The organism is Allobosea vaviloviae, assembly GCF_001298265.1.
Taxonomy (GTDB): Bacteria; Pseudomonadota; Alphaproteobacteria; order Rhizobiales; family Beijerinckiaceae; genus Allobosea; species Allobosea vaviloviae_B.
This window is the reverse complement of record NZ_LGSZ01000022.1, coordinates 110414-166538: the sequence shown is the minus strand read 5'-3', so window position 1 is coordinate 166538 and position 56125 is coordinate 110414. Positions and strand designations below refer to the sequence as shown.

General features: G+C 66.5%; 56 protein-coding genes and 1 tRNA gene (2 of these 57 cut by a window edge). 27 read left to right on the top strand and 30 right to left on the bottom strand.

The genetic code is table 11. From position 1 onward, the window contains the following. The 3 genes from urtC to urtA form a co-directional block, all read right to left on the bottom strand. Positions 1-195 carry the 5' end (the start) of an urea ABC transporter permease subunit UrtC gene (gene urtC, locus AE618_RS04640; RefSeq protein WP_054207869.1) on the bottom strand. The gene continues 945 nt to the left of window position 1, outside the view, so the window shows 195 of its 1140 coding nt (coding positions 1-195); the start codon lies at positions 193-195; its stop codon lies off the left edge, out of view. After that, positions 192-1793: an urea ABC transporter permease subunit UrtB gene (gene urtB / locus AE618_RS04635; protein WP_156330097.1), complete on the bottom strand. Its 1602-nt coding sequence runs from the start codon at positions 1791-1793 to the stop codon at positions 192-194. The genes urtC and urtB overlap by 4 nt, the downstream gene beginning before the upstream one ends. 138 nt (positions 1794-1931) lie before the next feature. Continuing rightward, complete coding sequence (gene urtA / locus AE618_RS04630) at positions 1932-3218, bottom strand: urea ABC transporter substrate-binding protein (RefSeq protein ID WP_156330096.1); 1287 nt, start codon at positions 3216-3218, stop codon at positions 1932-1934. Between the two features lie 673 nt (positions 3219-3891). Between urtA and rnr the strand changes: the two genes are divergently transcribed. The 5 genes from rnr to AE618_RS04605 all read left to right on the top strand — a co-directional run bounded on the left by rnr (position 3892) and on the right by AE618_RS04605 (position 8162). Continuing rightward, positions 3892-6276, top strand: coding sequence for a ribonuclease R (rnr, locus tag AE618_RS04625; protein ID WP_082364993.1), 2385 nt, complete (start codon positions 3892-3894; stop codon positions 6274-6276). Continuing rightward, entirely contained in the window at positions 6276-6722 is a 447-nt protein-coding gene (locus tag AE618_RS04620; protein ID WP_054207868.1) for a DUF983 domain-containing protein, read from the top strand. Before rnr ends, AE618_RS04620 begins: the two co-directional genes overlap by 1 nt. Next, the gene (locus AE618_RS04615; protein ID WP_054207867.1) at positions 6719-7453 is read left to right on the top strand and encodes an NUDIX hydrolase; all 735 of its coding nucleotides are present in this window, start codon (positions 6719-6721) and stop codon (positions 7451-7453) included. Before AE618_RS04620 ends, AE618_RS04615 begins: the two co-directional genes overlap by 4 nt. Before the next feature lie 165 nt (positions 7454-7618). Beyond that, entirely contained in the window at positions 7619-7786 is a 168-nt protein-coding gene (rpmG, locus tag AE618_RS04610; RefSeq protein ID WP_054141277.1) for a 50S ribosomal protein L33, read from the top strand. A gap of 139 nt (positions 7787-7925) precedes the next feature. Continuing rightward, positions 7926-8162, top strand: a complete 237-nt coding sequence (locus tag AE618_RS04605; RefSeq protein ID WP_054207866.1) for a BrnA antitoxin family protein — start codon at positions 7926-7928, stop codon at positions 8160-8162. Positions 8163-8245: 83 nt separating this feature from the next. On the opposite strand, the gene lpdA is transcribed toward AE618_RS04605, so the two are convergent. The 7 genes from lpdA to AE618_RS04570 form a co-directional block, all read right to left on the bottom strand. Next, a complete protein-coding gene (gene lpdA, locus AE618_RS04600) occupies positions 8246-9685 on the bottom strand; it encodes a dihydrolipoyl dehydrogenase (protein ID WP_054207865.1) in 1440 nt (479 codons plus the stop codon). 24 nt (positions 9686-9709) lie between these two features. Beyond that, positions 9710-10195 carry a hypothetical protein gene (locus AE618_RS04595; protein WP_054207864.1) on the bottom strand — a complete coding sequence of 162 codons (486 nt, stop codon included), beginning with the start codon at positions 10193-10195 and terminating at the stop codon, positions 9710-9712. 13 nt (positions 10196-10208) lie between these two features. Further along, entirely contained in the window at positions 10209-11573 is a 1365-nt protein-coding gene (locus AE618_RS04590) for a pyruvate dehydrogenase complex dihydrolipoamide acetyltransferase (RefSeq protein ID WP_054207863.1), read from the bottom strand. Positions 11574-11584: 11 nt separating this feature from the next. Then, entirely contained in the window at positions 11585-13018 is a 1434-nt protein-coding gene (locus AE618_RS04585) for a pyruvate dehydrogenase complex E1 component subunit beta (protein WP_054207862.1), read from the bottom strand. Between the two features lie 26 nt (positions 13019-13044). Then, a complete protein-coding gene (locus AE618_RS04580; protein ID WP_054207861.1) occupies positions 13045-13422 on the bottom strand; it encodes a cupin domain-containing protein in 378 nt (125 codons plus the stop codon). Positions 13423-13425: 3 nt separating this feature from the next. Then, positions 13426-14517, bottom strand: coding sequence for a pyruvate dehydrogenase (acetyl-transferring) E1 component subunit alpha (gene pdhA, locus AE618_RS04575; protein WP_054207860.1), 1092 nt, complete (start codon positions 14515-14517; stop codon positions 13426-13428). A gap of 180 nt (positions 14518-14697) precedes the next feature. Further along, positions 14698-15009 (bottom strand): FtsB family cell division protein, encoded by a 312-nt coding sequence (locus AE618_RS04570; protein WP_054207859.1) that lies wholly within the window; start codon positions 15007-15009, stop codon positions 14698-14700. A gap of 136 nt (positions 15010-15145) precedes the next feature. On the opposite strand from AE618_RS04570, the gene AE618_RS04565 reads away from it, so the two are divergent. Then, positions 15146-15220 (top strand) — tRNA-Lys (locus tag AE618_RS04565). Between the two features lie 53 nt (positions 15221-15273). On the opposite strand, the gene AE618_RS04560 is transcribed toward AE618_RS04565, so the two are convergent. Next, a complete protein-coding gene (locus AE618_RS04560; protein WP_156330095.1) occupies positions 15274-15564 on the bottom strand; it encodes a hypothetical protein in 291 nt (96 codons plus the stop codon). 189 nt (positions 15565-15753) lie between these two features. On the opposite strand from AE618_RS04560, the gene AE618_RS04555 reads away from it, so the two are divergent. Continuing rightward, positions 15754-15978, top strand: a complete 225-nt coding sequence (locus tag AE618_RS04555; RefSeq protein WP_054207857.1) for a hypothetical protein — start codon at positions 15754-15756, stop codon at positions 15976-15978. Beyond that, positions 15975-16142: a hypothetical protein gene (locus AE618_RS27805; protein WP_156330094.1), complete on the top strand. Its 168-nt coding sequence runs from the start codon at positions 15975-15977 to the stop codon at positions 16140-16142. Before AE618_RS04555 ends, AE618_RS27805 begins: the two co-directional genes overlap by 4 nt. A 72-nt stretch (positions 16143-16214) precedes the next feature. On the opposite strand, the gene AE618_RS04550 is transcribed toward AE618_RS27805, so the two are convergent. Then, complete coding sequence (locus AE618_RS04550) at positions 16215-16424, bottom strand: hypothetical protein (RefSeq protein WP_054207856.1); 210 nt, start codon at positions 16422-16424, stop codon at positions 16215-16217. A 138-nt stretch (positions 16425-16562) separates the two neighbouring features. Here AE618_RS04550 and AE618_RS04545 point away from each other — a divergent pair, with 138 nt between their 5' ends. Next, positions 16563-17309, top strand: a complete 747-nt coding sequence (locus AE618_RS04545; protein WP_156330093.1) for a PRC-barrel domain-containing protein — start codon at positions 16563-16565, stop codon at positions 17307-17309. Here the strand turns inward: AE618_RS04545 and AE618_RS04540 are convergent. Next, the gene (locus tag AE618_RS04540; RefSeq protein WP_082364991.1) at positions 17272-18930 is read right to left on the bottom strand and encodes an NAD(P)H-hydrate dehydratase; all 1659 of its coding nucleotides are present in this window, start codon (positions 18928-18930) and stop codon (positions 17272-17274) included. The genes AE618_RS04545 and AE618_RS04540 overlap by 38 nt on opposite strands. Before the next feature lie 312 nt (positions 18931-19242). Here AE618_RS04540 and AE618_RS04535 point away from each other — a divergent pair, with 312 nt between their 5' ends. From AE618_RS04535 to AE618_RS04525, 3 genes are all read left to right on the top strand, one after another. Further along, positions 19243-19581 carry a P-II family nitrogen regulator gene (locus AE618_RS04535; RefSeq protein ID WP_054207854.1) on the top strand — a complete coding sequence of 113 codons (339 nt, stop codon included), beginning with the start codon at positions 19243-19245 and terminating at the stop codon, positions 19579-19581. Positions 19582-19674: 93 nt separating this feature from the next. Continuing rightward, positions 19675-21084, top strand: a complete 1410-nt coding sequence (glnA, locus tag AE618_RS04530; protein WP_054207853.1) for a type I glutamate--ammonia ligase — start codon at positions 19675-19677, stop codon at positions 21082-21084. A 230-nt stretch (positions 21085-21314) separates the two neighbouring features. After that, positions 21315-22424, top strand: coding sequence for a glycosyltransferase family 4 protein (locus tag AE618_RS04525; protein ID WP_054207852.1), 1110 nt, complete (start codon positions 21315-21317; stop codon positions 22422-22424). A 7-nt stretch (positions 22425-22431) separates the two neighbouring features. On the opposite strand, the gene AE618_RS04520 is transcribed toward AE618_RS04525, so the two are convergent. Then, positions 22432-23883, bottom strand: a complete 1452-nt coding sequence (locus tag AE618_RS04520; protein WP_197280673.1) for a hypothetical protein — start codon at positions 23881-23883, stop codon at positions 22432-22434. A gap of 107 nt (positions 23884-23990) precedes the next feature. After that, on the bottom strand, positions 23991-24314 hold the full coding sequence (locus tag AE618_RS04515) for a hypothetical protein (RefSeq protein WP_156330092.1): 324 nt from the start codon (positions 24312-24314) through the stop codon (positions 23991-23993). A 157-nt stretch (positions 24315-24471) separates the two neighbouring features. Here AE618_RS04515 and parE point away from each other — a divergent pair, with 157 nt between their 5' ends. The 3 genes from parE to AE618_RS04500 all read left to right on the top strand — a co-directional run bounded on the left by parE (position 24472) and on the right by AE618_RS04500 (position 28124). Next, on the top strand, positions 24472-26619 hold the full coding sequence (gene parE / locus AE618_RS04510) for a DNA topoisomerase IV subunit B (RefSeq protein ID WP_248310743.1): 2148 nt from the start codon (positions 24472-24474) through the stop codon (positions 26617-26619). A 198-nt stretch (positions 26620-26817) separates the two neighbouring features. Beyond that, complete coding sequence (locus AE618_RS04505; protein ID WP_054207850.1) at positions 26818-27729, top strand: LysR family transcriptional regulator; 912 nt, start codon at positions 26818-26820, stop codon at positions 27727-27729. 134 nt (positions 27730-27863) lie between these two features. Beyond that, positions 27864-28124 (top strand): hypothetical protein, encoded by a 261-nt coding sequence (locus AE618_RS04500; RefSeq protein ID WP_054207849.1) that lies wholly within the window; start codon positions 27864-27866, stop codon positions 28122-28124. 36 nt (positions 28125-28160) lie between these two features. Here AE618_RS04500 and AE618_RS04495 read toward each other — a convergent pair whose 3' ends face one another. Further along, complete coding sequence (locus tag AE618_RS04495) at positions 28161-29195, bottom strand: SDH family Clp fold serine proteinase (RefSeq protein WP_082364990.1); 1035 nt, start codon at positions 29193-29195, stop codon at positions 28161-28163. Between the two features lie 120 nt (positions 29196-29315). Next, positions 29316-30011, bottom strand: a complete 696-nt coding sequence (locus tag AE618_RS04490; RefSeq protein WP_054207848.1) for an alpha/beta fold hydrolase — start codon at positions 30009-30011, stop codon at positions 29316-29318. A 162-nt stretch (positions 30012-30173) separates the two neighbouring features. Here AE618_RS04490 and AE618_RS04485 point away from each other — a divergent pair, with 162 nt between their 5' ends. Next, positions 30174-31772, top strand: coding sequence for a DEAD/DEAH box helicase (locus AE618_RS04485; protein WP_054207847.1), 1599 nt, complete (start codon positions 30174-30176; stop codon positions 31770-31772). A gap of 184 nt (positions 31773-31956) precedes the next feature. Beyond that, on the top strand, positions 31957-33012 hold the full coding sequence (locus AE618_RS04480) for a GGDEF domain-containing protein (RefSeq protein WP_054207846.1): 1056 nt from the start codon (positions 31957-31959) through the stop codon (positions 33010-33012). 46 nt (positions 33013-33058) lie between these two features. Here AE618_RS04480 and AE618_RS04475 read toward each other — a convergent pair whose 3' ends face one another. Further along, a complete protein-coding gene (locus AE618_RS04475) occupies positions 33059-33445 on the bottom strand; it encodes a HesB/IscA family protein (protein ID WP_054207845.1) in 387 nt (128 codons plus the stop codon). Positions 33446-33636: 191 nt separating this feature from the next. Between AE618_RS04475 and AE618_RS04470 the strand changes: the two genes are divergently transcribed. Further along, positions 33637-34713 carry a malate/lactate/ureidoglycolate dehydrogenase gene (locus tag AE618_RS04470; protein ID WP_197280672.1) on the top strand — a complete coding sequence of 359 codons (1077 nt, stop codon included), beginning with the start codon at positions 33637-33639 and terminating at the stop codon, positions 34711-34713. Between the two features lie 21 nt (positions 34714-34734). After that, positions 34735-35118, top strand: a complete 384-nt coding sequence (locus AE618_RS04465) for an MmcQ/YjbR family DNA-binding protein (RefSeq protein ID WP_054207843.1) — start codon at positions 34735-34737, stop codon at positions 35116-35118. 160 nt (positions 35119-35278) lie between these two features. On the opposite strand, the gene AE618_RS04460 is transcribed toward AE618_RS04465, so the two are convergent. Continuing rightward, a complete protein-coding gene (locus AE618_RS04460) occupies positions 35279-36166 on the bottom strand; it encodes a PhzF family phenazine biosynthesis protein (RefSeq protein WP_054207842.1) in 888 nt (295 codons plus the stop codon). Positions 36167-36339: 173 nt separating this feature from the next. On the opposite strand from AE618_RS04460, the gene AE618_RS04455 reads away from it, so the two are divergent. Next, positions 36340-36573 carry a hypothetical protein gene (locus AE618_RS04455; protein ID WP_054207841.1) on the top strand — a complete coding sequence of 78 codons (234 nt, stop codon included), beginning with the start codon at positions 36340-36342 and terminating at the stop codon, positions 36571-36573. Between the two features lie 15 nt (positions 36574-36588). Here AE618_RS04455 and AE618_RS04450 read toward each other — a convergent pair whose 3' ends face one another. The 7 genes from AE618_RS04450 to AE618_RS04420 form a co-directional block, all read right to left on the bottom strand. Next, on the bottom strand, positions 36589-36927 hold the full coding sequence (locus AE618_RS04450) for an SUF system Fe-S cluster assembly protein (RefSeq protein ID WP_248310759.1): 339 nt from the start codon (positions 36925-36927) through the stop codon (positions 36589-36591). Positions 36928-36988: 61 nt separating this feature from the next. Beyond that, the gene (locus AE618_RS04445) at positions 36989-38227 is read right to left on the bottom strand and encodes a cysteine desulfurase (RefSeq protein ID WP_054207839.1); all 1239 of its coding nucleotides are present in this window, start codon (positions 38225-38227) and stop codon (positions 36989-36991) included. Between the two features lie 4 nt (positions 38228-38231). After that, complete coding sequence (locus tag AE618_RS04440; protein ID WP_054207838.1) at positions 38232-38456, bottom strand: tautomerase family protein; 225 nt, start codon at positions 38454-38456, stop codon at positions 38232-38234. Continuing rightward, complete coding sequence (gene sufD / locus AE618_RS04435) at positions 38456-39805, bottom strand: Fe-S cluster assembly protein SufD (protein ID WP_054207837.1); 1350 nt, start codon at positions 39803-39805, stop codon at positions 38456-38458. The genes AE618_RS04440 and sufD overlap by 1 nt, the downstream gene beginning before the upstream one ends. After that, a complete protein-coding gene (sufC, locus tag AE618_RS04430; RefSeq protein WP_054207836.1) occupies positions 39805-40557 on the bottom strand; it encodes a Fe-S cluster assembly ATPase SufC in 753 nt (250 codons plus the stop codon). Before sufC ends, sufD begins: the two co-directional genes overlap by 1 nt. A gap of 110 nt (positions 40558-40667) precedes the next feature. Then, positions 40668-42137, bottom strand: coding sequence for a Fe-S cluster assembly protein SufB (gene sufB / locus AE618_RS04425; protein WP_054207835.1), 1470 nt, complete (start codon positions 42135-42137; stop codon positions 40668-40670). Between the two features lie 60 nt (positions 42138-42197). After that, the gene (locus AE618_RS04420) at positions 42198-43403 is read right to left on the bottom strand and encodes a cysteine desulfurase family protein (protein WP_054207834.1); all 1206 of its coding nucleotides are present in this window, start codon (positions 43401-43403) and stop codon (positions 42198-42200) included. A 307-nt stretch (positions 43404-43710) separates the two neighbouring features. On the opposite strand from AE618_RS04420, the gene AE618_RS04415 reads away from it, so the two are divergent. Together AE618_RS04415 and tyrS are read left to right on the top strand one after the other, a co-directional pair. Next, entirely contained in the window at positions 43711-44382 is a 672-nt protein-coding gene (locus tag AE618_RS04415; protein ID WP_054208004.1) for an alpha/beta hydrolase, read from the top strand. Positions 44383-44541: 159 nt separating this feature from the next. Then, entirely contained in the window at positions 44542-45795 is a 1254-nt protein-coding gene (gene tyrS / locus AE618_RS04410; protein ID WP_054207833.1) for a tyrosine--tRNA ligase, read from the top strand. Positions 45796-45817: 22 nt separating this feature from the next. Here tyrS and AE618_RS04405 read toward each other — a convergent pair whose 3' ends face one another. Further along, positions 45818-49312 carry a hypothetical protein gene (locus AE618_RS04405; RefSeq protein WP_054207832.1) on the bottom strand — a complete coding sequence of 1165 codons (3495 nt, stop codon included), beginning with the start codon at positions 49310-49312 and terminating at the stop codon, positions 45818-45820. A gap of 187 nt (positions 49313-49499) precedes the next feature. Here AE618_RS04405 and AE618_RS04400 point away from each other — a divergent pair, with 187 nt between their 5' ends. The 4 genes from AE618_RS04400 to purN all read left to right on the top strand — a co-directional run bounded on the left by AE618_RS04400 (position 49500) and on the right by purN (position 53166). Beyond that, positions 49500-49964: a peroxiredoxin gene (locus AE618_RS04400; RefSeq protein ID WP_054207831.1), complete on the top strand. Its 465-nt coding sequence runs from the start codon at positions 49500-49502 to the stop codon at positions 49962-49964. Positions 49965-50049: 85 nt separating this feature from the next. Next, a complete protein-coding gene (locus AE618_RS04395; RefSeq protein ID WP_054207830.1) occupies positions 50050-51357 on the top strand; it encodes a M23 family metallopeptidase in 1308 nt (435 codons plus the stop codon). Between the two features lie 115 nt (positions 51358-51472). Continuing rightward, positions 51473-52546 (top strand): phosphoribosylformylglycinamidine cyclo-ligase, encoded by a 1074-nt coding sequence (gene purM / locus AE618_RS04390; protein WP_054207829.1) that lies wholly within the window; start codon positions 51473-51475, stop codon positions 52544-52546. Continuing rightward, positions 52543-53166 carry a phosphoribosylglycinamide formyltransferase gene (purN, locus tag AE618_RS04385; protein ID WP_054207828.1) on the top strand — a complete coding sequence of 208 codons (624 nt, stop codon included), beginning with the start codon at positions 52543-52545 and terminating at the stop codon, positions 53164-53166. Before purM ends, purN begins: the two co-directional genes overlap by 4 nt. On the opposite strand, the gene AE618_RS04380 is transcribed toward purN, so the two are convergent. After that, positions 53094-53882, bottom strand: a complete 789-nt coding sequence (locus AE618_RS04380; protein ID WP_082364987.1) for a helix-turn-helix transcriptional regulator — start codon at positions 53880-53882, stop codon at positions 53094-53096. The genes purN and AE618_RS04380 overlap by 73 nt on opposite strands. Before the next feature lie 119 nt (positions 53883-54001). Between AE618_RS04380 and AE618_RS04375 the strand changes: the two genes are divergently transcribed. Further along, positions 54002-54721 carry a glutathione S-transferase family protein gene (locus tag AE618_RS04375; protein ID WP_054207827.1) on the top strand — a complete coding sequence of 240 codons (720 nt, stop codon included), beginning with the start codon at positions 54002-54004 and terminating at the stop codon, positions 54719-54721. On the opposite strand, the gene AE618_RS04370 is transcribed toward AE618_RS04375, so the two are convergent. Further along, positions 54705-55067 carry a hypothetical protein gene (locus AE618_RS04370; RefSeq protein ID WP_054207826.1) on the bottom strand — a complete coding sequence of 121 codons (363 nt, stop codon included), beginning with the start codon at positions 55065-55067 and terminating at the stop codon, positions 54705-54707. The two genes, AE618_RS04375 and AE618_RS04370, sit on opposite strands and share 17 nt — an antisense overlap. Before the next feature lie 103 nt (positions 55068-55170). Further along, positions 55171-56125, bottom strand: the end of a protein-coding gene (locus AE618_RS04365) for a molybdopterin-containing oxidoreductase family protein (RefSeq protein ID WP_054207825.1). 1133 nt of this gene lie beyond the right edge of the window; only the last 955 of its 2088 coding nucleotides appear in the window; its start codon lies beyond the right edge, outside the window — the gene reads right to left on this strand; it ends in the stop codon at positions 55171-55173.

Below are 56125 nucleotides of genomic sequence, written 5' to 3'. Positions count from 1 at the left end.
ATCGAGCGAGATCGCCAGCAGCGCGTAGCAGAGATATTTGCCCCACAGCGACATGGTCGAGGTCGGGACGTGCAATGGCGAGCCCGCCGGCACAGCTAAGTTGAGCAGCGGCACCAGGATGCCGATGGCGGCGACGATGGCGAGGAAGGCGTAGCCCCGCTTGTCCATGTTCTGGAGGAGAAAGCGCGAGATCATGCTTCCACCGCCCTGCCCTTGAGCGCGAACAGGCCGCGCGGGCGTTTCTGGATGAACAGGATGATGAAGACGAGCAGCGCGATCTTGCCGAGCACCGCCCCGGCATAGGGCTCGAGCAGCTTGTTGGCGACGCCGAGCGTCATCGCGCTGATCAGCGTGCCCCAGAGATTGCCGACGCCGCCGAAGACCACGACCATGAAGCTGTCGATGATGTAGCTCTGGCCGAGATTGGGGCTGACATTGTCGATCTGCGACAGCGCGACACCGGCCAGCCCAGCGACGCCGGAGCCGAGCCCGAAGGTGAGCGCATCGACGCGCCCTGTGCGGATGCCCATGGCCGAGGCCATGCGGCGGTTCTGGGTGACGGCGCGCATTTGAAGGCCGATCGGCGTCAGCTTCAGGATCGCCAGCAGCGCGGCGAAGACGAGGCCGGCGAAGACGATGATCCAGAGCCGGTTCCAGGTGATGGCGAGCTGGCCGATCTCGACCGCGCCGGACATGAAGTTCGGTGCGCCGACCTCGCGGTTGGTCGGCCCAAACGCGGTGCGCACCGCCTGCTGCAGGATCAGGCTGATGCCCCAGGTCGCGAGCAGCGTCTCCAGCGGGCGACCATAGAGGAAACGGATGACGCCGCGCTCGATCGCAATGCCGACCAGCCCAGCCACCATGAAGGCCAGCGGCACCGCGATCAGCAGCGAATAGTCGAACAGGCCGGGAAAGCGCGTGCGGATGACCTCCTGCACGATGAAGGTGGTGTAGGCCCCCAGCATCACCATCTCGCCATGGGCCATGTTGATGACGCCCATCACGCCGAAGGTGATCGCCAGCCCGATCGCGGCCAGCAGGAGCACGGAGCCGAGCGAGAGGCCGTACCAGAGGTTCTGGCCGGCCCGCCACAAGGCAAGCTTGCCCTCGATGGCCGAGACGGCGCGGCCTTGCGCCTCCTTCAGCGCAGGCGAGGAATCGGCGGGCAGGGAACGCAGCGTCGCCAGCGCATCCTGGTCGCCACGCTCGCGCAGCACGTCGATGGCGGCGATGCGATCGAAGGGCGGCGCATCGGATTTTGCGACGAGGATCGCCGCCTGGGCCTGGCGCAGCGCGGCCTTGGCCTTGGCGTCCGTCTCCTTGGCGATGGCGCCTTCCAGCACCGGCAGCAGGGCGACGTCGCGCGACTTGAAGACGGCCTCGGCGGCGGAAATGCGCTTGGCCGGGTCGGGATTGAGCAGTCCGAGACCGCCGAGCGCGCCCTGAATGGTCCGGCGAACGCCGTTGTTGAGGCGCACGGGAGCCAGTCCAGCCGGTTCGGCCGCGAGGGCCGAGCCCGTCCTGGCGTCGAGAATCTTGCCGTCCGTCGTCTTGATGACGACCGCGCCGGCGCCCGCCAGCAGCCGGCCGGCGGCCAGAGCCTCGATGATCGCAGCCGCCTGCGGATGGGCGTTTACGATCAACAGTTCGATCGCCCGGTTGGTATCGGAGAAACTATCGGCGCCGAGCCTGGTGAAGGCTTCGTCGGCGCCCTGTGCGCTGGCGACGCCCGGCTGGAGCGCAAGCAGGGTCGCGAGCGCAATCATGCGCAGAAGGCAGGAGACAATCCGCATGGGCTCGTTTCGGCTTTGCAGGTCGGCGGCTTTGCAGGTCGGCGGTGTCGAACGCCCCCGGCACTGGGCTGGGGGCGTCGTCTCATTCGAGGGACGGCCAGGTCTTATGAGCCCGTGCCGCCCCTCCCCCTCAAACTTTCACGCGCCGCCGCACTTGCCGGTCTTGACGTTGAAGTTGCCGCACTTCTTCTCGACCCAGTCGCCGACCAGGTCCTTGGAGCCGTCGAGTTCCTTGGACCAGGCGTCGCCAGCCACCAGTCCGGTCTTGGAGACCACGTCGAACTGGCCGTCGGCCTTGATCTCGCCGATCAGGACGGGCTTGGTGATGTGGTGGTTGGGAAGCATCTTCGAGATGCCGCCGGTCAGGTTCGGCGCCTCGATGCCGGGCAGTGCGTCGATGACCTTGTCGGGATCGAAGCTCTTGGCCTTCTCGACAGCCTTCACCCACATGGCGAAGCCGATGACATGGGCCTCCATCGGGTCGTTGGTGACGGCCTTGTCGTTCTTCTTGTAGGCCTTCCACTGCTTGATGAAGGCGTCGTTCTCGGGGGTCTTGACCGACTGGAAGTAGTTCCAGGCGGCGAGATGGCCGAGCAGCGGCTTGGTGTCGATGCCGGCGAGCTCTTCCTCGCCGACCGAGAAGGCCACGACCGGGATGTCGGTCGCCTTGATGCCCTGGTTGCCGAGTTCCTTGTAGAACGGCACGTTGGCGTCACCGTTGATGGTCGAGACCACGGCGGTCTTCTTGCCGGCGGTGCCGAACTTCTTGATGTCGGAGACGATCGTCTGCCAGTCGGAATGACCGAACGGGGTGTAGTTGATCAGGATGTCTTCCTGCTTCACGCCCTTCGACTTCAAATAGGCCTCGAGGATCTTGTTGGTCGTGCGCGGGTAGACATAGTCCGTACCGGCGAGAACCCAGCGCTGGACCTTCTCCTCCTTGGCGAGATAGTCGACGGCGGGGATCGCCTGCTGGTTCGGGGCGGCGCCGGTGTAGAACACGTTGCGCTCGCTCTCCTCGCCCTCGTACTGCACGGGGTAGAACAGGATCGAGTTCAGCTCCTTGAAGACCGGCAGAACCGACTTGCGCGAGACCGAGGTCCAGCAGCCGAACACGGCCGAGACCTTGTCCTTGGTGATGAGCTCGCGGGCCTTCTCGGCGAAGAGCGGCCAGTTCGAAGCGGGATCGACCACGACGGCCTCGAGCTTCTTGCCGAGCACGCCGCCCTTCTTGTTCTGCTCGTCGATGAGCATCAGCATGACGTCTTTCAACGTCGTCTCCGAAATCGCCATCGTGCCGGAGAGCGAGTGGAGGATGCCGACCTTGATGGTCTCCTGCGCCGAAGCCGGCAGCCAGGAGCCCAGAACCGTGGCGCCGGCGAGAGCGGCACCCAAAATAACGCGACGTGTGGTGTTCACGGACATATCCCCCGAACCATCCCTGGTTTGCCGCGCCCTTGAGCGGGCAGCGGCGGGCCTCCCCGGCCCGAGGCAGACGGCTCGCAAGCGACGTGCCAACCGCACGACCGGACGTCAGGGTACGACAAGTCTCTGCCAGCCGTGACCTTCTGACGGCATTTCCTGCCGCTGCAGCCCAGTGATACGCAAAAATCATGCGACGCCTCGGCTTTTGGTTATATTTTAGGCATGCACGACGGCGCCAAAATGAGCAGGGTGGCGCGATGCGACAAATCCGCCGTGCCAGCCGTCGGTTGCGGCTCTTTCGGCAGCGCGTTTTTTGACATTTACGTGGCAACGAGAATCGCCCTAGCCTCATCTCGTCGGTAACAACTGAAAGGAGGTGATCCAGTGTCTCATTGTCATCAACCGCTGGTTCAAAGCGGGCGGACCTGGGCTCTTTCCACGTGGGGTTCTTGTTACGCGTGAGCTTTTGAATCTTCAGGCCCGGTTACCGGGGCTGCGGTTCGGCAATGGAAGGGCTGCCCGAAAGGGCGGCCCTTCTTCCGTTTCGGGCACGGCTCTCGGTTCCGGCTTGCCTGCGGCACGCACCGGGCCACGGCCCCGGCTTCTGGCGCCGAAGCGCCGCGCGTGGCAGACAGGGATGTGATCATCCATTTTTCCTCCCCGTCGATGAGCCCTGCCCTTGCCAGTCTCCGCGCCTGAACCGAGCCGCGAGGCCATCCTCGACTTCATCGAAACCGAGCGGCAGGCCGGGCGCGAGGCCGGTCGGCGCGAGATCGCGCGGGCCTTCGGCCTCGATTCCGGTGGCAAGATCTGGCTGAAGCGGCTGCTGAAGGAGATCGCCGAGGACGGCGCCATCAGCGGCGACGGCGACGAGCACCCTGTACATCTGCGCGGCGCGTTGCCCCCCGTCATGCTCTGCGAGATCAAAGGCAAGGACCGTGACGGCGACCCTTACGCCGCGCCGCTCGAGTGGAACGAGGCGGATCAGGGTGCAGCCCCCAAGATCCTGATCGAGCGGCAGCGCGAGTTCCGGGCCAAGCGCCATGCCGCGCCCGCGCCCGGCATCGGCGACCATGTCCTGCTCAAGCTGACGCGGCTGAAGGGCGTCGACGGCTTTTCCTATTCCGGCCGCGTGCTCAAGGTGATGGGCAAGGGCAAGGCGCAGGTGCTCGGTATCTTCCGCGCCTTGCCCGACGGTTCAGGCCGGCTGATCCCGATCGACAAGAAGTCGCAAGGTCGCGAGGCGCTGATTCCGAAGGGCCAGACCGGCGACGCGCAGGATGGCGACCTGGTCTCCGTCGCGTTGCGCAGCGAGAGCCGGTTCGGCCCGCCGGAGGCGCAGGTGCGCGAGAGGCTGGGCTCGATCAAGTCGGAGCGCGCCGTCAGCCTGATCGCGATCCATGCCCACGGGATCCCCAACATCTTCCAGCCGGCGACGCTGGCCGAAGCGGAAGCCGTGCGCCAGGCCGGAACAGCGGGCCGCGAGGACTGGCGCGCGCTGCCCCTGATCACGATCGACCCGGCCGACGCCAAGGACCATGACGACGCGGTCCATGCCGCGCCCGACGACGACCCGGGCAATCCCGGCGGCCATGTCGTGACGGTGGCGATCGCCGATGTCGCGGCCTATGTCCGGCCGGGCTCTGCGCTCGACCGGGAGGCGCTGGAGCGCGGCAATTCGGTCTATTTCCCCGACCGCGTCGTGCCGATGCTGCCGGAGCGGATCTCGAACGATCTCTGCTCGCTGCGCGAGGGCGAGGATCGGCCGGCGCTGGCGGTCCGGCTCGTGCTCAAGGCGGACGGCTCGAAGGCAAGCCACTCCTTCCATCGCATCCTGATGCGCTCGGCTGCGAAACTCTCCTACCAGCAGGCGCAGGCCGGCATCGACGGCCAGGGCGACGAGAAGGCGGCAGCGGTTCGCGATGCGATCCTGATGCCGCTCTGGGCGGCCTATGGCGTCGCCTCGCGGGCCCGCGATGCGCGCCAGCCGCTCGATCTCGACCTGCCGGAGCGCAAGCTGATCCTCAAGGCGGACGGCTCGGTCGATCGCGTCATCGTCCCCGAGCGGCTGGCGGCCCACAAGCTGATCGAGGAGTTCATGATCCTCGCCAACGTCGCGGCGGCCGAGACGCTGGAGAAGGCCGGCAGCCAGTTGATCTATCGCTGCCATGACGAACCCTCGGTCGAGAAGATGCGGGCTCTCGGCGAGGTTCTGGCCTCGATCGGGATCAAGCTGCCCAAGGAGGGCGCGCTGAGGCCGGTGCTGTTCAACCGCATCCTGGGCATGATCAAGGGTTCCGAAAACGAGACCTTCATCAACGAGGTCGTGCTGCGGACGCAGGCGCAGGCCGAATATGTCGCGGAGAATTACGGGCATTTCGGCCTGAACCTGCGCCGCTATGCGCATTTCACCTCGCCGATCCGGCGCTATGCCGACCTGATCGTGCATCGCGCCCTGATCTCCTCGCAGAAATTCGGCGATGACGGCCTGCCCAAAGGCACGACCCTCGAGGCGCTGCGCGAGGTCTCGACCCGGATTTCGGCGGCCGAGCGGCGCGCCATGGCGGCGGAACGCGAGACGACCGACCGGCTGATCGCGCATTTCCTCGCCGACCAGATCGGCTCCTCATTCGACGGGCGCATCGGCGGGGTGAACCGCGCCGGGCTCTTCATCAAGCTCGACGGCACAGGCGCCGACGGGTTCGTGCCGGCCTCGACGCTCGGCGCCGATTACTACCGCTATGACGAGGCTGCGCATGCCCTGATCGGCGAGCGAACCGGCGAGAGCTTCCGGCTCGGCGACCGGGTCCATGTCAAGCTGGTCGAGGCGGCTCCCGTCGCGGGGGCTCTGCGGTTCGAATTGCTCTCCGAGGGGCGCCAGGGCTCGGTGCGGTCCGCTGTCCGGGCAAGCCGTGGGGCCTTCTCTGGAGGCGGTCGGCCGGGTTCGCCCTTCGGGCCGGGCCGTGGCGGTGCAGGCAAAGGCGGACCCGGCCGAGCCGGCGCCGGCAAGCCCGGACGCGGCAAATCCGGCAAGCCAAAGACAGGCAAGAGGCGCTGATGGCGATCCAGATTCACACATCCGCCCGCACGCCGCCGGAACGCGACTGGCGCATGGCGATCGGCAACGGCCTGCGCGGCCGCTGTCCGCATTGCGGCCAAGGCAAGCTGTTCAAGGGCTTCCTCAAGCCGGTCGATGCCTGCGCCGTATGTGGCGAGCCGATGCATCATCAGCGCTCCGACGACCTGCCGCCCTATGTCGTCATCACCATCGTCGGCCACATCATCGTGGGCGGCATCCTGCTCGCCGAGAAATATGCCGACTGGTCGATGGGCATGCACATGGCGATCTGGCCCGCGCTGACCGTCATCCTGTCGCTGCTGCTGATGCAGCCGGTCAAGGGTGGCGTCATCGGCCTGCAATGGGCCATGCGAATGCACGGCTTCGGTGGCGTTCCCGATCTGCCGGAGCGCCAGCCCCTTCCTCCAACGGTGCGTCCATCATGAACGATCACGCCGTCACACTGACCCAGGCCGAGAGGGTGCGCGTCGCCAGCAACATCCGCCCCAGGGATGCCGCGACGATGATGATCCTCGATCGCAGCGCGTCCAAGCCGCGCATCCTGATGGGCAAGCGCCACCCGAGCCACAAATTCATGCCGGGCAAATATGTCTTCCCGGGCGGACGCGTCGATCCGGGCGACCGGCGGATGACGGCGACCGGCGCGCTCGCACAGATCTGCGAGGACAGGCTCTGCGCCCGCACCGTGCGGCCCACCGCTTCCAAGGCCCGGGCGCTGGCTCTCGCCGCCATCCGCGAGACCTTCGAGGAGACCGGGCTGCTCTTCGGCTCCAGCGAATACGGGGCGCCCGAGAAGCCCCCCGCCGGGAGCTGGAGCGAATTCGCCGGCCATGGCATCTATCCCGATCTCTCCGCGGTTTCCTTCGTCGCGCGCGCGATCACGCCGCCGCGCCGGCCGAAGCGCTTCGACACCCGCTTCTTCACGGTCGACGCTTCGGCCTCGGCCAAGCGAATCGAGAATGTGGTCGGCCCCGATTCGGAGTTGATCGACCTCGTCTGGGTCGATTTCGAGGAGGCCAAGCTGCTCGACCTGCCGACCATCACCAAGGTCATCATCCAGGAGGTCGAGGCCCGCATTGCGGGCGGCTTCGCGCCTTATCTGCCGGTGCCCTTCTTCTGGGAGAAGAACGGCAGCTTCGTGCGCGAGGAACTCTGAGGGCGGGCGCAGCCGCCCAGTCGCGAAATCCACCGCGCCGCGCCATTCTTTCTTGACTTCAACGGGCCTTTGCGGCATTCCGACGCCCGACGGTTTGCCGGGTTCGCCCGGCCTTTCTCATTTAACGTGGGCCTCACCAGCCCCTCATGGTTCGAGGATATCCCCATGGCCAAGGCCGTGACCATCAAGATCAAGCTGCTGTCGACCGCTGACACCGGGTACTTCTACGTGACGAAGAAGAACTCCCGCACGATGACGGAAAAGATGTCGATGAAGAAGTATGACCCCGTCGCGCGCAAGCACGTCGAGTTCAAGGAAACCAAGATCAAGTAAGGCGGTTTCGCCTGCTGATCCCGGGTCATAAAGCGATCTCGCTGTTGACACCGGATCGCGATTGAAAGCCGCCCTTGCCGGGCGGTTTTTTATTGGCGGGCGTGGCGCGGGCGAACGGCATCAATCAGGAACGCTTCCCATGAGCATCGACCGGCCCCGCCGTCCCGTCAGCGCCCGCGACAAGGCGGAAGCGCTCTTCGGCAAGGCCACTGCGACGAGACCCGCCCCGGAGGCGACGGTGCGTCCGAGCGTGCCGGGAGCGCGGGAGCTCGTCTCCCTGCGCATCGACAGCGACGTGCTGGCGCATTTCCAGGAGGACGGTCCTGGCTGGCAGGAGCGCATCAACGACGCCTTGCGGCGTGCGTCCGGGCTCTAGCTCAGCGCCGCGTTCCCGGACCCATCCTTGCGGTCTGTCGTCCCAGGATGGATGGGACGAGCGCCCTGGGGCTCAGCGTGGTCTCAGGCGTTCAGCACCTTGCCATAGGCATCCAGCACGCTTTCCTTCATCGTCTCCGACAGCGTCGGATGCGGGAAGATCGTGTGCATCAGCTCTTCCTCGGTGGTCTCGAGGTTCATCGCCACGACGAAGCCCTGGATCAGCTCGGTCACTTCCGCGCCGACCATGTGAGCGCCGAGCAGCTTGCCGGTCTTGGCATCGAAGATCGTCTTGACCAGGCCTGAGTCCTCGCCGAGCGCGACCGCCTTGCCATTGGCGACGAAGGGGAAGCGGCCGACCTTGAGCTCGTGGCCGGCGGCCTTGGCCTTGGCCTCGGTCAGGCCGACGCTGGCGATCTGCGGGTGGCAATAGGTGCAGCCCGGCACCATCGCCTTGTCCATCGGGTGCGGGTGCAGGCCCTTGATCGCCTCGACGCAGACCACGGCCTCATGCTCGGCCTTGTGGGCCAGCATCGGCGGGCCGGCGACGTCGCCGATGGCGTAGATGCCCTTGACGTTGGTCTTGCAGAAGCCGTCGATCGCGATGAAGCCGCGATCGGTCTTCACGCCGAGCGCCTCCAGCCCGATGTTCTCGATGTTGGCGACGACGCCGACGGCCGAGATCATGCGATCGGCGGTGATCGTCTGCTTGCCGCCCTTCTCGTCCTCGATATGGGCGGTGATCGAATCCGCGGATTTTTCGACCTTGGTGACCTTGGCCCCGGTCAGGATCTTCATGCCCTGCTTCTCGAAGGCTTTTCGCGCGAAGGCGCCGATCTCGGCATCCTCGACGGGGACGACCTGCGACATCACCTCAACGACGGTCACCTCGACACCCATCGTGCGGTAGAATGAGGCGAACTCGATGCCGATCGCACCCGAGCCCATTACCAGCAGGGATTTCGGCATCTTCGCCGGCACCATGGACTCGAAATAGGTCCAGATCAGCTTGCCGTCCGGCTCCAGGCCCGGCAGGGCGCGCGGCCTCGCGCCCGTCGCGATGATGATGTGGTCGGCGGTATAGGTGCCCTCGCCCTTGGCGTTCTTGGGCGGTGGCACCTGCGGCTGCATCGCCGGCTTCCTGGTCGGCACGACCGAAACGGTGCCGGGTTTGGTCAGCGTGGCCTCGCCCCAGATCACGTCGACCTTGTTCTTCTTCATCAGGAACTGGACGCCGTTGTTCATCCGCGCCGCGATGCCACGCGAGCGCGCAACGATCGCCGCCAGGTCCGCCTTGAACGAGCCTTCGAGCACGAGCCCGTAATCCTTGGCATGCTGGCCGTAATGCAGGATCTCGGCCGAGCGCAGCAGCGCCTTGGTCGGGATGCAGCCCCAGTTCGAGCAGATGCCGGCAAGATGCTCGCGCTCGACGATCGCCGTCTTGAAGCCGAGCTGCGCGGCACGAATGGCAGCGACATAGCCGCCGGGGCCGGAGCCGATGATGATGATGTCGTAGTCAGCCATGGAAGCGCTCCTGCTCGGGCGTCTTTAGAGAAGATGGCCGGTCGCGGCCTTGACGCAATCCTCGTTGATCGCGCCGAACTGGCGGTCGGCCTCGGCGAAGAGCTTCTCGAACTCCTCCCTCGGCATGCCGCCGATCTTTTCGGCGATCGTGTTCAGCTGCCAGCTCAGCGCGGTGTAGCGTTGCCGCGCGACCTCGGCGTGGAAATTCGCCAGAAAGGTGCCAAGCGCACCGAACTGGTAGGCAATGGCCTTGAGCTCGACGCCGTCCATCGCGACCGCCCCGGCGGCGTTGGCGACCTCGGCCTTGAGCCGGAAGCGGAAGAACGTGTCGATCAGGTCTCGACAGGTCCGCAAGCTCTCGGTCCGAAGGATGTTGCGCTGCATATTGTCGATGCTGTGCAGGTAGTTGACGCTTTGGAACACCGATGCGCCGAGCGAGAACAAGGCGATGACGACCGAGACAAGCGCCAGCCGGCTTGTGCCGGAGCGCGTCTCGGTCGACGACACCATCAGGACCGCCCGCTCACACAAGCATCGCCAGCGGCTTCTCGATATAGCCCTTGAAGGCCTGCATCAGCTGCGCGCCCAGCGCGCCGTCGACGGCGCGGTGGTCGGCCGAGAGCGTCACCGACATCACCGTGGCGATGGCGAGAGCGCCGTTCTTGACCACGGCGCGCTGTTCGCCGGCACCGACCGCGATGATCGTCGCATGCGGCGGGTTGATGATCGCGGTGAAGTCCTTGGTGCCGAACATGCCGAGATTGGAGACCGACGAGGTGCCGCCCTGATACTCCTCGGGCTTGAGCTTGCGGTTCTTGGCGCGGTTGGCCAGGTCCTTCATCTCATTGGAGATCTGGCTCAGGCCCTTGTGGCAGGCGTCGCGGATCACCGGCGTGATCAGCCCATTGGGGATCGCGACCGCGACACCGACATCGGCATGCTTGTGCTTGAGCAGGGCCGTCTCGGTGAAGCTGACATTGGCGTCGGGCACGGCGCGCAGCGCCAGCGCCAGCGCCTTGATGACCATGTCGTTGACCGAGAGCTTGTAGCCCGGCTTGCCGTCGATCAGCGGGGCGGCATCGTTGAGCTCGCCACGCAGCTTCAGCAGGGCATCGAGCTCGCAATCCACCGTCAGGTAGAAATGCGGGATCGTCTGCTTCGATTCCGTCAGGCGACGCGCGATCGTCTTGCGCATGCCGTCATGCGGAATCTCCTCATAGGAGCCCGGCTCGAACAGCTTCCTGACGGCGTCGTCGGACATGCCCGAGGCGACCGGGGCAGCGGCAGGCTTGGGCGCTGCCGCAGCAGCAGGGCCGCTTGCCGCCGTTGCGGGCGCAGCCACCGACGCCGCCTTGGCACCGCCACCGGCCTTGGCCGCCTCGATGTCCTTCTCGACGATGCGGCCATGCGGACCCGAGCCCTGAACCTTCGCGAGGTCGAGCCCGGCTTCCTTGGCGAGGCGTCGCGCCAGCGGCGAGGCGAAGGCGCGCTCGCCAGAGGACGCGGACGGCGCGGAGGTGACAGGAGCGGCAGCGGCCGGTGCCGGCTTCGGCGCCTCGGCCTTGGCGGCTTCAGCCTTGGGGGCCTCGGCAGCCTTGGGAGCCTCGGCAGCCTTGGGCGGGGCCGCAGCGGCCTTCACGTCCTCGCCCTCGGCCGCGATCACGCCGATGATCTCGTTGACCGCGACATCGGCCGTGCCTTCCGGCACCACGATCTTGGCCAGGATGCCCTCGTCGACGGCCTCGACCTCCATCGTCGCCTTGTCGGTCTCGATCTCGGCGATGATGTCGCCGGACTTGATCGTATCGCCTTCCTTCTTCAGCCATTTGGCGAGATTGCCCTTCTCCATGGTGGGAGAGAGCGCGGGCATCAGGATGTTGGTTGGCATCGGTCAGCCTCTCAGCGGTAGCAGACGGCCTTGGCCGCCGCGACGACCTCGCCGACATTCGGAAGGGCGAGCTTCTCGAGGTTCGCCGCATAGGGCATCGGCACGTCCTTGCCGGTGACGCGGGCGACCGGCGCGTCGAGATAGTCGAACGCCGCCTCCATGATCTTCATGCCGATCTCGGCGGTGACGCCGGACTGGGGGAAACCCTCCTCGACCGCGACGCAGCGATGGGTCTTCTGCACGGATGCGATGACCGTCTCGATGTCCATCGGGCGGATCGTCCTGAGGTCGATGACCTCGGCGTCGATGCCGTCCTTGGCCAGCGCCTCGGCGGCGCCCAGCGCATAGGTCATGCCGATGCCGAAGGAGACGATGGTGACGTCGCTGCCCGGCCTCACGACCTTGGCCTTGCCGATCGGGATCAGGAAGTCGTCGCCCTTGGGCACGTCGAACTGGCGGCCGTAGAGGATTTCGTTCTCGAGGAAGATGATCGGGTTGGGGTCGCGGATCGCGCTCTTGAGCAAACCCTTGGCGTCCGAGGCGCTGTAGGGCACCACGACCTTGAGGCCCGGCACGTTCGAGTACCACGCGCTGTAATCATGGCTGTGCTGGGCGCCGACGCGGGCGGCCGCGCCGTTGGGGCCGCGGAAGACGATCGGGCAACCCATCTGGCCGCCGGACATATAGAGCGTCTTGGCCGCCGAATTGATGATCTGGTCGATCGCCTGCATGGCGAAATTGAAGGTCATGAACTCGACGATGGGGCGAAGCCCCGTCAGCGCGGCGCCGACGCCGATGCCGGCAAAACCATGCTCGGTGATCGGGGTGTCGATGACGCGCTTGGGGCCGAATTCCTGCAGCAGCCCTTGCGTGACCTTGTAGGCGCCCTGGTACTCGGCGACCTCCTCGCCCATGACGAAGACATCGCCGTCGCGGCGCATTTCCTCGGCCATGGCGTCGCGCAGTGCCTCGCGCACGGTCATGCTGACGATCTCGGCCCCGGCGGGGAATTCGGCCGATGAATCGTAGCTCTTGGCGGTGGCCGGCGGGTTGGCGACGGCCGATTCCGCCTTCGGCGCGGCGGCGACCTTGGGCGCCTCCCCCACAGCTGCGGGCGGTGCCGACTGGGCGGCCTGGGGAGCGGTGTCAGCCGGCTTGTCCGACTTGCCCCCGCCACCGCTTGCGGCGGCGTTGATGTCCTCGCCCTCGGCGGCGATCACGCCGATCGGCGTGTTGACCGCGACGTTTTCGGTGCCATCCGCGACCAGGATCTTGGCGAGGATGCCCTCATCGACAGCCTCGACCTCCATCGTGGCCTTGTCGGTCTCGATCTCGGCGATGATGTCGCCGGCCTTGACGGTGTCGCCCTCGGCTTTCAGCCATTTGGCGAGCTTGCCCTGCTCCATCGTGGGCGAAAGGGCAGGCATGAGAATGTCGATCGGCATGAGCAGACCCTGAACGGTGAGAGCGTTTAGATATGGGCGAGTTGCGAGGCGATGGAGCGCGTGCGCTCGCTCTCGACCTCACCGGTGTGTTTGGTTGCGGCGGGCTCGACGAACAGAACCTGCGCCTCGCCACCGACCGTGAACGGAAGGTGCTCGACGCCTCTGGGCACGACATGGAAATCGCCGGGATTTAGCAGCACCTGCGAGCCATCGCGGAAACGCAGCCCGAAGACGCCGCGCTGGCAGAGGAAGAATTCATCCTCCTCGGCATGGGCATGCCAGACCAGTTCCCCTTCGACACGGGCGATCTTGACATATTGTCCGTTCGCCTCGGCGATCACGCGCGGCGACCAGTGCTCTGTGACGGCAGCGAATTCCGCATCGAGCGATTTCCCGGAGGCCAAGGCTCAGGCCTCCAGCAGGATGTCGGTGTACAGCTCCGACGGATCGGGCTCGGGATCATGCGTCGCGAACTCGGCCGCATCGTTGACGATCTCGCGGATCTTTGCGTCGATCGCCTTGAGTTCGTCCTCGCCAACCTTGAAATCGCGGGTCAGACGCCCCCTGACCTGCTCGATCGGATCGTGCTCCTCGCGCATGCGCTGGACCTCGTCCTTGGAGCGGTACTTCGCGGGATCCGACATCGAGTGGCCGCGATAGCGATAGGTCTGCATCTCCAGGATGTAGGGGCCCTTGCCGGTGCGGGCATGCTCGATCGCGCGATTGGCGGCGTCGCGAACGGCGCGAACATCCATGCCATCGACCTGCTCGCCGGGGATGCCGAACGACACGCCGCGGCGCGAGAAATCGGTCTGGGCCGAGGCGCGGTTGACCGAGGTGCCCATCGCATAGCGGTTGTTCTCGATCACGAACACGACCGGCAGCTTCCAGAGCTGGGCCATGTTGAAGCTCTCATAGACCTGGCCCTGGTTGGCGGCGCCGTCGCCGAAATAGGCCATCGAGACGCGCCCGTCCTCGCGGTACCAGTTGGCGAAGCCCAGGCCCGTGCCGAGCGAGACCTGCGCGCCGACGATGCCGTGGCCGCCATAGAAGTTCTTCTCGCGGGAGAACATGTGCATGGAGCCGCCCTTGCCGCGGGAATAGCCGCCCTGCCGGCCGGTCAGCTCGGCCATCACGCCGCGCGATTCCATGCCGCAGGCCAGCATATGGCCGTGGTCGCGATAGCCGGTGATGACCTGGTCGCCATCCTTGGAGGCCATCTGCATGCCGACGACGACGGCTTCCTGGCCGATGTAGAGATGGCAGAAGCCGCCGATCAGGCCCATGCCGTACATCTGGCCGGCCTTCTCCTCGAAGCGGCGGATCAGCAGCATCTCGCGATAGGCGTCGAGATCTTCCTGCTTGGTGAAGACCGGAACATTGCTGGGCGCGGGGGCGGCCCCCTTCTCGCTTCCCGGCTTCGGGGAACGCGTCTTGGCCGGCTTGGCGGCGGCCTTGGCTTGGGCGGGAGCTTTCGTCTTGCGCGCGGCAACGGCCATGGGCGGTCCTCCAAGGATCATTCAACCTTGGTTGTAGAGGATCGCAAAACCCTTGGCGAGAAGGCTATCTCGCATTGCAGCATGACCCAAGCCACTGGAATCATGCAGATTTCACAAATCAACTTGATTCCAGTTAATCGATACGTCCGGGACTATTTGCCGGCTGCCGCGCTGCTGCCCTCAACGCCCCATCAGGATGACATCATTGCGATGGACCCGGCCAAGCGTGTCGCGAGCGCGCTCCTCCAGGACGTCCCGGTCGACGGCCTCATCGCGGACGAGCGAAAGCCGCTGCTCCCAGAGCTTGCGCTCGGCGGTCAGGCCGGCGAGTTCGGTCTCCATTTCGCGCAGCGTCCCCTGCAGGGTGTCGCGCGCATCGAGACCGCGCGCGCCGTGCTGGGCGTGGAACATGAAATAGCTCACCGCCGCACCCGACACGAGGTAGAGCGCGAGCGTGATGAAGACGGATCTGACGCCACGGCGGATGACCATGGCGTCACGCTAGGACGCGTTGGTTTATCACGGGTTAACGATCTGCAGCGACGGCCTCCTTCGCAGCTTTCCCCGCCGCGTCGGCTCGCGACGGTTGACCCGCGCGCGGCGCGTCCGTATGTCAGCGGCCCAGTGAGGGCGGGTAGCTCAGTGGTAGAGCACGTGACTTTTAATCATGTGGTCGAGGGTTCGATCCCCTCCCCGCTCACCATTTTGGCTCCGCCGCCGTCTCCCGCAAGCGAACGTCGCATCGACCGGCCCCCCTCAGCCGAGACGACGCACCGGAGGTCGGGCTGCCGGCGCAGGCCCCGGTGTAGAGGGCCGGTAGGCCCGATAGCCAGCCTGGCCGAGGCCGAGCGCCGGCCAGCCCGGGTCGGAATATCCCAGCAACTCATCGCAGCGATGGCGGGCCAGTTCCCGCGCGGTTGTCGCATCGGCGCATATCGAGGCCTGGGAGCGCTGCCAGAAGGCCTGCGACGGCGACGGCAGCGTGATCGCGGGACAGGTCAGCGCCAACGCGAACAGGGCTTTGGTGACAAAGGGTTTTGTTGTCATGTCGCCTTCTGGCATCGGCTTCGCGGCGGCGCCCGGTTCTGGGGCTGCTTCGACAACGAATCACGCAGCGAAAACTTGAGGAAGGCTTAAACCGGCCGAACCGGACAGCATCGTGCCGCGACGCGGAACCGAACGGCGCGCCAAAGGTATAGCCTTGACCAGGAGCGCCTATGTCCGGGAGAGTTAGCGATGCGAGCAACGATAGAACACGCGCCGCATTCCGGCGAAGACGACCGAGCCCGCTTCAGGATCGAGACGATCGAAGACTACGAACTGGCGACGCAGCGGATCGCCGCACTCGACTCCTCTCCACGCGGCGAGGATGAGGAGCGCGAGCGCGATGCTCTGGTCAAGGCGGTCGAGCAATGGGACCGCAAGCACGACGACGCGACGCATTGGAAGGACCGACCGTGAGAGAGCCGATCGCCATCCATACCGAGGAAGACTACGAGCGCGCCCAGCAACGCGTCGAAGAGCTGAACGCAGCGCCTGACAGCGGCGACAAGGAGCACGAGCTCCAGGCGCTTGCCGAGGCGATGCTGGCGTTCGAACTCAGGCGCGACGAGGCTCTCGACTGAAGGCAGCAATCCTCTGCGTCCGGACCCGTAAAAGCCTTGCCGAGCCTTCGCCTGCAAGGCGCGCCTGCCTGCTCATTCATCGTTGCTGGCGTTGAGTTCCTCAGGCCGTAGACCTTGATCGATCTCTGGATGACCTGCGCGCAGCTGAGCCCGGGCCCAGTGTGCAATGATCCTCGATAGCGCCTGTTCGCGCGTCAGCGCGGGCATCGCATGACGGATCGAGCGGTCGAGCGCTGCCAGTTCCGCTTCTTCCAGGGCGATCGTCACGGTGGTAGCAGGCATCTGATTCTCCCTTGATACGGTCCATCTGAGACTGGACCACGCGGCTTGGCTGCAAAGATAGGTCGCGAACCGTCAAGGGCGCCCTGTCCGGGCGTCCAGAACGTGAATCCGTTCTGGCATCGAACGCGAGGGGCGGGGTTGCGTTCCGCTGCAAGCCCATGCTGCTTCGCGATCGATCGGCGGGACGCGCTGGCACTCGCCAGACGCCAGCACTGCCGCGGGAGGTCGGCGACGTTCAATACTGCCTACCGCTGGCTCGGCGCGATTTTGTCGATGATGATCGTGAACAAAACGCGGGACCAAGCGTTTCCTCTGCAAGCCGCTGTCACGCGGATACTTAAGGAGGACATCATGTTCAAACGTCATATTGCAGCGACGTCGCTGGGTTTCGCCCTGCTGACCGCCACCGCCATCGCCCAGACCAGCGCCCCCTCGCCGACCGCACCGGCCGCCACGCCTGCTCCGGCAACGGATGCCATGAAGGCCCCTGCCACCAATCTCGCGGGCCAGGGCAAGTGGCGCGCGACCAAGCTGATCGGCGTCGACATCTATGGTCCCGACGACAAGAAGGTGGGTGACATCACCGAGGTCCTGTTCGACAAGACCGGCAAGATCGAGATGGTGACGGTCGGCGTCGGCGGATTCCTCGGCTTGGGCTCGAAGGATGTCGCGATCCCGTTCGAGCAGGTCAACTGGAGCGACCAGCCGATGGCTGCGGCAGCGCCGGCCCCGTCGGCGGGCGGCAGTTCGGCCAGCGGCACGACGGCCACGGCCCCCGCCGCATCGGCTCAGAAGGCCCCGGCGATGTATCCGGACCACGGCAAGATCACCATGACGAAGGAGCAGCTCACCAGCGCTCCGGCCGTGACTTACTCCGGCAGCTGATCGCCCGAGGTTGACCGACTTCGTTGCGTGAGTTGAGTTTCAAGTCGCGTCGCGGCCCGCCTTCTCCGGAAGGCGGGCCATTCTTCGTGCCATAGCGTGGCGCTCCGTTAGGGGCGTCCTCGCCCAGCAGGCGCCAGACCGCCTCGGGCAGATCGTCGGCGATCAGCCCGATGCCGGCATCCTCGCCCGCGCGGCCATGCAGCCAGACGGCGGCGCAGGCCGCCTCGAAAATCGGCATGCCCTGGGCCAGCAGGCCCGCGATCAGCCCGCCGAGTACGTCGCCTGAGCCCGCCGTCGCCAAAGCGGGCGAGCCGGTGGTGTTGATGGTGGCGCGACCGTCAGGCGAGGCGATCACCGTGTCGGGGCCCTTTAGGACGATGGTCGCGCCGGTCTGGCCGGCAGCACGACGCGCCCGTTCAAGTTTGGACGGAGCCTGGGCAATCTCGGGCACAGTGCGGAAGAGGCGATCGAATTCTCCCTCATGCGGCGTCAGCACGCAGGGTCCGCCACGCCGCTCGAAGAGCCGCTTCAGGCTGCCGGTGCGCGCAGCCAGGATCGTCAGCGCATCGGCATCGAATACGGCAGGAACGCCTGCGCGCAGGACTGTCGTCACCGCGTCGCGGCCCCGAGTATCCAGCCCGAGCGCCGGGCCGATCAGGACCGCCGAAAGACGCGGCTCCGCCAGCAGGCGCTCGAGCGCTTCGTTATCGGCTATCGCGCGCTGCATCAGCGCATCGGGGCCTCGCGCGGCATGGGCCGCCAACGCCTCAGGATGACAGGCGATGGTCGCCAGACCCACGCCGATCCGCAGCGCTGCGCGCGCGCCCAAACGCGGCGCTCCGACGCCGGTGAGTCCGCCCGCGACGACGAGCACCGCACCGCGCCGATATTTGTGGGTGTCCGTGGCGTGCGCGGGCCAGGTCTCGCGCCAGAGCGCCGGCGCGTTGCGGAAGGTCGTGGGCGGTCGATCGGCCGTGAAGACGAGCTCGGGCGCTATCCCGATATCAGCGAGCGTGACCGTGCCGCAGAGCGTGCGGCCTGGCTGCAGCAGATGGCCCGGCTTCAGGCGGAAGAAGGTGACGGTCTGCACGGCCCGAACCACCTCCCCATGGCTCGCGCCGGTATCGCCGGAGAGGCCGCTGGGAACATCGACCGCAACGACCGGCCGGCCGGACGCATTGACCGCGCAGACCAGCGCGGCGACCTCGCCCTCCAGAGGCCGGCTCAACCCGGCGCCGAACAGCGCATCGACGATCAGGTCGAATCGTTCCGGCCGCAGCCCGGCGATCGGATCGATCGCACCCGTCCAGCGCTGCGCCATCGCCGCCGCATCACCGGCCAAGTGCGAACGGGGGCACGCGAGGGCCACCGTCACGCGCAGGCCCCGCTCCGCCAGCAGCCGCGCGGCGACGAAGCCATCGCCGCCATTGTTGCCGGGGCCGCACAGGACGAGGACGCCGGCGCCCGGCTTGGCCCGTCTGAGGACGGCGTCCGCCACGGCCTGGCCCGCCTTCTCCATGAGGAGCAGGCCCGGTGTGCCGCCTGAGATCGCAGCCTGATCGGCCAACGCCATGCCGGCGACATCGAGCAACGCAAGTTCGGTTGGATGCGCCGGGTTCATCCCACCATCATCGGAGAGCGGACGAAGCAGGGCAAGCGGGATCGCGTTTGACGTATATGATTATCATTTAGGCATTTGATTATTTTATAATCTGTTTTTTGCCCTATGATCTAGCCAGCAGGACGGTGCTGCCGCATGGCGGGGTGAATGCGCCGATGCTATGAGCAGTCCAAGGATGTTCTTGACCGTCCCCGCGAGATCGGGCCGGGCCCCTGGCGGCCCGGCGTCGATCGCAAACGGGGCGGGTGGATCGAAGGTTCCGAGCAGGCTTTTCGGAACTCGGGTTGGCACGCAAGGGAGGCCGGTCGGCGCATGAAGAAGATCGAAGCGATCATCAAGCCGTTCAAGCTGGACGAGGTGAAGGAAGCGCTTCAGGAGGTCGGCCTGCAGGGCATCACCGTTCTGGAGGCCAAGGGCTTCGGGCGGCAGAAGGGCCACACCGAACTCTATCGCGGCGCCGAATACGTCGTCGACTTCCTGCCGAAGGTGAAGATCGAGATCGTGCTCGCCGACGAGATGGTCGAAGGCGCCATCGAGGCGATCATGAAGGCCGCCCAGACAGGGCGCATCGGCGATGGCAAGATTTTTGTATCGACGGTGGAGGGGGCGATCCGCATCCGTACCGGCGAGACCGGCGCGGACGCGATCTGAGGGCTCATCCCGACCCAAAAGTTCGGCGTCCCGGCGGTCAGGCGACCCCGCGGATCGTATGAGTTGAGAAACGACCATAAGAGGAATGCTGAGATGAAGAACGCCAAGGATGTCCTCAAGGCGATCAAGGACAACGACGTCAAATATGTCGATTTCCGCTTCACTGACCCGCGCGGCAAGTGGCAGCACGTGACGTTCGACATCACCATGATCGACGAGGACATCTTCGCCGAGGGCACGATGTTCGACGGTTCCTCGATCGCCGGCTGGAAGGCGATCAACGAGTCCGACATGCTGCTGATGCCCGATCCGACGACGGCCGTCATGGACCCGTTCTTCTCGGCGGCGACCATGGTCATCACCTGCGACGTGCTCGAGCCGGCCACCGGCGAGCCCTATGGCCGCGATCCGCGCGGCATCGCCAAGAAGGCCGAGGCCTACCTCAAGTCCAGCGGCATCGGCGACACCTGCTATGTCGGTCCTGAAGCCGAATTCTTCGTCTTCGACGACGTCAAGATTTCCGCCGACCCCTACGACACCGGCTTCAAGCTCGACAACGTCGAGCTGCCGATCAACGGCTCGACCGAATATGAGGGCGGCAATCTCGGCCACCGCATCGCCACCAAGGGCGGCTATTTCCCCGTCCCGCCGCAGGATTCGGCGCAGGACATGCGCGGCGAGATGCTGGCGGCCATGGCGGCCATGGGCGCCAAGGTCGAGAAGCACCATCACGAGGTCGCCTCGGCCCAGCACGAGCTCGGCCTGAAGTTCGACACCCTGACCCACATGGCCGACACCATGCAGGTCTACAAATACGCCATCCACAACGTCGCCCAGAGCTACGGCAAGACCGCGACCTTCATGCCGAAGCCGATCTATGGCGACAACGGCTCGGGCATGCACGTCCACCAGTCGATCTGGAAGAACGGCAAGCCGATCATGGCCGGCAACAAATATGCCGACCTGTCGCAGGAGTGCCTCTGGTACATCGGCGGCATCATCAAGCACGCCAAGTCCCTGAACGCCTTCACCAACCCGTCGACCAACTCCTACAAGCGCCTGGTCCCGGGCTATGAGGCCCCCGTGCTGCTCGCCTATTCGGCGCGCAACCGCTCGGCGTCCTGCCGTATCCCGTGGACGAACTCGCCCAAGGCCAAGCGCGTCGAGGTTCGCTTCCCCGATCCGATGGCGAACCCCTATCTCGCCTTCTCCGCCCTGCTGATGGCCGGCCTCGACGGCATCATCAACAAGATCGATCCGGGCCCGGCGATGGACAAGGATCTCTACGACCTGCCGCCGCGCGAGCTGAAGAAGATCCCCACCGTCTGCGGCTCGCTGCGCGAAGCGCTGGACTCGCTCAAGAAGGACAACGCCTATCTCAAGGCCGGCGGCGTCTTCAACGACGACTTCATCGAGAGCTATATCGAACTCAAGATGCAGGATGTGGCGCGCTTCGAGATGACGCCGCACCCGGTCGAGTTCGCGATGTACTACTCGTACTGAGATCACACCCACCGAGGGTTTCGGCTGGCCTGGCGGCCGCCGCGAGTTTCCTCCCGACCGCGTCCGCGCGGTCCACCTGACAAACCGGGGCGGCAACGCCCCGGTTTTTTTGCGCGCACCGTCGGCGGGCCGCGAGCCACGGGCAGGCGTCGGAAACGCCGTCTTTACGCGCGCGTTGCCACAGTCGCCGGGATGCGCATGGTCAAGCTTGCGCGCGGGGACGCCGGTTCTTGAAGACGATCAGCATCAATGGCCGCTTCTTGGCGCAGCCCGTCACCGGGGTGCAGCGCTTCGCCCGCGAGTTGACGCAGGCTCTGGATCGCAAGATCGCCGCAGGCGACGTGCCCCCTGCCCTGCGGAGCGCAAACTGGCGGCTGGTCGTGCCCCGCGATGCCCGGGCCGAACTCGATCTCTCGGCCATCCGGATGGAGCGTCTCGGCGGCGGCTCGGGCCATCTCTGGGAGCAGACCGCGCTCGCCTGGCGGACGCGCAACGACCTGCTCGTCGGCTTCGGCGGGAGTGGCCCGCTGCTCCACCGTCGCCAACTCACCGTCATCCATGACGCGACGATCTTTCGCCACCCGGACTCCTTCAGCCGCTCCTATCGGCTCTTCCACAGCCTGCTCGGCTTTGTCCTGACCCGCACGGCGACGATCGCGACCGTCTCGCATTTCTCGCGGCGGGAATTGGGCGAGATTTTTCGGGTCGATCCGGACGGGATTTCCGTCGTCTACAATGCCACGGACCATTTCGCCGGGCTGGCGCCGGACGAGGCCATTCTCGAGAGGCTGCACCTCGCGGGCGGCGATTATTTCCTCCTCGTCGGCACGCTCAAGCCCAACAAGAACATCGGCTTTGCGATCAAGGCCTTCGAGACGCTGGCGGCACCCGGACAAAAACTCGTCATCGTCGGCGGCATCCATGCGCGCGTTTTCAAGGGCGGCGAATATGGCGAGGGAGACGATCTGATCTTCGCCGGGCGCCTGAGCGATGCCGAGATCGCGGCGCTCGAGCGGCACGCTACGGCCTTCATCTTTCCCAGCCTCTATGAGGGCTTCGGTATTCCACCGCTGGAGGCGATGTCGCAGGGCTGTCCCGTGCTGGCCTCCGATATTCCACCCGTGCGGGAGGCCTGCGGCGAGGCTGCGCTGTATTTCGACCCCTCGAACGCGACGACGCTGGTAGAGGCGATGCGGCAGGTGCTCGATGAACCCGCCCGGCGCGACAGGCTGATCGCGGAGGGCTATGCCAATGCGAAACGCTTTTCCTGGGCCGGCAGCGCCGACGCCTTGCTCGCCATGATCGCGCGGCTTCAGTCCATCGCGCCCGCGGGCGCCTGAAGCGGAGTCAGTCGAGATGCCGCCGCTGTGCCTCCGCGAGGGCCAGCGCGCTCTCGTCCGAGGAGACAGGAATGCTCGGTCCGCGACTTGCCCGGTAGAGGCCATTCAGCGAGAGCAGGCCGAAGCCGGCCGCCCCCGCAATGCCGATCGCAAGCCCCGTGAGGGAGCCGTTGGCCGATACGAGATAGGCGGCGCCGGGCACCAGCGCGGCCGCAAGCGCGGCGATGACAGGGCGTGCGTCCATCTCGAAGGGCAGCGAGCGCACGACCCTGAGCCCGGCCATCATCGCCATTGCAGCGCCCATGGTTGCGCCGACGGTGATGCCGAGGTCGGAGACGCCGTGCAGGGTCACGGCAAGCACGGCGCCGAGGTTCATGAGCACGCAGTCGATGCCGGCCAGGACGATGATCGCGACGAGGTTCTGCCGCAGATGCGCCGGCGTCGGCATCAGCGTCTGGGTCATCGACCGCAGCAAGGCGAGCAGGACGAGGACAGGCGCCGTCCGCAGGAAGGCTATCTGAAGGTCGGACGGCACGACGATCCCGGCGACGGGACGCAGGCAGGCGATGATGCCGGCCGCCGTGAGCAGCGCCAGGCTGGCCAGCAGCCCATAGTAATTCCCCAGCGATCGGCGCAGCTCACGGCCCGCCGGATCGCGGTCGAAGATCGCGACGATGTCGGGATAGCGCACCGAATGCAGCGCGTTGACGACCAGCACGAAGGGGCGTTGCAGGAGGTCGAGCGCCAGCAGCGCGCCCGCGGCCGCCTGCGCGCCCAGAAGAGCCGTCAACAGGCTTTTCAGCCCAAGCGGCGCCAGCAGGCCGATGACGGAGGCGAAAGCCGAGACGCCGCCATAGACGAGATGCCGGCGCACCACCTGGCGTTGCCAATGGGCGCGTTCGAGCGGTGCGGGCCGAGGTACGGCCAGCGCAATGCCGAGATAGACCAGGTAGCCCAGCAGCGATCCGCCTGCCGCGCCGACGAGGCTGGGTTGCATCAGCGTACCGGCCAGCGTTGCGCCAGTGACAAGCGTCGCGCGCGCGCCCTGGAGCCAGGAAAAGGTCCGGAAATCCTGACGGAACCGCAGCATGGTGAGATGGAGTTCGGTCGCGCCCTGGCCGATCGCGATCAGCGCCGCAGCGCTGGCGATGACTGGCGGGATGCCAAGCGCGATCGCGCCGAGCGCGATGACACCGCACAGTCCCGAACAGACCGCGAGTTCGACACGCATGGTTCCGCGCTCGATCGCTTCGCTGACGGCATCGGAGCCCGGATAGAAGCGGCTGCAGGCGAAGCGTATCCACTCGAAGCAGGCAATCGCGACGAATTGCGTGACCGAGATGAAGATCGAATAGGCCGCATAGTCGGATGGCGCCAGCACATGCGACACCGCGATCAGCAGGCCGAAGGCGAGTGCGGCCTGATAGACATAGGCGCCGAGCGCGGCGATCCGGCTCATTCGCCGAGACCGAAATCGCTGGTGATGATGCGCACCGAAGAGCCCTCCGCAGTCCTGCGTAGGGCCAAAAGGTTGATATTTCTGCGATGCGCCGGAGCGCGGACCAATCAGCGGGTGCTGATCACCAGCAGCCCCACCAGGCTCGCCAGCCCGGCAGCGAGCCAGAGGAGCCAGCGCGAGGGCTGAAACGCAGCGCGGCTCAGAGGCGACAGCGGAGCCGGCTCCTCATGGCCAAAAGCCTCGCCGGCAAGACGCGCGGCCCGCTCGAGGCCGGCCACTCTGACATTCGGGACAAACGCACCATACGCCACGACAGTCTCCCCCCATTTTTCGGCGATCATAACAGCCGGCGGCGCGGCGCCCAGCCCTTCGATCGTTGCAGGCAGTGTGCGCTCCGCAGCATTAATGCGGGCTGAAGGGTTTCGTTCCATCGACGTCCCTTTGCGGAGTTGCGTGACGGCCCGATGACGGGAACCGACAAGCGGCCGGTTCCCTCGCCGCGCCTGGCCCTGTAGGAAGAGCCGCAGCGCGGCTGGGCTGCATCTGGGCTATCATTTGAAGTCGCGAATCATAGGGCCTGCGGACACGATGGCGGAGAATGGCGATCTATTCGGCTCGGAGCCGGCGCTGCCGGCGGCAGCGGCGCCGCGGACTGCCGCGCCGGTGCCTCAGCCGTCGCGCGCCCAGGCTGCGACCCGCGCCACTCCCACCCGCCCCGGCACGCAGGCGGGCGAGTCCTTGAACAGGCTCGCTCAACCCGCGGCGCCTGCGCCGCAGCGCAACGGCACCCTGTCTGAGACGGGCTATGATGCGTCCGCCATCGAAGTCCTCGAAGGGCTGGAGCCGGTGCGGCGGCGGCCAGGCATGTATATCGGCGGCACCGACGAACGCGCCCTGCACCATCTCTTCGCCGAGGTGATCGACAACGCCATGGACGAGGCCGTCGCCGGCCATGCCAGCTTCATCGATGTCGAGGTGCTCGACGACGGCTCCATCGCGGTGACCGACAACGGCCGCGGCATCCCGGTCGATCCGCATCCGAAATTTCCGGGCAAGTCGGCGCTCGAAGTCATCATGACGACGCTGCATGCCGGCGGAAAATTCGACTCCAAGGCCTATGAGACCTCCGGCGGCCTGCACGGCGTCGGCGTCTCCGTGGTGAACGCGCTGTCCGACGATCTCGAGGTCGAGGTCGCACGCGGCAAAACGCTCTATCGCCAGCGTTTCTCACGCGGCCTGCCGCTGGGGCCGCTGGAGACGGTCGGGGCCGTCGCCAACCGGCGCGGCACCCGCGTGCGCTTCCATCCGGACGCGCAGATCTTCGGCGAGGGTGCGCATTTCGTGCCCGCCCGCCTGTTCCGTATGGCGCGCTCGAAAGCCTATCTGTTTGGTGGCGTCGAGATCCGCTGGCGCTGCGCCCCTGCGCTGCTGAAGCCCGAGGGCGATGTCGCGGCGGAAGCCGTGTTCCGCTTCCCCGGGGGGCTGCGCGACTATCTGGGCCGCGAGATCGAGGGCAAGGACCTCGTCGCCGAGCCGATCTTTTCCGGCAAGATCACCAAGGACGGCAGCCACGGCTCGCTGGAATGGGCGATCGCCTGGCTCGCGACGGGCGAGGACGGCTTCTCCTCCTCCTATTGCAACACGATCCCGACGCCTGAGGGCGGCACCCATGAACAGGGCCTGCGCATCGCGCTGCTGCGGGGCTTGCGCGACCATGCCGAACGCATCGGCCAGTCCAAGCGGATGGCGCAGGTCACCTCCGACGACGTGATGGCGACCTGTGCCGCGATGCTGTCGGTCTTCATCCGCGAGCCGGAGTTCCAGGGTCAGACCAAGGACAAGCTCGCCACCGTCGAGGCCTCCCGCATCGTCGAGAACGCGGTGCGCGACGCCTTCGACCATTGGCTCGCCCAGGCGCCCCAGCAGGCGTTGAAGCTGCTCGACTGGTCGGTCGATCGCGCCGATGAGCGCCTGCGCCGCCGGCTCGAAAAGGAGGTTTCGCGCAAGACCGCGACGAAGAAGCTGAGGCTCCCCGGCAAGCTCGCCGATTGCAGCAATGCCGGCGCCGCCGGCTCCGAGATCTTCATCGTCGAGGGCGATTCCGCCGGCGGCTCGGCCAAGCAGGCGCGCAACCGCGCCACGCAGGCGATCCTCCCGCTGCGCGGCAAGATCCTGAACGTCGCCAACGCCACCCGCGAGAAGCTCAACGCCAACCAGCAACTCGCCGACCTGATCCTGGCGCTCGGCTGCGGCATCGGCAGCCAGTTCCGCGAGGAGGAGCTGCGCTACGAGAAGGTCATCGTGATGACCGACGCGGATGTCGACGGCGCCCATATCGCCTCGCTGCTGGTGACGTTCTTCTGGCGCCAGATGCCACGGCTGATCGAGAAGGGGCATCTCTATCTCGCCGTGCCGCCGCTCTACCGGCTCCAACACGGCGGCAAGTCGGTCTATGCGCGCAACGACCTCCACAAGGACGAGCTGATCGCCTCGGTCTTCAAGGGCAAGAAGCCCGAGATCAGCCGCTTCAAGGGCCTGGGCGAAATGATGCCGGCGCAGCTCAAGGAAACCACGATGGACCCGAGCAAGCGCATCCTGCTCAAGGTCATGGTCGAGCACGAGGCCCGCGACGAAACCTCCGACGTCGTCGAGCGGCTGATGGGCAACAAGCCGGAGGCGCGCTTCCTGTTCATCCAGGAGCGAGCGGCCTTCGCAGGCGAGCTGATCGACCTGTGACGGCTGAGGCGCACCCGCAGATTCGCGCCGACCCCGGCATTCCTGCGGGGTTGGGCGGCAATCCTGCCGGGCTGCCACCGCGACTGGAGACCGGCATGCTCGGGCCATGTCGAACGAACCGCGCCATTCTCCTCGCCCGTGCCAGCATGACCGACCAGCATCCCCCGGCCATCCCATCCAATCCTGGCCGCTGATCTCATGGGGCAGCCTGCTCCCGCTTCATCTCGACGCGACGGCGATCTGGCAGCGCCGGGCTGGGACGACATCGGCATCTTCCACACCATCGCCGAATGTGGGTCGCTGGCCCTGGCGGCGGTCAGGCTCGGCCTGAGCGAAGCCACCATTGCGCGAAGGCTCAAGGCCTTCGAGCGAGAGCTGGGCCTGCTGCTGTTCCGGCGCGGCGCGAACCGCCTGAGCCTGACGGCGGCAGGCGCCGAACTCGCCCGCGAGGCCAGCCTTGTCGCGGCGGCGGCCGGGCGCTTCGCCAGTTGCGCGCGCGCCACGCGGCCGCTGGCCGATGCGCCCGTGCGCGTGACGGCGACGACCTCGATCAGCCTGTTCCTGACCCGGAATGCGACGGCGATTTCGGCCGGCGCGGGTGGGGTCGAGCTGGTGATCATCAGCACGCGCGACCGGCTCGATCTGGCGCGTGGCGATGCCGACATCGCCGTGCGGATGCACAGGATCCCCGACGAGCCCGGCTATTACGGCCAGAAGGTCGGGCGGCTGGTGCAGGCGCTCTATGTCCGGCGCGATGTCGATCCAACGACCGCGCCGATCATCTCCGTCAGCCGCGAGACCTCGTCGCGGATCGACGAACACATCCTCGCCTTTGCGCAGGGGCGGCCGATCGCAGCGCGCGTCGGGGATTCGGCGGCGCGCTACGAGAGCGTGCGTTCGGCCGGCGCGGTGTCGATGGTGCCGTGCTTCATGGGCGATGCCGACGAGACGCTGCTGCGGCTGGCGCCGCCGCCCGACCGGACGGCCGACGAGATCTTCCTGGTGACTCATGAGGTCTCGCGCCAGCGCCCGGCGGTGATCGCGGTCCTGGCCGCGCTGCGCAAACTGTTCCGCGAGAACAGGGCACTGCTGGAGGGACAAGCGCCGTAGATCCTGATCGAGCCGGCGTTTGCGCGATCGCCGACGATAGGCTGCAAGGTTTCGCTAACCATCTTTTTACGGCTGCATGCGCAGGATGCGCTCTCAGGGGCGTCCATGCCGCCCCTCTGACGCAGGAGGGCCCGATGCGGCTCGTGGATCTTTTCTGGAAGAACGAGCGGGGCGCGATGGTCGCCAACATCGCCAAGGCGGCCGCGGCGATCGCGTTCCTCTCGGTCATTGCCGCCAATTTCGTCTCGAGCCATACGGCGTATTTCGACAAGCAACGCCTCGCCGACGTCTCAGCTGCGGCGAGCAAGGGCAAGCCGACAGATCCGATGATCACCGGCTCGATCCGCAAGGCGATCAGCGAGACCAAGCTCGACCCTTGCGTGGTACCGCGCTGACCCGACCCACCCGCGATCGTCGCGCGCATATTTGGATCAGCGGATATGCAGGTCCTGAATCAGGCGCGTGCCGTCGACCATCGACGCCTTGCGCCAAGAGCTACGGTCGTTCAGCGTCTGCCAGCGACGCTCGTTGACGATATAGTTTTTGTCACTCTCGTTTTGCCAATACGTCTTGGCGCCGCGGGCCTCGATGATGTTCAGGATTTCGTTATCGTGGTAGTTCTGCGGATCGAAATCGGTCAGTGATCGCTGGGCCGTTTCTGAATACATCGCATTGAGTTCGAGCATCAATTCGGTGGTGGCATCGTCGGATTCTTCTACGGGCAATCCGATCGCCTTCGCTTCGCGGCTGGTGATTGGATAGCTGTGTGAAGGGTAGTCCGAATTCAGGCGGCGGCTGATTTCATCAATCTGTGCCAGATCCGTCATGTGGTACGTCAGAACCTCCACGCAAATCTTCACCGATAGCGACATCGATCTGTCTATTGCGCCAATCACCAGCGGATGGATGTATTTGAACAGGTCGGAATGCGGGTTTTCATGGTGGTCTTTGGCGTTTGAGAGCCATAGGCGCACGATCCGGGTAATCTCGTCGCTGCTCACACTCACCAGATTATTGGTAATCTGGTTGATGGGTGAAAGTTCGTGCCGCATCGATGTATCGATCGGTGTCAGATGACCGATCGGACTCATGATTATTCGGTCGGCGGCCAGTGCAACGATCGTGGCCGCCGAAGCACATTGCGCGGGAACCAGGACGGTGATCCGCTCGGCATAGCGCCGCAGCACATGGACGAATTTCAGCGAGGACTCGACAAAACCTCCGGGTGATTTGAGGTAAAGCGCCATCTCTCCCATAGGGCCGATCCGGCGCAGCAGATCGAACAGTGCGACTGCGTCGTTGTCGCAAAGGTTTCCCCTCCCCGAACCCCAATAGGTCACAACCGGCATTCCGACGATGTTTTCGAGCGCCTCGATCTTCGCCTGCGTCTCGTCAAACAACAGGGGCGGCTGATTGATGAGTTTCTTTTTCGCCTCGACCACGGCCTCGGCCGCAACATCATTCATCTCAGCCTCGTCTCACAGAATGACAGGGAGGTAGTCCGCCGGGCGGCGACCGCTTTCCCCGGCAGAGTTGCAAATTTGCTCGATCCGTCAAGCCGCCTCCGGTCCCGACGCTGATGACCATCAGCCAAGCCACGCCAGCAGTTCAGCCGTCACGGTCTCAGGCGCCTCCAGCGTCGAAAGATGGCCGCAGCCCGGCACCGTCACGAGCCGGGCATGGCTCCCAATGCCGGCGGCAATGTCCTGCGCTTCCGCCGGCGGTGTGATCACGTCCTCCTCGCCGACCAGCACCAGCGTCGGGACCGTGATCGCGGCGAGGCCCGGGCGCGAATCCGGGCGGCCCATGATGGCCCGCTGCTGGCGCACGAAGCCATCCGCGCCGATCCGTTCGGCCATCGCCCGCACCAGCAGCCGCAACGGCTCGTCGGTCAATCGCGCCGGTGCGACCAGCCTCTGCCAGAGCAGCGTGGTGACGTTGTCATAGGCGCCCTTTTCCGCCAGCGCGATCATCTGCTCGCGCGGGACGTTGGACTCGGGCGTCGCCGGCTTGGCGCTGGTATCGAGCAGGGCCAACCGCGTCACGCGCTGTGGCGCCTGCCTGAGCACCTCGAAGGCGGCATAGCCGCCCATCGAGAGCCCGCACAATGCAAAACGCTCCGGCGCGGATGCGAGCAGCCGCGCCACGAGCGCCGGGAGGCTCTCGTCGCGGTCGTGCTGCGCGACCATGATCGGCCGGCCGGGCGCGAGCGCGGGCCATTGCGGCCCATAGAGGCTGGCATCGCAACCCAGGCCCGGAATCAGGACAAGCGGTTCGGTCATCGGCAGGCGGGCTCCTCAAAGCGCTAGTTTATTGACTTTGCCCTACTTTTTCTGCATTGCACACGAGTCCGAAGGCGCGCTGGAAAGAGAAGTCGCGCCACCGTCGCGGTTGAGTAGGTCATCCCGCTACGCGTAACCGACCCTAAAGAAGCGCAACATTCGATGTCATTCGCCGAACTCGGCCTGAGTGAAAAGGTTCTGACAGCCGTCACGACCGCAGGCTACAACACCCCGACCCCGATCCAGGCACAGGCCATTCCGCATGTGCTCGCCCGCCGCGACGTCCTGGGCATCGCCCAGACCGGCACGGGCAAGACCGCCGCCTTCACCCTGCCGATGCTGACCATCCTGGAGAACGGCCGCGCCCGCGCCCGGATGCCGAGGACACTGATCCTCGAGCCGACGCGAGAGCTCGCAGCGCAGGTCGAGGAGAACTTCACCCGCTACGGCGTCAACCAGAAGCTCTCGGTGGCGCTGTTGATCGGCGGCGTCTCCTTCGGTGACCAGGACGCCAAGATCACGCGTGGCGTCGATGTGCTGATCGCTACGCCCGGCCGCCTGCTCGACCATGTCGAGCGCGGCAAGCTACTGCTCACCGGCGTCGAGCTGCTCGTCATCGACGAGGCCGACCGCATGCTGGACATGGGTTTCATCCCCGACATCGAGCGCGTCTGCAAACTCGTTCCGTTCACCCGGCAGACCCTGTTCTTCACCGCAACGATGCCGCCCGAGATCACGCGCATCAGCGAGCAGTTCCTGCACAATCCGGTGCGCGTCGAGGTTTCGCGTCCGGCGACCGCCGCGACCACCATCACGCAGCGGCTGATCGCCTCCAACGGCCAGGATTTCGAGAAGCGCGAGACGCTGCGCAACCTCATCAAGGGCGCCAAGGACCTGCAGAACGCGATCGTGTTCTGCAACCGCAAGCGCGATGTCGCGACACTGCACAAGTCGCTGCAGAACCACGGCTTCCCGGCCGTCTCCCTGCATGGCGACATGGACCAGTATGCCCGCATGGCCGCGCTCGAATCCTTCCGGACCGGCGAGAACCCGATCCTGGTCGCGAGCGATGTCGCGGCACGTGGCCTGGATATTCCCGCCGTCAGCCATGTCTTCAACTACGATGTCCCGACCCATGCCGAGGATTATGTCCACCGCATCGGCCGCACCGGCCGCGCCGGCCGCGAGGGCGCGTCCTTCACCATTGTCACGCGCCATGACGAGAAGCTCGTCGCCGCGATCGAGAAGCTGATGGGCCAGGCGATCTCCTGGGACGAGGGCCGCGGCCTCGATGCCCTGCCCCCCGGCGCACCGCGTGAGGAACGGTCCGGTGGCCGTGGTGGTCGCGGTGAAGAGCGTCGCGGGCGTGGCGGCGAGCGCGGGCGTGGACGCACCGAGCGCGGCCCGCGTGCCGAGCCCGAAACCGCTCCGCGCCCGATCCGGGTCGAGCGCCCTGCGACGGAGGAGGATGCCACGCCGCGCCGCCGTCGCGCCGCATCCGACGAGCCGACGCGCACCAAGATCCGCGGCGAGGCCGCCGCCCCGGTGGCTGCCGCTGCACCGGCTGCGCCTGCCTCCAGGCCCGAGCGCGCACCCCGTCCCGAGCGCGCGGCACCGCCTGAGCGCACAGCCGAGCCGCGCTCGGCCCGCCCCGAGCGCTCCTCGGAACCGCGCCGTCGCGACGATGATGACGGGCCCAAGGTCAAGGGCCTCGGCGATCATGTTCCGGCCTTCCTACTGCGTCCGGTTCGTGTCGGATAAGTTTCCCGCATCAACGGCATTTTAACTACCCTTGCGTAGGGTCATGTGGTGGACGCGACGAAGGTCGTGATCACGGACGGGCGCATGCCGCCGTTGAGACGGACAGGATGTCCCGCTTCGATTTTCAATCGAGGCTGTCATGGCTCAAGCCATGAGTCGGCTTCACGTCCGGATTGTCGAAGGCATGAGCGACCACGCGCCTCCCTCCCCGTCGGATGACCTCGCAGAGCGCGTGGTCTTGGCGATGCGCGAGCATGGCTCTCCAAGCTATCCGCGCGCTTTCGAGGTCTGGTACGCCCATCTCAGCGGAGAGATGCCGGCGGTCAGCATGGCCATGAGCGCGATCATCGCCTCCAGCGAGGGCAAGGTCGGCGCAGCCGACATCGACACGCTCTATGACCGCTTCATCGGCACGGAGCGCCTGGCACGCCATGCCGAGCGCACAAGCCTGCAGGTGCTGGGCGAGATCGATGGTCTGATGTCGCTGGTCGACAAGGCCCTGGATTCGAGCGAGCGCTACCATGGCCGGCTCTGCGCGATGTCGGAGGATGTCCCGCCCCCGGCCGATCGCCAGAAGCTGCGCGAATGGGTCGAGGCGCTGGTGATGTCGACGCGCGAGGAGGTGACGCGCAAGACCAAGCTCGAGGCTCAGCTGCGCGACAGCTCGAACGAAATCCGCAACCTGCGCGAGGCGCTCGAATCGACACGGGCCGAGGCCCTGACCGATCCGCTGACCGGCCTCGCCAACCGCCGCCATTTCGAGGAGATGCTGCAGAAGTCGATCGACCAGGCGACGCTGCGTCGCGAACCCTTCGCGCTGGTGATGGCGGATATCGATTTCTTCAAGCAGTTCAACGACGCCCATGGCCATCTGACGGGCGATCAGGTGCTGCGCCTCGTCGCGCGCACCATGAAGGACAAGTTCAAGGACAAGGCCGTGATCACGCGCTTCGGCGGCGAGGAATTCGCGATCATCCTGCCCGATGCCGACGTTATCGCCGGCAAGTTCGGCGCGGAGACGGTGCGCCAGGCGCTGCTGACGCGCGAACTCGTCAAGCGCTCGACCAATGAGAATCTCGGCCGCATCACGATCTCGCTCGGCGTCGCCAGCTATTCCCGTGGCGACACCGCCGCATCGCTGACCGACCGCGCCGATCAGGCGCTGATGCTGGCCAAGCGCAGCGGCCGCAATCGAACCGTCACCGAGGACGCGATCGAGGCAACGAGCCGCGTCGCCTGACCGCTGCTCGCTGACGCGATCGATCCGTTATTGGCAGCAGATCGGCTCAGTGCGCCGCGACAGCGGCCTCGGCGCGCGGCTTGATCTCGACGGATTCGCCGCAGCCGCAGGCCGAGACCTGGTTGGGGTTGTTGAACACGAAGGTCGAGGAGAAGCGGTCGGTCCTGAAATCGAGCTCCGTCCCGAGCAGGAACAGCACGGCCTTGGCGTCGACGATCACCGTGGCATCCTTCTCGGTGACGATCTCGTCGCCCTTTGCGGCAGCGCGCGCCACCTCGAAGGTGTACTCCATGCCAGCGCAGCCGCCCTTCTTGACGCCGACGCGCAGGCCAAGCGCCGGTTCGTCGCCGGCCGATTGCGCCATGATCTCTCGGATGCGGGCCGCCGCCGCGTCGGTGAGCGAAACGACCTTCAGGCCGGGTATCGAAAACATTCCACGTCCCTCCCCAGTCGGGTTCAAGGCCCGATGAAGCAAGATTGCAGGCAACTACATAAGGATTGCTGAGCGAAAGGTCGAGATGCCGGCGCGCAGACCGTCCTGTCGGCGCGACATATTGCATGGCAGGCGTGCTCATGCACTGTGGCGGCTCGCAAACCGACATCACCATCTGGCGACGAGATCTCATGGCCTATCGCACGCACCGTCCCGAAACGCTTTGCCGCCTCGCCCAGGACATGATCGTGAAGACCGGCTGGACCCAAGACGAGGCGCGCGAAACCGCCGAGCACCTGGTCCTGGCCAATCTCAGCGGCCATGACAGCCATGGCGTCGGCATGCTGCCGCTCTATTTCCAGTCGCTGGCGGACGGCAACCTGTCGCCGCGCTCGCAGCCGAAGACGCGGCTCGACGCGGCGCCCTTCCTAATCGTCGATGCGCAGGTCTCGCTCGGCCAACCCGCCGCGCGCAACGCGGTGGAGCAGGCGGCCGCCATGGCAAAGACAGGCGGCGTCGCGATCCTCAATCTGCTCGACGCCCATCATATCGGCCGCATCGGCCATTATGCGGAGGCCGCTGCCGCGCAGGGGCTGATCTCGACGTTCTGGGTCAATGTCGCGGGCCGACCGCCGATCGTCGCGCCCCATGCCGCGAAAGAGGCGCGCTTCGGTACCAATCCGCATGCGATCGGCATTCCGGTGCCCGGCGGCGATCCGATCATCCTCGACTTCGCCACGAGCCGCATGGCCCATGGCAAGGCCCGGGTCGCGCTGAACAAGGGTGAGCCGGTGCCGCCGGGCTATATCATCGACGGCGAGGGGCGGCCGACGACTGAGCCCCGGCACGTCTTCCAGCATGGGCTCGTCGGCGATGAGGCGCTCGGCGCGCTCCTGCCCTTCGGCGACCACAAGGGCGCGGGACTCTCGCTGATCGCCGAACTGCTGTCGGCCGGGCTGATGGGCGCGGCGCGCATCGACGAGAAGCCAGCGAAGAGCTGGATCATCAACTCGCTCTTCGGCGTGCTGATCGATCCGGCGCGGCTCGAGCCCGATGCCGAGCTCCGCAAGAGCCGGATCGAGAGCTATCTCGCCTTCGTCCGGGCAGCCAAGCCGCAGGACGAGGCCCATCCCGTCCTCGCTCCAGGCGACAAGGAGCGTGCAATGCGGATCGAGCGGGCTGCGAACGGCATTCCGCTCGACGACGAAACCTGGTCGCAGATCAAGGCGGCGGCGGCCGCCCATGGCATCGATGCCGAGAGCTACTGACGACGGGAGCGACCGACCCGCATGACGCTCGACGACTACAATGCGTTCTGCGCCAGCCTCCCCGCCACGCGCACAGTCGTGCAGTGGGGCGGCGCCCATGTCTGGAAGGTCGGCGACAAGGTCTTCGCGATCGCGCGGACCGATGACGGCGTCGGCCTCTCCGTCACCTTCAAGTGCTCCTGGGCAAGCTTCGACATTCTAAAGGAGCAGCCCGGCCTGCGCCCTGCCCCCTATCTCGCCTCGCGCGGCATGAGCTGGATCCAGCGGCTGACGGATGAGAGCATGCCGGACGATGCCCTGACGGACTATCTGCGCGAGAGCCACAGGCTGGTGGCGGCGGGGCTGACGAAACGGGTACGGGCGGAGCTGGGGCTCGACGCTCCAACCCGTTCCCGCCAGGCGTAACCGCATCCGCGCGTCGTCTCGGACAAGCCGCGCAGCGGCGCCGATCCGGGACCCATTCCGGAGCATCGATCGGAGAAGCTCCGGAATGGATCCCGGGTCTTCGCTGCACTGCGCCCGGGATGACCGCCGCCACCTCTCAGGGTGCCAGGTCAGTCTGCCGTCACAGCAGGGCCTCGCCGCGAAATACCGGCACGCAGGAGCCGCCGACGGTCGCGCGGATGCCGTCCTCGCCGCGCCGCGCGGTCAGGTGCAGCAGGCTCGGGCGCCCCATCTCGACGCCTTGAGTCAGCGTGAAGGCGGCGCTGTCGCCGCCGTCGAGCGACAGCAGGAGCGCGGCGACCGTGGCGCTGGCACTTCCCGTTGCAGGGTCCTCCCAGGTGCCGCCGATCGGCGCGAACATCCGCGCCCTGATCTTCGCGCCGTCGCGGGCATAGACGAACAGCGAGAAGCGTCCCTCCAGTTCGGGCGCCGCATCGCGGACGGCGCGGAAATGGCTGAGATCGGGCGTTGCACGGGACAGCGCCTCGCCCGTCACCTCCGCGAGGACGAAATGCACGCCGACGGAGGCGCGCACCGGCCGGTGGTTGGTCACGACGATGTCGGCGGGCGTCAGCCCCGTGCAGGCGGCAATCGCCCCGGCGGGCAGTTCGATACCCGTCGAGAGCGGCTGCGGCGCGGCGATGGTGGCGCCGGAGACCTCGCCGCCGGCATTCATGGCCACCTTGACCTCCACGAGGCCTGCGATCTCCTCGAAGCGCAGCACGCCGTCGCGGTCGCGGCCATGGCGCGCCAGCACGAAGGCGGTGCCGACATTGGGATGGCCGGCGAAGGGCATTTCATGCACGCGGGTGAAGATGCGCACGCGGGCCGTGTTGGCGGGATCGTCGGGCGGCAAGACGAAGGTCGTCTCGCTGTAGTTCATCTCTGCGGCGAGCGACTGCATCTCGCTGGTGCTCAGGCCGCGCGCATCGGTGAACACGGCAAGCTGGTTGCCGCCGAAACGCTCTTCCGTGAAGACATCGACGGTCTCATAGGCGTATGTGCGCATGACAGGCTCCCCGCCGCGCGCTGACGCGGCCCGGATGCCTTGATGCCATCGATCCGACGCCGGGGATAATCAAGCTCGCAGATGCGATCGATCATCGCCGCTGATCGACGGCGCGGAACGAACGGTGCGGCCTCCGGTTCTCCCGAGACGAACAGCGATCGGAGGAGAACATCATGACGGACCGTACCGGCGACACGAAGGACCATCCCGGCGCCAGCCCGGATTCAAGTCGAGCGGCGCAGCGCATCAAGCGGGATGCCGCGGGGCAATATGGCGAAGCGACGACCAGCCCGAACAAGGACGGACTGACCAGTGCCAATCCCGTGGTCCTGTCGGAGGATGGCGATGCCACGAGCGGCAACGGCCATGGCCGCGACAGGGACGGCTCGAAGACAGCGCAGGACTAGCGCCGCCTTCGGCGCTCACCACATGTCGAGCGCGACCCTCGCCTCGTCGGACATGCGCGACTGGTCCCAGGGCGGGTCGAAGGTCATGTTGACGGTCACCGAGGCGACGCCCTGGACCGTCGACACGGCGTTCTCGACCCAGCCCGGCATCTCGCCCGCCACGGGGCAGCCCGGCGCCGTCAGCGTCATGTCGATCGAGACCTGGCGGTCGTCGGCGATGTCGACCCTGTAGATCAGGCCGAGCTCGTAGATGTCGGAGGGGATCTCGGGATCATAGACCGTCTTCAGCGCCGCGACGATGTCGTCGGTCAACCTGTCGATCTCTTCCGGCGGCAGTCCGGCACCGGCGCCCATGGTCGGGGCATTCGGCTTGATCTCGTCTGCGATGGTGTCGGTCATGGCTTTGCAATCCTACTCAGGCGAACAGGCTCTCGGCCTTTTGCAGGGCTTCGACGAGACTATCGACCTCTTCCAGCGTGTTGTAGAGGCCAAACGAGGCCCGGCACGTCGATGTCACCCCATATCGTGCCAAAAGCGGCATGGCGCAATGGGTGCCGGCCCGCACCGCGACGCCGGCCCGGTCGATCACAGTGGCGACGTCATGCGCGTGGGCCCCCTTCATCTCGAAGGCGACGATGGCACCCTTGTCCCTGGCCTTCCCGAAGATGCGGATAGAGTTCATCGCGCCGAGGCGCTCCATCGCATAGGCGCCAAGACGCGCTTCATGCGCCGCGATGTTCTCAGCCCCCAGCGCCATCATGTAGTCGAGCGCTGCGCCCAGGCCGACAGCCTCGATGATGGCCGGCGTGCCGGCCTCGAAGCGATGCGGCGGATCGTTGTAGGTGACGGTATCCTCGGTCACGGTGACGATCATCTCGCCGCCGCCTTCATAGGGCGGCAGCTTCTCCAGCCATTCCTTGCGGCCCCAGAGAATGCCCGAGCCGGTCGGGCCATAGGTCTTGTGGCCGGTGAAGCAGTAGAAATCGCAGCCCAGCGCCTGCACGTCGACCGGCAGATGGACCGCGCCCTGGCTGCCGTCGACCACGAGCGGAATGCCGCGCGCCGTGCAGATCGCGGCGATCTCGGGGATCGGCAGGATGGTGCCGATCGCGTTCGACATATGGGTCAGCGACACGACTTTGGTGCGCGGGGTGATCAGCTTCTCGAATTCCTCGATGAGGAAGTTGCCGTCCTCATCCACACCAGCCCATTTGATCACGGCGCCGTGGCGCTCGCGCCAGTAATGCCAGGGCACGATGTTGGAGTGGTGCTCCAGGATCGAGAGGATGATCTCGTCGCCCTCGCCGATCTGCAGATGGCGGCCGAGCGAGGAGGCGACGGTGTTGAGCGAACCCGTCGAGGAGCGCGTGAAGACGATCTCCTCGAGATGCTTCGCGTTGAGGAAGCGGCGCGCGCTTTCGCGAGCGGCCTCATAGGCTTCGGTCGAGGCGTTGGCGAGGTAATGCAGGCCGCGATGGACGTTGGAATAGTCCTCGCGCATCAGCCGCGACATCGCCTCTATCACCACCTCCGGCTTCTGGGCTGAAGCCGCGTTGTCGAGATAGACGAGCGGTTTGCCGTAGACCTCGCGCGACAGGATCGGGAAATCCCGGCGGATTGCTTCGATGTCGTAGGGCTTCACCGGCGCGTTCATGGGCTCAAGCCTTTCCCGGCGAGGCAGGGGCCTTGTCTAAAGCTGCCTTGTCGGCGACCAATTCGCCGCCATGGCCCCAATCCTCGCGTTCGATCTCCTGGATCACGATATGGGTGTTCTGCGGGTTCTTGCCGAGCACGCGGACCAGCGTCTGCGTGAACTCCTTGACGATCTCGGCCTTCTGGGCCCGGGTCGCACCCTTGGTGATCTGCAGATTGACGTAGGGCATCAGATCGCACTCACCACGGAGGAGGCCTCGCGCAGGCTCAGCCAGGTCTCGATTTCGCCCATGACGAGATCGCGCAGCGCCTCGTCCTGGACGAACTCGACCGCCTCGCCGGCGAAGGCCTGAAGCACCAGCGCCTCGGCCTGCGGGCGCGGCAGGCCGCGCGCCATCAGGTAGAAGAGCTGCTCGCCATCGATCTGCGCCACGGTGGCGCCATGGCCGCAGACGACGTCGTCGGCGAAGATCTCGAGCTCGGGCTTGTTGAACATGGTCGCGCCGTCGTTCAGCAGCAGCGCATTGCTCTTCATGCTGCCATCGGTCTTCTGGGCATGCTGGCGGACGATCACCTTGCCCTGGAAGACACCGGTGCCCTCCCCGCCGATGATCGACTTGAACATCTCGCGGCTGGTGCCGTTGGGCACCTCATGGTCCATGACCAGCGTCACGTCGGAATGCTCGCTGCCGCCGAGCAGGTTGACGCCGCGCAGGCCGATCGAGCTGTGCTCGCCGGCATAGCGCACGAAATACTGCTGGCGCAGTGTGCCGGCGTTCAGGACCAGCGCAAAGGACTCGAAATTCGCCTGCGCACCGACCGTCGCGAGCAGGCTCTGGACCTGCACCGTCTCGGGCGCATGGCGGGTGACCATGCGCAGATGCTGGACGTCGCTCTCGTCGCCGGTCTCGAAGACGATGGCGCCGTTGATCTGCGAGGCGGCGGGACCGGCGCTTTCGCTGATTTCGACCACCGTCGCCTTGGCACTGGCTCCGGCCAGCACGACCGAGCGGTGGAAGATCGCGCGCTCATCCTCGCCGGAAGCCAGCGAGACGATGGCGATGGGGGCTGCCAGCTCGGTGCCGGCGGCGATCTCGATGAAGACGCCGTCGCGCATCAGCGCCGTGTTGAGCATCAGTCCGGCATCGGCGTCGGCGACGCCGGGGCCCGACAGCACGCGGGCGATGTCGTCGCGGCCGGCGACCAGCGCATCGGCGAGGCTGTGGACGGCGAGACCTTCCGGCAGTCCTTCCAGCGTGGAAAGCTCAGGCACGAAGACGCCGTCGACCAGCACGAGCCTGATGCCGTCGAGCGCCAGCGCGGCGAGCCGCGCGCGCACCGCGTCGCTGACCACGGCCGTGTCGGCAAGCGGGCGCGCCTCGCGCAGCAGCGAGCGCAGATCGGTATAGCGCCAGGTCTCCAGCCGGCGATGCGGCAGGCCCTTGGCCTCGAAGCCGGCGAAGGCGTCCTCGCGCAGCTTGCGCACGGGCAGCGCGCCCGGCAGTTCGGCCTTGGCGGCGGCGAACTGGGCGCTGAGCGCCTGTTCGGCGGCCGTCTTCAGCGGGGTGACGACGGACATCAGGCCGCCTCCCCATAGGCCGCATAGCCCGACTTCTCGAGTTCGAGCGCCAGCTCCTTGCCGCCGGTCTTCACGATCTTGCCCTTCGACATGACGTGGACGGTGTCGGGGATGATGTGGTCGAGCAGGCGCTGGTAATGGGTGATGACGAGGAAGCCGCGCTTGGCGTCGCGCAGCGCGTTGACGCCCTCGGACACGATGCGCAGCGCGTCGATGTCGAGGCCGGAATCGGTTTCGTCGAGGATGCACATCGACGGGGCGAGCAACGCCATCTGCAGGATTTCCATGCGCTTCTTCTCGCCGCCGGAGAAGCCGACATTGAGCGGCCGGCGCAGCATGGCCTTGTCGATGCTCAAGCGATCGGCGGCGCCGTTGACGGCCTTGATGAAGTCGGGCGTCAGCAGCTCGGCCTCGCCGCGGGCGCGGCGCTGGGCGTTCATCGCCGCCTTCAGGAAGGTCATGGTGGCGACGCCGGGGATCTCCAGCGGGTACTGGAAGGCGAGGAAGATGCCCGCAGCCGCGCGGGCATCGGCCTCCATCTCCAGCACGTTCTCGCCATCGAGCAGGATCTCGCCGTCGAGGACCTCATAGTCCTCCTTGCCGGCGATGACATAGCTCAGCGTCGACTTGCCGGAGCCGTTGGGGCCCATGATGGCCGCGACCTCGCCGTCGTTGACGGTGAGGTTGAGGCCGTTGAGGATCTGCTTGTCTTCGTCGGCGATCTTGACGACGAGGTTGCGAATTTCGAGCATTGGTCAGAGTTCCATTCTGCAGGAGATGGTCGGGTCAGGCCCGACCATGACGCACTGGGTCCCGGCGTCATGCCCGGGCTTGACCCGGGCATCTCGGAAACGATCGGGCGTCAGCCCACGGAGCCTTCAAGGGAAATGGTGATCAGCTTCTGCGCCTCGACGGCAAACTCCATCGGGAGCTGCTGCAGCACCTCCTTGACGAAGCCGTTGACGATCAGCGCCACCGCCTCCTCCTCGGAAAGGCCGCGCTGCTGGCAGTAGAACATCTGGTCCTCGCCGATCTTCGAGGTGGTCGCCTCGTGTTCGAAGACGGCGGTCGCGGTCTTGGCCTCGATATAGGGGATGGTGTGGGCGCCGCACTGGTCGCCGATCAGCAGCGAGTCGCAGTTCGTGAAGTTGCGCGCACCCGTCGCCTTGCGGTGGGCCGAGACCATGCCGCGATAGGTCGAGTCCGATTTGCCTGCCGCGATGCCCTTGGCGATGATCTTCGAGGTCGTGTTCTTGCCGAGATGGATCATCTTCGTGCCGGAATCGACCTGCTGGGCCCCGTTAGACACCGCGATCGAGTAGAACTCGCCGCGCGAGCCGTCGCCGCGCAGGATGCAGGACGGATACTTCCAGGTGATCGCCGAGCCGGTCTCGACCTGGGTCCAGGAGATCTTGGAGTTCTTGCCTCGGCAGTCGCCACGCTTGGTGACGAAATTGTAGATGCCGCCCTTGCCCTCGGCGTCGCCCGGATACCAGTTCTGGACGGTCGAGTACTTGATCTCGGCGTCGTCGAGCGCGATCAACTCGACCACCGCCGCATGGAGCTGGTTCTCATCGCGCTTGGGCGCCGTGCAGCCTTCGAGATAGCTGACATAGGAGCCCTCGTCGGCGATGATCAGCGTGCGCTCGAACTGGCCGGTGTTCTGCTCGTTGATGCGGAAATAGGTCGACAGCTCCATCGGGCAGCGCACGCCCTTGGGGATGTAGACGAAGGAGCCGTCGGTGAAGACGGCACAGTTCAGCGTCGCGAAATAATTGTCGGTCACCGGCACGACGGTGGCGAGGTACTTCCTGACCAGCTCGGGATGCTCGTGGATCGCGTCCGATATCGAGCAGAAGATCACGCCGGCCTGGGCCAGCTCCTTCTTGAAGGTCGTGACGACGGACACCGAGTCGAACACCGCATCGACCGCGACGCGGTTCTCGGGCGCGACGCCGGCGAGGACCTCCTGCTCGCTGAGCGGGATGCCGAGCTTCTTGTAGGCTTCCAGGATCGCCGGATCGACCTCGTCGAGCGATTGCGGCGCCGGGCCCTTGGGGGCGGCATAGTAGTAGATGTCCTGGTAGTTGATCGGTGGGTACTGCACGCGCGACCAGGCCGGCTCGGTCATCGTCTTCCAGCGACGGAAGGCGTCGAGCCGCCATTCCAGCATCCATTCCGGCTCGCTCTTGCGCGCGGAGATGTAGCGGACGGTGTCCTCGGTCAGGCCCTTGGCGGGCTTCTCGACCTCCAGCTCCGTGACAAAGCCGTATTTGTATTCGGTCACGTCGATCGACTTGACCTGATCGATGGTCTCCTGGACCGCTGCCATGTCTATTCTCCTGTCGCGGGTTCAAGGCCCGCCGGTTTGGTCTTCGTCGTGCGCAACGCGTCAGGCGGCAGCCCGGGCGTTCCGATCAGAGGTCGCAGCCAGCGCTTTCGCATAGGCGGCGAGAAAGAGGTCGATGTCGGCCTCGCAGGTGGTCCATCCGAGCGAGGCCCGCAAGGCCCCCGCGCTCATGGCAGGGTCTATAGCCATGGCGGCCAACACATGCGAGCGCTTGACCTTGCCCGAGGAGCAGGCCGACCCCGATGACAGCGCAACCCCGGCGAGATCGAGCTTGATCAGCGTCGTCTCGGCCGTGAGGCCCGGCGTCGCGAAGTTGCTGGTATTGGGCAGGCGCGGCGCGCCACGGCCGAAGATCGCCGTGTCCGGCGCCAAAGCGAGAAGTCCCGCTTCGAGCCGGTCGCGCAGGGTGGCGAGCCGCTCCGCTTCGGTCGCCAGCGCCGCCTGCGCGATCGCGGCGGCCGCGCCGAAGCCGACGATGCCCGGAAGGTTCTCCGTGCCGGCGCGCCAGCCGCGCTCCTGCCCGCCGCCGCGCATCGGCTTGTCGGCCAGTTCCAACGCTCCCGTGCGGAAGACGATCGCGCCGATGCCCTTGGGGCCGCCGATCTTGTGGGCGGACAAAGTGATGACGTCCGCGCCCAGCGCGCCAAAGTCGATCGCGATCTTGCCGGCAGCCTGGACGGCATCGCTGTGGACGAGCGCGCCGAAGCGCCTCGCCAGCGCAGCGACCTTGGCGATCGGCTGGATCACGCCGGTCTCGTTGTTGGCGAGATGCAGCGAGACGAGCGCGCGAGCGCCCGGATGCTCGACGGAGAGCCGCTCCAGCCGGGCGCCGAGCCAGGCGAGATCGGCAAGGCCGTTCGAATCGACGGGAATCGTCTCGGCAGCGCCGGCGGGGAAGCGATGGCCGTCGCTCACGCAAGCGTGCTCGGTCGCGCCATGCAGCAGCAGCGTGGCCGGCACGCGCACGCAGTCGCGCCCGCCATCGCAATTCATCAGGCCGGGCGAGAGCACGGTGGCGTTGGCCTCGGTGCCGCCGCTGGTGAAGACGACGTTGGAGGGCTTCGCGCCGACCAGGCCTGCGACCTGCTCGCGCGCCCGCTCGACTGCGGCGCGAGCCGCCCTGCCCTCGGCATGCACCGATGAGGGATTGCCGGGCATCATCAGTGCGCGCGCCATCGCCTGCGCCACCTCGGCACGAACCGGCGTGGTGGCGTTGTGGTCGAGATAGGCACGGGCCTGCGCGGTCACGATCGCGGATGCTCCAATACGGCTTCTTGCCTCATGCGGGGCGGCCGGCACGAAATGCTTGAATTCGCACCCCCGCACCGTGCTATAGCCGCCCGTCCGAACCGGTCTGGCCGGGGGCGACGGCAATGCCGAAATGGCGATCTGCGCGTCTGTTCCCGACTTGTTCACGGCCGTTAGAACCATTCTAAGCGCTTGATGTAGGGCGCGAGCGGCGGGGCCGTCAAGGGCGACTGGGCTATTGGGCGGCAATCCTGCCGTCTTTTGGCAGTCGCCGATGGCCTCGACCCAACAAAAAGGCGACAAGACGATGCCAGAGGTGATTTTCAACGGACCCGCCGGTCGGATCGAGGGGCGCTACCAGCCCGCCAAGAAGCGCGGCGCGCCGCTGGCGATCATCCTGCACCCGCACCCGCAGTTCGGCGGGACGATGAACAACCAGATCGTCTACAACCTGTTCTACACCTTCGTGAACCGGGGCTTCTCGGCGCTGCGCTTCAATTTCCGCGGCGTCGGCCGCAGCCAGGGCCATTTCGACCATGGCGCCGGCGAGCTTTCGGATGCCGCCGCCGCGCTCGACTGGATGCAGGCGCTCAACCCCGAGGCCAAGAGCTGCTGGATCACCGGCGTCTCCTTCGGCGCCTGGATCGGCATGCAGCTGCTGATGCGCCGTCCCGAGATAGAGGGCTTCATGTCGATCGCGGCGATGGCCAACCGCTACGATTTCTCCTTCCTGGCCCCCTGCCCCTCCTCGGGCCTGTTCGTGCACGGCTCGGAGGATCGCGTCGCCCCCGTCAAGGAGGTGATGGCCGTCATCGAGAAGGTGAAGACGCAGAAGGGCATCCAGATCGAGCATACGGTCGTGGAAGGTGCCAACCACTTCTTCGACGGCAAGGTCGATGTCCTGATGGAACAGGTCGGCGCCTATCTCGACCGCATGGTCGGTCCGGAGATCCTGAAATCCGAGCAGGAGCAGGTCTGACCCCCTGACGCGACCGCGTCATTCCGGACGAGCCGCGAAGCGGCGCTGATCCGGGATCCATCGGAGGGCACGGCTCTCTATGATGGATTCCGGCGCTCCGCTTCGCTACGGCCGGAATGACGGCACGGCCGACCAGCCCAGAATGACCCGAGCATTGCCATGACCACCTACAAGTCCGATTTCCTGCGCGTTCTCGACGAGCGCGGCCTCATCCATCAGGTCTCAGACCCAGCGGGCCTCGATGCGCTGTGCCTGCAGGGCACCCAGACGGCCTATGTCGGCTACGACGCCACGGCGACATCGATCCATATCGGCAACCTGATCTCGTTGACGATGCTCTACTGGTTCCAGGAGACCGGGCACCGGCCGATCACGCTGATGGGCGGCGGCACCTCGATGGTGGGCGACCCCTCCTTCCGCGACGACCAGCGCAAGCTGCTGACGGTCGAGGAGATCGCGACCAATATCGAGAGCATCAAGCGCGTCTTCGGCCGCATCCTGCGCTATGGCGACGGGCCGACCGACGCGATGATGGCCAACAATGCCGACTGGCTTTTGAAGCTGAACTATGTCGAGTTCCTGCGCGAGGTCGGCCGGCATTTCTCGGTCAACCGGATGCTGTCCTTCGACTCGGTGAAGCTCAGGCTCGACCGCGAGCAGTCGTTGTCCTTCCTCGAATTCAACTACATGATCATGCAAGGCTACGACTTCGTCGAGCTCAACCGGCGCCATGGCTGCCGGCTGCAGATGGGCGGCTCCGACCAGTGGGGCAACATCATCAACGGCGTCGATCTCTCGCACCGGATGGGCGGGCCGCAGCTCTATTGCGTGACGACACCGCTTTTGACGACAGCTTCGGGCGCCAAGATGGGCAAGACCGCCAATGGCGCGGTCTGGCTGAACGCCGACGTCTTCAGCCCCTATGATTTCTGGCAGTATTTCCGCAACACCGAGGATGCCGATGTCGGCCGCTTCCTCAAGGTGTTCACGCGCCTGCCGCTGGACGAGATCGCGAAGCTGGCCGCACTCGGCGGCTCGGAGATCAACGAGGCCAAGAAGATCCTGGCGACCGAGATCACCGCCATCGTCCATGGCCGCGAGGCGGCCGAGGCAGCGGCCGAGACCGCCCGCAAGACCTTCGAGCAGGGCGAGACGGCGAGCGATCTGCCGAGCGTGACGATCCCGCGCGGCGAGCTGGACCCGGGCATGGGCGTGCTGAACGCCTTCGTGAAGGCCGGGCTCGTGCCCTCGACCGGCGAGGCCCGCCGGCAGGTGAAGGCCGGCGGCCTGCGCGTGAACGACGCGGTGGTCGCCGACGAGCGCGCAACGCTCGGCCTGGCGGAGCTGAGCGCCGATGGCGTGATCAAGCTCTCCTTCGGCAAGAAGAAGCACGTCCTGCTGCGGCCGGAATAGTCGGCTCAGCCGGGCGGGCCTGTCAGCGCGGCAACACCTGCCCGGGCTGCACCGGCTTCTGCGCCGGGGCGCCCCCCAGGGGATCGACGAACCGGCGCAGGATGCCGGGCGCGATCGCCGACAGCGGGTTGATCGACATCGTCGGCGCGCTGGCCGCGCCGGAAATCCGGAAATTGACGGCAAACAGCCCGCCATACTGGCTGCCGCCGCCCAGGAGCGCCCCCACGACCGGCACCTGGGCGAAGGCGTTGTTGAAGGCATAGCCCGGCACGAAGGTGCCGCCGATATCGACGCGGTCGCGGCCGTAATCGACGTTGCCCTGAAGGGTGAATCCGACCTGCTGGCCCCAGATCACCATGTCGGAGACGTCGAGGCGGCTGGCCGAGCGCGTGAATTCCGCCCGGAGCTTGATGAAGGTCACTTCATTGACGTCGATCTGCACAGGCGGCGCGCTTCCGGCCCGGTCCCCCGAGAGCGCCTGGACCGATTGCTCGCCGACGACGCGCCGCAGTGCCGGTTCGTCGCGCACCACGAAGTTGCGGAACAGCAATTCGCCACTCTGGCGGGTATCGCCCGGGCCGATGGTCAAGACCAGATCGCCGCCATGGGCCCTGCGGTAGAGATCGACGAAGCGCAGCAGCGCGCCGCCATTCTCCGACTGGACCAGCATGCCGCCCGCGGCCTCGCCCTGTCGCGAGGTCTGCTTCACGGTGACGTCAGAACGTCCGATGCGGCCCTGGAAGGCGATGGCTCGCAAATCTCCGCCACGCTTCGAGAGCTTGAGCGTGGCATTGGTGATCGCCTCGTTGTTGAAGCCCGTCAGGATCGGCACATCGAGATCGACGTCGAGGTCACTGCCGCGTGCAGCCTTGTCGCCGCGTGCGGCGGTCGGTCCCGATGCGGTCTGGAGATCGCGAATGAAGGGCCGCACATCGGCGACAGCGCCGCGGATGGTGAGCTTCGTCAGATTGCCGTCGCGCTTGGCCTCGACCTTGAGATTATCGCCGGCAGAGAGTCTGAGCTGCGACAGGCTGGCGCTTTCGAAGGCGTTCTGGCGGTTGAGCTCAATCTTGCCGCGGATCAGGACCGGGTTGGAATCGAACGTGAAATCGGCGAGATCGGGCCCGTCGGAATCGGCGATGTAGTTGAACGTCGCTTTGGCTGCCCGCCCCACCGGCTTGCTCAACCCGGGGATCGCCCCGTCGAGCGACGCCTTGGCCAAATCGACCTCGACCCGCGGCGGCGAGTCGATGCCTTTGCCAAGCGCCTTGGCGACCTTGACCTGGACCGGGCCGTTGATACCGGCCTCAGGGCCGAGGCCACGTTTCTGCCGCGCCGCGTTGTCGAGCGTCAGCGACAGGGTCGCCTCGCCCTTGCCGCGCGGATCCTGCTTGATCTCGACCTGGGCGCGGTCGCCACCGACGCGGGCCTCGCCGCGCAGCGCAAGGCCGGTGCGATCGACATTGACCGTGAGATTGCCGCCATCGAGCTTCTCGGTACCCAGAAGCGTGTCGGAGGCGACGCCGGACAAGGTGCCGGCGCTGGTGACGACGATCTCGCCGGGGCGCGGATCGTCGACCAGTGCCAGCGTCACCACGCTCTTGAGGTCGCTGGTGCCGCGCAGGCTCGCCGGATCGATCGCGCCGGGCGAGAATTCCTTCAGCGCCGGGAAAGCGAACAGGGCCGCCAGCGCCTCCATCGAACCGGTGGTGCGGAAGCTCGTGCGGGCCTGGGCGCGCGGCATCCAGGTCTCGGGGATCTCGAACATGCCCTCGCTGAGCTGGAGCTGGCGTCCGCCGCCGAGATCGGCCGTGGCCTTCGTGATGGCGAGCTGAACCGTGCGCCCGCTCGCCTTTCCGGAGACGCTGGCGTCGACCAGGGGCGGCAGTCCAGGCGCCGGAAGGAAGCGGATCTGCGAGGCATCGACCACGACGGAAAGGGCTGCGTCGGGAATGCCCGCCCCCTGCAGCAGCCGGGCATGATCTTCCGCCGGCAGATCCATATCTACGCGCAAGGAGGACAGCCGGCCGCTGAGGAACTGGCGCGAGAGCGTCCGGTGTACGTCCGGCGAGGTCCATCGGGGCCAGAGCGCCAGCGCGGCGCGCGGGTCGGAATCCGTCGCCGTGATCGAGAAGCGCTGCAATGGCGAGGTGCCGACCTGCTGGACCAGCCCGCTGCCCTGTGCCCGGATCGCCGGCCCCTGCACGGACATCGACTCGATCAGCGCCTCGTTGATGCGTGGGTCGAAGCGCAGGTCGAGCTTGGCCGCATCGATCGCGACCGGAGGATCGGCATCGACGCCCGAGATCTGGCCCCTCGCCTCGAGGCTGGTGCGCCAGGCGCCGCCATCTGCGCGCAGTGTGCCGGCTGCCTTCAGCTGCGTCGCTGCGGCATTGAACTCCAGCGATTTTACGTCGATGGTCGAGAGGTCGCCGCTGCTGGCGATCTCGAGATGGGCTCCGTCCACGACCAGCGGGGGGATCGGGCCTTCCGGGAAACGAATGGTTCCCGGAAGCACGTCGATCCGGGCCGAGAACGACCTGCTGCCGTCGGGCGCCTGCCTGAGACTGGCCTTGCCGTGCACCGGCAGGCCATCGATGGAGAGGCCTCCGGAGCCGAGGGCGAGCGCCACGACCTCCGCCGGCTCGAAACGAACGATATCGATGTCGGCGCGCTGGGTGCCGTCGGCCTCGGCCGACAGGTCGATGGCGAGCTCTTTCCAGCGCTGGCCGCTGCGACCCTTGAGGGTCAACCGGGTGCCGCGTTCGCCGGTGCGCGTCAGCCGGATCTCGACATCCTCGAAACCCGCCCTCTGCCGGCCGGACGGATCGACCAGCGAAAGACGGGCGCCGTTCATGCCGGCGGTCTCCAGCGCGCCGAGCAGTCCGTCCCCTTTCGCCAGCGTCGAGACCGCCGCCATGATGCCGGTGAAAGCATCCCACTGCTCCACGTCGGGCAGCGTCGCTGGCGGCGATCGTTCCGCCGGGGCCGAATCGGCGTTGACGATCAAGGCGCCGTCCTTGTTCACGCCAAGGCGGACATTGACGCCGCGCAGATCGACCGAGGTCAGCCGGATGCTGCCGCGCAGCAGCGCCATCGGCTCATAGCCGAGAATCGCTTCCGGCGCCCGGATGGCGGCACCGCTCTTGTGGCGAAACGAGACCTGCCGGACGCGCAATTGCGAATGCCCATCGATCCGGCCGAGTTCGGCGGCTGCGGCCTCGACCGTCCAATCCGGCCCAAGACGCTCCTCGATCGCTCCTGCGATCCGCCCCTCCAGTCCCGAGAGCGGGACGAGGCCGGTGATCAGCAGCGTTGCAGCCGCGCCCGCCAGCGTCACGATGGCGACGACGACCGCGACGACAATCGTGACGAGACCCGCCTTTGCGCGCCGCTTGACCTCCGCGACATCGCAGGTCGCTTCCGCCGGCGTCGCGAGCGATGCCGTGGCGGCGTCCTGCCTGTTCGCGTCCTGGTCCAGCAAAGCCTTCTCGATCCTCTCGAGCGAATGATCCATTGCGGGATGGCGTCGCGTTGCGATCCCCATCGTCATCCGAGTTGGTGCCCGGATGTCCTGTCGATGCCGCGGCACAAAGCGATTCGGCAAGAAGCGGGGGTTTCCCGCTGCCTGGCCACACTCTATCACAGCCCAAGATGCCTAGCCGGCACATGCAGGGCGAAGGCGACGAAAGGAAGGCAGATCAATGGCTTTGCAGGATGGCGACCAGGCCCCGGATTTTCGTCTCGCACGCGATGGCGGCGGCACCGTGTCGCTGGCGGATTTCAAGGGGCGCAAGCTGGTGCTCTACGCCTATCCCAAGGACGATACGCCAGGCTGCACGCAGGAGGCCATCGCCTTCAATGGGTTGCGCCGCGATTTTGCCGCCGCGGACACGGATATCGTCGGTATTTCGCCTGATCCTGTGAAAAAACACGACAAGTTCAAGAGCAAGCACGGCCTCGACTTCCCGCTCGTCGCCGACGAGACGCAGGCCACGCTGCAGGCCTATGGCATCTGGGTCGAGAAGAGCATGTATGGCCGAACCTATATGGGCGTCGAGCGAACCACCTTCCTGATCGATCGCGACGGGCGCATCGCGCGGATCTGGCCCAAGGTGAAAGTCGCTGGTCATGCCGAGGAGGTTCTGGCGGCCGCGAAGGCGCTTTGACCGTTTTCGGCGCGCGATTTGCGAAAGATTAACCTTAACGGCCTCTGATAGCAGGATCGGCAGCGTAATTCCCGGTCCCGCGTACATGACTCATCTTGCCTCGACAGGTCCCGCCCTTCCGGTCTCCGGCCTTGTCACACACAAGACCTATACGATCAGACGCTCGACGGTGCTGGCGGGCCTCGCCTGGCTCGCGCTGACGACCGCCGGCAGCGGCGCCGCCGGCTGGTACGTCCTGAGCAAGGACGACCTCGCGGCGCGGCTGATCGCACGGGAGACCAGCCGCCAATACGCCTATGAAGACCGGATCGCCTCCCTGCGCGCCGATGTCGATCGCCTCGCCAGCCGCGCCTTGCTCGATCAGGACGGCGTCGAGGCCCGCGTCGATGAACTGGCGACACGCCAGGCCGAGCTGGAATCGCGGCAGTCGCTCGTCACGGCGCTGGCCGACACGCTGCAGGCCGGCGGCATCGTGAGCGCTCCCAAGGCGCCGTTGCGGCCGCGCATGATCAAGCCCGACGAACCGGTTCGGGCCTCGGGGGTGACCAGCTTCGCGCCGATCATGCCGACGAAGCCGACACCTGCGCCCGATTCGCCGGTGCTGCGCGGTGCGGACGTCAACCAGAATGCGCCCTGGCGCTCGGGCGAGGCCGTGGCCCAGCCGCCAGCGCAGCGTGTCGATGCGGCACTGACCCGCCTCGACCGCGCCATCGCCCACAGCTCGGGCGCCCAGATCGCCGCGCTGAAGGAGATGGACGAGGCGCTGGCCGGTTCGCTGAAGCGTCTGCGCGGCGCGCTGTCCGAGACCGGGCTCGACACCGACCGCCTCGCCGCCCAGAGCGGCATCGCCAAGGGTGTCGGAGGCCCGTTCGTGCCGTTCAAGATCGATGCGTCCACCGGCCCCTTCGAGGCGACGCTGAGCGCGCTGCAACCGCGAATCGCCTCGGTGATGCGGCTTCGCGGACTGGTCGAGCAACTGCCGCTGGCCAAGCCGATGACCGGCGATGTCGATTTCACCTCGAACTACGGCTATCGCGTCGACCCGTTCACGCGCAGCCCGGCGATGCATACCGGCGTCGATTTCCGTGCCGAGAGCGGGTCGCCGATCCGCGCCACAGCGCCGGGCAAGGTCGTCACGGCCGAGTATTCCGGCGGCTACGGCAACATGGTCGAGATCGAGCATGCCAACGGCATCACCACCCGCTATGCGCATATGTCGGCGATCCTGGCTTCGGTCGGCCAAAGCGTGACGACCGGCACGGTCGTCGGCCGCGTCGGCAGCACCGGGCGCTCGACCGGCCCGCATCTGCACTACGAGACCCGCATCAATGACGAGCCTGTCGACCCGACCCGCTTCCTGCGCGCTGGCGGCAAGCTCGCTGCTGCCAGCTGAGCCATCGCTCCAGGCCCGATTCCCCCGGGAAAACGCCAAGACGCCTTGCAAGCCGCCGCCTGCTTGCCTATCGCTCGCCGCAATGGGCAACCGAGCGGATTGAAGGCGTAACGACATGAGCAAGCCCGGCGCGAACGGACTGACCTATGCGCAGGCGGGTGTCGACATCGACGCCGGCAATGCGATGGTCGACCAGATCAAGCCGCTGGTGCGCGCGACGCGCCGGCCCGGCGCCGATGCCGAGATCGGCGGCTTCGGCGGCCTGTTCGACTTGAAGGCTGCCGGATTCAGCGACCCGATCCTGGTCGCGGCCAATGACGGCGTCGGCACCAAGGTCAAGATCGCCATCGAGAGCGGGTTGCATGCGACGATCGGCATCGACCTCGTGGCGATGTGCGTCAACGACCTGATCGTGCAGGGCGCGGAGCCGCTGCTGTTCCTCGACTATTACGCAACCGGCAAGCTCGATCCCAAGGTCGGCGTCGAGATCGTCCGCGGCATCGCCGATGGCTGCCGCCAGGCCGGCTGCGCGCTGATCGGCGGCGAGACCGCCGAGATGCCCGGGATGTATGCCGAGAAGGATTACGACCTCGCGGGCTTTGCCGTCGGAGCGGCCGAGCGCGGCGCGCTGCTGCCGCGTGCCGATCTTCAGCCCGGCGACGTCGTCTTCGGTCTGCCCTCGTCAGGCGTCCATTCCAACGGCTATTCGCTGGTCCGGCGCATCGTCGCGCTGAGCGGGCTCGGCTGGGACGCCCCTGCCCCCTTCGCCCCGGAGACCAGCCTGGCCGAAGCGCTGCTCGTGCCGACGCGGATCTACGTCAAGCCGCTGCTCCAGGCGATCAAGGCCACCGACGGCATCAAGGCGCTGGCGCATATCACCGGCGGCGGCTTTCCCGACAATATCCCGCGCGTGCTGCCCGATGGGCTCGGCGTGTCGCTCGATCTCACGGCCATTCCGGTCCCGCCCGTCTTCGGCTGGCTGGCGAAGGTCGGCGGCGTCGCCGAGCGCGAGATGCTGCGGACCTTCAACTGCGGCATCGGCATGATCGTCGCGGCCGAGGCCGCCAAGGCCGACGAGGTTGCAGCGGCGTTGACGGCGACCGGCGAGGCCCCCGTCAGGCTGGGCGAGATCGTGCGCGTCGGCGATGGCGAGGAGCAGGTCGCCTATCGCGGCAAGCTTTCGCTGTGAGCGCAGCGGCGCCTCGCCCGCGCGTCGGGATCCTGATCTCCGGGCGCGGCTCGAACATGGTCTCGCTGGCCGAGGCCGCCCGCGCCGACGGCTTTCCCGCTGAGGTCGCGCTGGTGCTCTCGAACGTGCCCGGCGCCGGCGGGCTCGACCGCGCGGAGGCGTTGGGCATCGCCACTGCGACGGTCGATCACCGCGCCTTCAAGGGCGATCGCGAGGCCTTCGAGCGCGCCATGGACGAGGTGCTGCGTCTCAACCAGATCGACCTCGTCGTGCTGGCGGGCTTCATGCGGATCATGACGCCCTGGTTCGTGCGGCGCTGGGAAGGCCGCATGATCAATATCCATCCCTCGCTGCTGCCCTTGTTCAAGGGCACCCATACGCACCGCCAGGCGCTCGAGGCCGGCGTTACGGAGCATGGCTGCAGCGTGCACTACGTCGTGCCGGAACTCGACGCCGGCCCGGTGATCAAGCAGGCGAAGGTCCCGGTTCTGCCCGGCGACGACGAGGACACGCTGGCCGCGCGCGTGCTCGTGCAGGAGCATCTGCTCTACCCGCTTGCGCTCGCCGACGTCGCCTCCGGGCGCGCCGCGCTCGTCGATGGGACCATCGTCAGGCGCTGAGCCTCCTCGCGCCGGTCACTGTCCTCCTTGCAGCGCGCCTCTTCCTCTTTCTGCCAGCGCCGGAAGAGATCGGCGCGGCGGGCCGGATAGCGCTCCTCGCGCGCGACGAGGTCAGTGATGCGGTCGGTACGGAAATGGCGGAAGGCCTGGCGCAGTTCGCACCAGGCGATAACGATGCGCACGCGATCATAGAAGGTCATGCTGATCGGCCAGATCATGCGCTGCGTGTCCTGCCCGCCCTCATCGCGATAGCGCATCTCGATCTTGCGCCCCTGGCGGATCGCGGCGCGCACGGCGGCGACATCGACCTGATCGACAGGAGCGTCGCGGCCATGGGCGGGCGCGAACAGGGCGCCGTCGAGCAGGATCGGCCGCAGATGGGTCGGCAGAACCGCCGCGATCTTGCTGACGACGTCCTCCGCCGCGCGCGCCAGCACGGGATCGGCGCGCTCGCCGAGCCAGCGCATGCCGACCAGCACGGCCTCGATCTCGTCGGGCGACAGCATGAGCGGCGGCAAGTCGAAACCGGCGTCCAGCACATAGCCGATGCCGGCCTCGCCGCGCACGGGCACGCCCTGCCGCACGAGCGCGGCGATGTCGCGATAGACCGTGCGGACCGAGACATCGAGTTCGGCCGACAGGGTCTCGGCCGTCACTGGCCGCCGGCGGCGGCGCAGGCTCTGGATCATGTCGAGCAATCGTTCGGCGCGCTGCATGTCGACGGTTCCCGCTTGGGCTTGAGCAATCGTAGAATGCCCTAGCGCTGCTGACAGGTTTTGTCAGTAGCGTGTCAGTAGCGTCGCGATCACGATGACGTGGAACTTCGGAGGGGACGATGATCACGTTGCACAGTTTCGGGCCGGCTTTCGGGCTGCCCGATCCGAGCCCGTTCTGCATCAAGGCAGAGCTTCTGCTGAAGCTGTCGGGCCTGCCCTATCAGCGCGTGACCGGCAATCTGCAACGCGCGCCGAAGCGCAAGCTGCCTGTCATCGTCGATGACGGCGTCACCGTCGCCGATTCCAGCTTCATCCGCTTTCACCTCGAAAGCCGGCACGGCATCGATTTCGACAAGGGCCTGAGCGCCGAGCGGCGGGGCACGCTCTGGGCGCTCGAGAAGATGCTGGAAGAGCAGGTCTACTGGATCGTGGTCGACGAGCGCTGGCTGGACGACGGCAATTTCGCGCGAGGCCCGGCGCAGTTCTTCAAGGCGGTGCCGGCGCCGCTGCGGCCGCTTATCTGCGCGATGATCCGGCGCAAGGTTCGGCGCAATCTCGACGGGCACGGCATCGGCCGGCACAGCCAGGCCGAGAAGATGGTGCTGGCTGGGCGCGCCCTCGACGCGATCGTCGGCATCCTCGGCGAACGCGACTATCTCGGCGGAGAGACGCCGGCCGGGGCCGACGCCGCGCTCGGCGCCTTCCTGATCGCGGGCTTGTGTCCGCTGTTCGATTCCCGCTTTCGGGAACTGGTGGAAGCGCGCCCGAGCCTCACCGCCTATGCGGCGCGCATCGGTGAGCGCTTCTTTCCCGCGGCGGCGGTCAGATCGGCCGCTTGAGCTTGCACTGGTCGATGAAGCCCAGACCCTTCTCGCGCGCCGAATCGTTGAAATAGCCGGTGTCGCGGAAGGCCTGAATCTCGTCCTTGGTCATCGCGGTCACCGTGCCCTTGGCGTAGCAGCTACACGGCGTGTGCACCGCCTCGCGCGTCGTCTTCAAAAGCTGAGACTGCGTATGAAGGCAGGCGTCGAAGGCGCGAAGCTGGATCATATAGGGCGTCAGGTTCTTGGCGGTCGGGTCGGGCGGCGGCAAGGCGCTCGTGCCGCTCGCCGCATAGGCCGAAAAGCCCGCCAGCACAGTCAATCCACCGGCCAGGAAGACCGCACCCATCCGCCGCATCATCATGATTTCGTTCGTCCTTCGAAAGCAGGCGCATCAGGTCCGCGTCATGCCCCGCCTGCGGGGGCGATGGTTCATATCGCCACCGGGACGTCAAGGGTCCGCGCTGTCACGCTTTCCTGATCCAGACCTTATTGTCGTGGAAGGCCGCGCCGCCGAAGGGTGCGGGCGCATCGGCGCCGGTGATCGTGTTGATGCCACGGCCATGCCTGTGCGCAGCGTTCGGCCAGATCGATTCGGCGATGACGACGCCCGGCACGACGCCCTCGAACAGCACCGCCGTCAGATAGACGCTGCCACGGCCATTGCCGACGACGATCTCCTCGCCGGCTTCGATGCCGAGCCGGGCGGCGTCGCCGGGATGCAGCATCAGCGTCGGCCCGCCCTCCTTCTTCAGCGAGCTCGGCGTCTCGGTGAAGGTCGAGTTCAGGAAGCTGCGGGCCGGGCTCGTTGCCAGCCGGAACGGGTGCTCGGCGTCGGCGTTCTCCAGCACGTCCCACTGGTCGGGCAGCGCCGGCATCTGCTGCCACGGGCCCATCGGTCCCGCATTGGCGTTCGGCACCTTCGGCCAGTCCGGCTTGAAGCGGAACTTCCGATCGGGGTAGCCGAAGCCGTCAAGGTAATGCGCCGTGCGAAAATCCGGCTGCACGTCGAGGAAATCATTGGCGACGAGTTCGTCGAGCGTGCCGCGCTTGCTCTCGCGCAGGGTCCAGTCGACGATCTCGCGCGGCGTCATCGTGAAGCCGCGATGCTGCGCGCCGAGACGCAGCGCCAGCGCGCTGACGACCTCGTGGTTCGAGCGGCATTCGCCGGGCGGCTCGACCAGCTTGCCGCCCCACATGATGTGCTGGTGGCCGCCGCCCTGGTAGAGGTCGTCATGTTCCATGAACTGGGTCGCGGGCAGCACGATGTCGGCCATCTGAGCCGTCTCAGTCATGAACTGCTCGTGGACGACGGTGAACAGGTCCTCGCGGGCGAAGCCCTGCTTGACCAATTCCTGTTCGGGCGCGACCGAGACCGGGTTGGTGTTCTGGATGAAGAGGGCCTTGACCGGCCCGCCCTGC

Bases quoted from the DNA above. Each gene is read 5' to 3' on its own strand.
- AE618_RS04550 (WP_054207856.1), bottom strand. From the start codon at position 16,424: ATGCCTGCTACCACCGTGACGATCGCCCTGGAAGAAGCGGAACTGGCA.
- AE618_RS04570 (WP_054207859.1), bottom strand. From the start codon at position 15,009: ATGGTCATCCGCCGTGGCGTCAGATCCGTCTTCATCACGCTCGCGCTC.
- AE618_RS04620 (WP_054207868.1), top strand. From the start codon at position 6,276: ATGGCGATCCAGATTCACACATCCGCCCGCACGCCGCCGGAACGCGAC.
- glnA (WP_054207853.1), top strand. From the start codon at position 19,675: ATGAAGAACGCCAAGGATGTCCTCAAGGCGATCAAGGACAACGACGTC.
- AE618_RS04455 (WP_054207841.1), top strand. From the start codon at position 36,340: ATGACGGACCGTACCGGCGACACGAAGGACCATCCCGGCGCCAGCCCG.
- AE618_RS04460 (WP_054207842.1), bottom strand. From the start codon at position 36,166: ATGCGCACATACGCCTATGAGACCGTCGATGTCTTCACGGAAGAGCGT.
- AE618_RS04400 (WP_054207831.1), top strand. From the start codon at position 49,500: ATGGCTTTGCAGGATGGCGACCAGGCCCCGGATTTTCGTCTCGCACGC.
- AE618_RS04585 (WP_054207862.1), bottom strand. From the start codon at position 13,018: ATGCCGATCGACATTCTCATGCCTGCCCTTTCGCCCACGATGGAGCAG.
- sufB (WP_054207835.1), bottom strand. From the start codon at position 42,137: ATGGCAGCGGTCCAGGAGACCATCGATCAGGTCAAGTCGATCGACGTG.
- AE618_RS04415 (WP_054208004.1), top strand. From the start codon at position 43,711: ATGCCAGAGGTGATTTTCAACGGACCCGCCGGTCGGATCGAGGGGCGC.
- AE618_RS04405 (WP_054207832.1), bottom strand. From the start codon at position 49,312: ATGGATCATTCGCTCGAGAGGATCGAGAAGGCTTTGCTGGACCAGGAC.
- pdhA (WP_054207860.1), bottom strand. From the start codon at position 14,517: ATGGCCGTTGCCGCGCGCAAGACGAAAGCTCCCGCCCAAGCCAAGGCC.
- AE618_RS04480 (WP_054207846.1), top strand. From the start codon at position 31,957: ATGAGCGACCACGCGCCTCCCTCCCCGTCGGATGACCTCGCAGAGCGC.
- sufD (WP_054207837.1), bottom strand. From the start codon at position 39,805: ATGTCCGTCGTCACCCCGCTGAAGACGGCCGCCGAACAGGCGCTCAGC.
- AE618_RS04595 (WP_054207864.1), bottom strand. From the start codon at position 10,195: ATGGTGTCGTCGACCGAGACGCGCTCCGGCACAAGCCGGCTGGCGCTT.
- sufC (WP_054207836.1), bottom strand. From the start codon at position 40,557: ATGCTCGAAATTCGCAACCTCGTCGTCAAGATCGCCGACGAAGACAAG.
- tyrS (WP_054207833.1), top strand. From the start codon at position 44,542: ATGACCACCTACAAGTCCGATTTCCTGCGCGTTCTCGACGAGCGCGGC.
- AE618_RS04490 (WP_054207848.1), bottom strand. From the start codon at position 30,011: ATGACCGAACCGCTTGTCCTGATTCCGGGCCTGGGTTGCGATGCCAGC.
- AE618_RS04470 (WP_197280672.1), top strand. From the start codon at position 33,637: ATGGCCTATCGCACGCACCGTCCCGAAACGCTTTGCCGCCTCGCCCAG.
- AE618_RS04375 (WP_054207827.1), top strand. From the start codon at position 54,002: ATGATCACGTTGCACAGTTTCGGGCCGGCTTTCGGGCTGCCCGATCCG.
- AE618_RS04515 (WP_156330092.1), bottom strand. From the start codon at position 24,314: ATGGAACGAAACCCTTCAGCCCGCATTAATGCTGCGGAGCGCACACTG.
- AE618_RS04605 (WP_054207866.1), top strand. From the start codon at position 7,926: ATGAGCATCGACCGGCCCCGCCGTCCCGTCAGCGCCCGCGACAAGGCG.
- AE618_RS04465 (WP_054207843.1), top strand. From the start codon at position 34,735: ATGACGCTCGACGACTACAATGCGTTCTGCGCCAGCCTCCCCGCCACG.
- urtA (WP_156330096.1), bottom strand. From the start codon at position 3,218: ATGTCCGTGAACACCACACGTCGCGTTATTTTGGGTGCCGCTCTCGCC.
- AE618_RS04380 (WP_082364987.1), bottom strand. From the start codon at position 53,882: ATGCAGCGCGCCGAACGATTGCTCGACATGATCCAGAGCCTGCGCCGC.
- urtB (WP_156330097.1), bottom strand. From the start codon at position 1,793: ATGCGGATTGTCTCCTGCCTTCTGCGCATGATTGCGCTCGCGACCCTG.
- AE618_RS04485 (WP_054207847.1), top strand. From the start codon at position 30,174: ATGTCATTCGCCGAACTCGGCCTGAGTGAAAAGGTTCTGACAGCCGTC.
- AE618_RS04520 (WP_197280673.1), bottom strand. From the start codon at position 23,883: ATGAGCCGGATCGCCGCGCTCGGCGCCTATGTCTATCAGGCCGCACTC.
- rpmG (WP_054141277.1), top strand. From the start codon at position 7,619: ATGGCCAAGGCCGTGACCATCAAGATCAAGCTGCTGTCGACCGCTGAC.
- AE618_RS04495 (WP_082364990.1), bottom strand. From the start codon at position 29,195: ATGAATGATGTTGCGGCCGAGGCCGTGGTCGAGGCGAAAAAGAAACTC.
- AE618_RS04535 (WP_054207854.1), top strand. From the start codon at position 19,243: ATGAAGAAGATCGAAGCGATCATCAAGCCGTTCAAGCTGGACGAGGTG.
- AE618_RS04445 (WP_054207839.1), bottom strand. From the start codon at position 38,227: ATGAACGCGCCGGTGAAGCCCTACGACATCGAAGCAATCCGCCGGGAT.
- parE (WP_248310743.1), top strand. From the start codon at position 24,472: ATGGCGGAGAATGGCGATCTATTCGGCTCGGAGCCGGCGCTGCCGGCG.
- AE618_RS04540 (WP_082364991.1), bottom strand. From the start codon at position 18,930: ATGAACCCGGCGCATCCAACCGAACTTGCGTTGCTCGATGTCGCCGGC.
- AE618_RS04505 (WP_054207850.1), top strand. From the start codon at position 26,818: ATGGGGCAGCCTGCTCCCGCTTCATCTCGACGCGACGGCGATCTGGCA.
- AE618_RS04560 (WP_156330095.1), bottom strand. From the start codon at position 15,564: ATGACAACAAAACCCTTTGTCACCAAAGCCCTGTTCGCGTTGGCGCTG.
- AE618_RS04440 (WP_054207838.1), bottom strand. From the start codon at position 38,456: ATGCCCTACGTCAATCTGCAGATCACCAAGGGTGCGACCCGGGCCCAG.
- AE618_RS04475 (WP_054207845.1), bottom strand. From the start codon at position 33,445: ATGTTTTCGATACCCGGCCTGAAGGTCGTTTCGCTCACCGACGCGGCG.
- AE618_RS04500 (WP_054207849.1), top strand. From the start codon at position 27,864: ATGCGGCTCGTGGATCTTTTCTGGAAGAACGAGCGGGGCGCGATGGTC.
- AE618_RS04590 (WP_054207863.1), bottom strand. From the start codon at position 11,573: ATGCCAACCAACATCCTGATGCCCGCGCTCTCTCCCACCATGGAGAAG.
- AE618_RS04555 (WP_054207857.1), top strand. From the start codon at position 15,754: ATGCGAGCAACGATAGAACACGCGCCGCATTCCGGCGAAGACGACCGA.
- AE618_RS04370 (WP_054207826.1), bottom strand. From the start codon at position 55,067: ATGATGATGCGGCGGATGGGTGCGGTCTTCCTGGCCGGTGGATTGACT.
- AE618_RS04450 (WP_248310759.1), bottom strand. From the start codon at position 36,927: ATGGGCGCCGGTGCCGGACTGCCGCCGGAAGAGATCGACAGGTTGACC.
- purM (WP_054207829.1), top strand. From the start codon at position 51,473: ATGAGCAAGCCCGGCGCGAACGGACTGACCTATGCGCAGGCGGGTGTC.
- AE618_RS04615 (WP_054207867.1), top strand. From the start codon at position 6,719: ATGAACGATCACGCCGTCACACTGACCCAGGCCGAGAGGGTGCGCGTC.
- lpdA (WP_054207865.1), bottom strand. From the start codon at position 9,685: ATGGCTGACTACGACATCATCATCATCGGCTCCGGCCCCGGCGGCTAT.
- AE618_RS04395 (WP_054207830.1), top strand. From the start codon at position 50,050: ATGACTCATCTTGCCTCGACAGGTCCCGCCCTTCCGGTCTCCGGCCTT.